At 69.0% G+C, this 57281-nt stretch carries 50 protein-coding genes (2 of these 50 only partly in view); 32 read left to right on the top strand and 18 right to left on the bottom strand.

Going from position 1 to position 57281, the window contains the following annotated elements; all coding sequences use genetic code 11:
- Window positions 1–1021: the 5' portion of an acyl-CoA dehydrogenase gene (locus tag WT53_RS07300; protein WP_034206529.1), read on the bottom strand. Its footprint begins 167 nt before the window's first position; 1021 of the gene's 1188 nt are visible here — the first part of the coding sequence; the start codon lies at window positions 1019–1021; its stop codon lies beyond the left edge, outside the window.
- Between the two features lie 215 nt (window positions 1022–1236).
- Between WT53_RS07300 and WT53_RS07295 the strand changes: the two genes are divergently transcribed.
- Both WT53_RS07295 and WT53_RS07290 read left to right on the top strand, forming a co-directional pair.
- Window positions 1237–2028, top strand: coding sequence for an IclR family transcriptional regulator (locus WT53_RS07295; RefSeq protein WP_034206530.1), 792 nt, complete (start codon window positions 1237–1239; stop codon window positions 2026–2028).
- Between the two features lie 200 nt (window positions 2029–2228).
- Complete coding sequence (locus WT53_RS07290) at window positions 2229–2639, top strand: GFA family protein (RefSeq protein WP_034206531.1); 411 nt, start codon at window positions 2229–2231, stop codon at window positions 2637–2639.
- 186 nt (window positions 2640–2825) lie between these two features.
- Here the strand turns inward: WT53_RS07290 and WT53_RS07285 are convergent, their stop codons facing one another.
- Entirely contained in the window at window positions 2826–3629 is an 804-nt protein-coding gene (locus WT53_RS07285) for an EAL domain-containing protein (protein WP_034206532.1), read from the bottom strand.
- Between the two features lie 362 nt (window positions 3630–3991).
- Between WT53_RS07285 and WT53_RS07280 the strand changes: the two genes are divergently transcribed.
- The 5 genes from WT53_RS07280 to fahA are packed head-to-tail and all read left to right on the top strand — an operon-like array spanning window position 3992 to window position 9911.
- Window positions 3992–5644 (top strand): FAD-dependent oxidoreductase, encoded by a 1653-nt coding sequence (locus WT53_RS07280; RefSeq protein ID WP_034207842.1) that lies wholly within the window; start codon window positions 3992–3994, stop codon window positions 5642–5644.
- 27 nt (window positions 5645–5671) lie between these two features.
- Window positions 5672–5902 carry a DUF2783 domain-containing protein gene (locus tag WT53_RS07275; RefSeq protein ID WP_034206533.1) on the top strand — a complete coding sequence of 77 codons (231 nt, stop codon included), beginning with the start codon at window positions 5672–5674 and terminating at the stop codon, window positions 5900–5902.
- Window positions 5899–7260: an MFS transporter gene (locus WT53_RS07270; protein ID WP_034206534.1), complete on the top strand. Its 1362-nt coding sequence runs from the start codon at window positions 5899–5901 to the stop codon at window positions 7258–7260. The genes WT53_RS07275 and WT53_RS07270 overlap by 4 nt, the downstream gene beginning before the upstream one ends.
- A 15-nt stretch (window positions 7261–7275) precedes the next feature.
- Window positions 7276–8610: a homogentisate 1,2-dioxygenase gene (gene hmgA / locus WT53_RS07265; protein WP_034206535.1), complete on the top strand. Its 1335-nt coding sequence runs from the start codon at window positions 7276–7278 to the stop codon at window positions 8608–8610.
- Entirely contained in the window at window positions 8607–9911 is a 1305-nt protein-coding gene (gene fahA / locus WT53_RS07260) for a fumarylacetoacetase (protein ID WP_034206536.1), read from the top strand. Before hmgA ends, fahA begins: the two co-directional genes overlap by 4 nt.
- Window positions 9912–10135: 224 nt before the next feature.
- Here the strand turns inward: fahA and WT53_RS07255 are convergent, their stop codons facing one another.
- The 5 genes from WT53_RS07255 to WT53_RS07235 form a co-directional block, all read right to left on the bottom strand.
- Entirely contained in the window at window positions 10136–11296 is a 1161-nt protein-coding gene (locus WT53_RS07255) for an MFS transporter (protein WP_034206537.1), read from the bottom strand.
- Window positions 11297–11389: 93 nt separating this feature from the next.
- Window positions 11390–12559, bottom strand: coding sequence for an MFS transporter (locus WT53_RS07250; protein ID WP_034206538.1), 1170 nt, complete (start codon window positions 12557–12559; stop codon window positions 11390–11392).
- Window positions 12560–12782: 223 nt separating this feature from the next.
- Window positions 12783–13520 (bottom strand): 5,6-dimethylbenzimidazole synthase, encoded by a 738-nt coding sequence (gene bluB / locus WT53_RS07245; RefSeq protein WP_034206539.1) that lies wholly within the window; start codon window positions 13518–13520, stop codon window positions 12783–12785.
- Window positions 13521–13692: 172 nt separating this feature from the next.
- Window positions 13693–14691, bottom strand: a complete 999-nt coding sequence (locus tag WT53_RS07240) for a 2-hydroxyacid dehydrogenase (protein ID WP_060259020.1) — start codon at window positions 14689–14691, stop codon at window positions 13693–13695.
- 30 nt (window positions 14692–14721) lie between these two features.
- Window positions 14722–15705 (bottom strand): LysR family transcriptional regulator, encoded by a 984-nt coding sequence (locus tag WT53_RS07235; RefSeq protein WP_034206541.1) that lies wholly within the window; start codon window positions 15703–15705, stop codon window positions 14722–14724.
- Window positions 15706–16440: 735 nt separating this feature from the next.
- On the opposite strand from WT53_RS07235, the gene WT53_RS07230 reads away from it, so the two are divergent.
- Window positions 16441–17652: an alanine--glyoxylate aminotransferase family protein gene (locus WT53_RS07230; RefSeq protein WP_034206542.1), complete on the top strand. Its 1212-nt coding sequence runs from the start codon at window positions 16441–16443 to the stop codon at window positions 17650–17652.
- 27 nt (window positions 17653–17679) lie between these two features.
- Here the strand turns inward: WT53_RS07230 and WT53_RS07225 are convergent, their stop codons facing one another.
- The gene (locus WT53_RS07225; protein WP_034206543.1) at window positions 17680–18615 is read right to left on the bottom strand and encodes a helix-turn-helix domain-containing protein; all 936 of its coding nucleotides are present in this window, start codon (window positions 18613–18615) and stop codon (window positions 17680–17682) included.
- 134 nt (window positions 18616–18749) lie between these two features.
- Here WT53_RS07225 and WT53_RS07220 point away from each other — a divergent pair, with 134 nt between their 5' ends.
- Window positions 18750–19640: a DMT family transporter gene (locus tag WT53_RS07220; RefSeq protein ID WP_034206544.1), complete on the top strand. Its 891-nt coding sequence runs from the start codon at window positions 18750–18752 to the stop codon at window positions 19638–19640.
- 121 nt (window positions 19641–19761) lie between these two features.
- On the opposite strand, the gene WT53_RS07215 is transcribed toward WT53_RS07220, so the two are convergent.
- A complete protein-coding gene (locus WT53_RS07215) occupies window positions 19762–20976 on the bottom strand; it encodes an MFS transporter (protein WP_034206545.1) in 1215 nt (404 codons plus the stop codon).
- 334 nt (window positions 20977–21310) lie between these two features.
- On the opposite strand from WT53_RS07215, the gene xdhA reads away from it, so the two are divergent.
- The 4 genes from xdhA (at window position 21311) to WT53_RS07195 (ending at window position 26513) form a co-directional block, all read left to right on the top strand.
- On the top strand, window positions 21311–22876 hold the full coding sequence (xdhA, locus tag WT53_RS07210; protein WP_034206546.1) for a xanthine dehydrogenase small subunit: 1566 nt from the start codon (window positions 21311–21313) through the stop codon (window positions 22874–22876).
- Between the two features lie 18 nt (window positions 22877–22894).
- On the top strand, window positions 22895–25258 hold the full coding sequence (gene xdhB / locus WT53_RS07205; RefSeq protein ID WP_034206547.1) for a xanthine dehydrogenase molybdopterin binding subunit: 2364 nt from the start codon (window positions 22895–22897) through the stop codon (window positions 25256–25258).
- An 87-nt stretch (window positions 25259–25345) separates the two neighbouring features.
- Window positions 25346–26014 carry a xanthine dehydrogenase accessory protein XdhC gene (gene xdhC / locus WT53_RS07200; RefSeq protein WP_034206548.1) on the top strand — a complete coding sequence of 223 codons (669 nt, stop codon included), beginning with the start codon at window positions 25346–25348 and terminating at the stop codon, window positions 26012–26014.
- A 97-nt stretch (window positions 26015–26111) separates the two neighbouring features.
- Entirely contained in the window at window positions 26112–26513 is a 402-nt protein-coding gene (locus WT53_RS07195; protein WP_034206549.1) for a polyketide cyclase, read from the top strand.
- A gap of 56 nt (window positions 26514–26569) precedes the next feature.
- On the opposite strand, the gene WT53_RS07190 is transcribed toward WT53_RS07195, so the two are convergent.
- The 3 genes from WT53_RS07190 to WT53_RS07180 form a co-directional block, all read right to left on the bottom strand.
- Window positions 26570–27517, bottom strand: a complete 948-nt coding sequence (locus tag WT53_RS07190; RefSeq protein WP_034206550.1) for a LysR family transcriptional regulator — start codon at window positions 27515–27517, stop codon at window positions 26570–26572.
- A gap of 69 nt (window positions 27518–27586) precedes the next feature.
- Complete coding sequence (locus tag WT53_RS07185; protein WP_034206551.1) at window positions 27587–28225, bottom strand: 2-hydroxychromene-2-carboxylate isomerase; 639 nt, start codon at window positions 28223–28225, stop codon at window positions 27587–27589.
- 94 nt (window positions 28226–28319) lie between these two features.
- Entirely contained in the window at window positions 28320–29762 is a 1443-nt protein-coding gene (locus WT53_RS07180) for a TAXI family TRAP transporter solute-binding subunit (protein ID WP_034206552.1), read from the bottom strand.
- A gap of 430 nt (window positions 29763–30192) precedes the next feature.
- Here WT53_RS07180 and WT53_RS07175 point away from each other — a divergent pair, with 430 nt between their 5' ends.
- The 3 genes from WT53_RS07175 to WT53_RS07165 all read left to right on the top strand — a co-directional run bounded on the left by WT53_RS07175 (window position 30193) and on the right by WT53_RS07165 (window position 35239).
- Complete coding sequence (locus WT53_RS07175) at window positions 30193–30558, top strand: BON domain-containing protein (RefSeq protein WP_034206553.1); 366 nt, start codon at window positions 30193–30195, stop codon at window positions 30556–30558.
- Between the two features lie 138 nt (window positions 30559–30696).
- Window positions 30697–32787: a D-(-)-3-hydroxybutyrate oligomer hydrolase gene (locus WT53_RS07170; protein WP_060259017.1), complete on the top strand. Its 2091-nt coding sequence runs from the start codon at window positions 30697–30699 to the stop codon at window positions 32785–32787.
- A gap of 616 nt (window positions 32788–33403) precedes the next feature.
- Window positions 33404–35239 (top strand): S10 family peptidase, encoded by a 1836-nt coding sequence (locus WT53_RS07165; RefSeq protein WP_059779405.1) that lies wholly within the window; start codon window positions 33404–33406, stop codon window positions 35237–35239.
- Between the two features lie 153 nt (window positions 35240–35392).
- On the opposite strand, the gene WT53_RS07160 is transcribed toward WT53_RS07165, so the two are convergent.
- The 5 genes from WT53_RS07160 to WT53_RS07140 all read right to left on the bottom strand — a co-directional run bounded on the left by WT53_RS07160 (window position 35393) and on the right by WT53_RS07140 (window position 40773).
- The gene (locus WT53_RS07160; RefSeq protein WP_034207843.1) at window positions 35393–36181 is read right to left on the bottom strand and encodes a sulfite exporter TauE/SafE family protein; all 789 of its coding nucleotides are present in this window, start codon (window positions 36179–36181) and stop codon (window positions 35393–35395) included.
- A gap of 300 nt (window positions 36182–36481) precedes the next feature.
- Window positions 36482–37921: a DHA2 family efflux MFS transporter permease subunit gene (locus WT53_RS07155; protein ID WP_034206555.1), complete on the bottom strand. Its 1440-nt coding sequence runs from the start codon at window positions 37919–37921 to the stop codon at window positions 36482–36484.
- A 133-nt stretch (window positions 37922–38054) separates the two neighbouring features.
- Entirely contained in the window at window positions 38055–38786 is a 732-nt protein-coding gene (locus tag WT53_RS07150) for a DsbA family oxidoreductase (RefSeq protein WP_034206556.1), read from the bottom strand.
- A 185-nt stretch (window positions 38787–38971) separates the two neighbouring features.
- Window positions 38972–39766 (bottom strand): transcriptional regulator, encoded by a 795-nt coding sequence (locus tag WT53_RS07145; protein ID WP_034206557.1) that lies wholly within the window; start codon window positions 39764–39766, stop codon window positions 38972–38974.
- The gene (locus tag WT53_RS07140) at window positions 39763–40773 is read right to left on the bottom strand and encodes an ornithine cyclodeaminase family protein (RefSeq protein ID WP_034206558.1); all 1011 of its coding nucleotides are present in this window, start codon (window positions 40771–40773) and stop codon (window positions 39763–39765) included. Before WT53_RS07140 ends, WT53_RS07145 begins: the two co-directional genes overlap by 4 nt.
- A gap of 373 nt (window positions 40774–41146) precedes the next feature.
- On the opposite strand from WT53_RS07140, the gene WT53_RS07135 reads away from it, so the two are divergent.
- The 11 genes from WT53_RS07135 to groL all read left to right on the top strand — a co-directional run bounded on the left by WT53_RS07135 (window position 41147) and on the right by groL (window position 52988).
- Entirely contained in the window at window positions 41147–41926 is a 780-nt protein-coding gene (locus WT53_RS07135; protein ID WP_034206559.1) for an ABC transporter substrate-binding protein, read from the top strand.
- Between the two features lie 67 nt (window positions 41927–41993).
- Window positions 41994–43238, top strand: a complete 1245-nt coding sequence (locus tag WT53_RS07130) for an FAD-binding oxidoreductase (RefSeq protein ID WP_034206560.1) — start codon at window positions 41994–41996, stop codon at window positions 43236–43238.
- 510 nt (window positions 43239–43748) lie between these two features.
- Window positions 43749–46976 (top strand): hypothetical protein, encoded by a 3228-nt coding sequence (locus WT53_RS07125; protein WP_060259012.1) that lies wholly within the window; start codon window positions 43749–43751, stop codon window positions 46974–46976.
- Window positions 46977–47291: 315 nt separating this feature from the next.
- Window positions 47292–47651 (top strand): hypothetical protein, encoded by a 360-nt coding sequence (locus WT53_RS07120; RefSeq protein WP_034206562.1) that lies wholly within the window; start codon window positions 47292–47294, stop codon window positions 47649–47651.
- A 27-nt stretch (window positions 47652–47678) separates the two neighbouring features.
- Window positions 47679–48194 (top strand): sigma-70 family RNA polymerase sigma factor, encoded by a 516-nt coding sequence (locus WT53_RS07115; RefSeq protein WP_034206563.1) that lies wholly within the window; start codon window positions 47679–47681, stop codon window positions 48192–48194.
- Window positions 48191–48973, top strand: a complete 783-nt coding sequence (locus WT53_RS07110; protein WP_034206564.1) for an anti-sigma factor — start codon at window positions 48191–48193, stop codon at window positions 48971–48973. The genes WT53_RS07115 and WT53_RS07110 overlap by 4 nt, the downstream gene beginning before the upstream one ends.
- Window positions 48974–48999: 26 nt before the next feature.
- Window positions 49000–49419: a quinol oxidase gene (locus tag WT53_RS07105; protein ID WP_052100247.1), complete on the top strand. Its 420-nt coding sequence runs from the start codon at window positions 49000–49002 to the stop codon at window positions 49417–49419.
- Window positions 49416–50048, top strand: coding sequence for a membrane protein (locus tag WT53_RS07100; RefSeq protein WP_034206565.1), 633 nt, complete (start codon window positions 49416–49418; stop codon window positions 50046–50048). Before WT53_RS07105 ends, WT53_RS07100 begins: the two co-directional genes overlap by 4 nt.
- 44 nt (window positions 50049–50092) lie before the next feature.
- Complete coding sequence (locus WT53_RS07095; RefSeq protein WP_034206566.1) at window positions 50093–50605, top strand: SRPBCC family protein; 513 nt, start codon at window positions 50093–50095, stop codon at window positions 50603–50605.
- A gap of 403 nt (window positions 50606–51008) precedes the next feature.
- On the top strand, window positions 51009–51302 hold the full coding sequence (gene groES, locus WT53_RS07090) for a co-chaperone GroES (protein WP_004186661.1): 294 nt from the start codon (window positions 51009–51011) through the stop codon (window positions 51300–51302).
- Window positions 51303–51347: 45 nt separating this feature from the next.
- Window positions 51348–52988 (top strand): chaperonin GroEL, encoded by a 1641-nt coding sequence (gene groL / locus WT53_RS07085; RefSeq protein ID WP_034206567.1) that lies wholly within the window; start codon window positions 51348–51350, stop codon window positions 52986–52988.
- A 182-nt stretch (window positions 52989–53170) separates the two neighbouring features.
- On the opposite strand, the gene WT53_RS07080 is transcribed toward groL, so the two are convergent.
- Entirely contained in the window at window positions 53171–54037 is an 867-nt protein-coding gene (locus tag WT53_RS07080) for a hydroxymethylpyrimidine/phosphomethylpyrimidine kinase (protein WP_034206568.1), read from the bottom strand.
- 254 nt (window positions 54038–54291) lie between these two features.
- Between WT53_RS07080 and WT53_RS07075 the strand changes: the two genes are divergently transcribed.
- From WT53_RS07075 to pyrR, 5 genes are all read left to right on the top strand, one after another.
- Entirely contained in the window at window positions 54292–54462 is a 171-nt protein-coding gene (locus WT53_RS07075; RefSeq protein ID WP_004186709.1) for a rubredoxin, read from the top strand.
- A 104-nt stretch (window positions 54463–54566) separates the two neighbouring features.
- Window positions 54567–55868 (top strand): hypothetical protein, encoded by a 1302-nt coding sequence (locus tag WT53_RS07070; RefSeq protein ID WP_060259008.1) that lies wholly within the window; start codon window positions 54567–54569, stop codon window positions 55866–55868.
- Window positions 55869–56050: 182 nt separating this feature from the next.
- The gene (locus WT53_RS07065; RefSeq protein WP_034206570.1) at window positions 56051–56629 is read left to right on the top strand and encodes a YqgE/AlgH family protein; all 579 of its coding nucleotides are present in this window, start codon (window positions 56051–56053) and stop codon (window positions 56627–56629) included.
- Window positions 56626–57075, top strand: coding sequence for a Holliday junction resolvase RuvX (ruvX, locus tag WT53_RS07060; protein WP_034206571.1), 450 nt, complete (start codon window positions 56626–56628; stop codon window positions 57073–57075). Before WT53_RS07065 ends, ruvX begins: the two co-directional genes overlap by 4 nt.
- On the top strand, window positions 57062–57281 hold the beginning of the coding sequence (gene pyrR / locus WT53_RS07055; RefSeq protein ID WP_060259004.1) for a bifunctional pyr operon transcriptional regulator/uracil phosphoribosyltransferase PyrR. 293 nt of this gene lie beyond the right edge of the window; 220 of the gene's 513 nt are visible here — the first part of the coding sequence; its start codon is at window positions 57062–57064; its stop codon lies off the right edge, out of view. The genes ruvX and pyrR overlap by 14 nt, the downstream gene beginning before the upstream one ends.

Below are 57281 nucleotides of genomic sequence, written 5' to 3'. Positions count from 1 at the left end.
TGTCGAGCGCCTTGCCGCATGAATTGCGCTTCATGATCGACGTGATTTCGACGGCGGCCGTGCCTTCGTCCTTCATCCGGCCGAGGCGCAGCACGCCTTGCAGGCCGAGCGTGATTTCGGTCTGCATGTCGGCGAGCTTCTTCTGAATCAACTGGTTCGCGGCGAGCGGTCGGCCGAACTGCCGGCGGTCGAGCACGTACTGGCGCGCGGTGTGCCAGCACGACTCGGCGGCGCCGAGCGCGCCCCACGCGATCCCGTAGCGCGCCGAGTTCAGGCAGGTGAACGGGCCGCGCAGGCCGCTCACGTTCGGCATCAGGTTCTCTTCGGGCACGAACACCTCGTCGAGGACGATCTCGCCGGTGATCGATGCGCGCAGCCCGACCTTGCCGTGGATCGCCGGCGCCGACAGGCCCTTCCAGCCCTTCTCGAGGATGAAGCCGCGGATCGCGTCCTTGCCGTTTTCTTCCAGCTTCGCCCACACGACGAACACGTCGGCGATCGGCGAGTTGGTGATCCACATCTTCGCGCCGGACAGCGAATAGCCGCCGGGCACCTTCTTCGCGCGCGTGACCATGCTGCCCGGATCGGAGCCGTGGTTCGGCTCGGTCAGGCCGAAGCAGCCGATCCATTCGCCGGTCGCGAGCTTCGGCAGGTATTTCTGCTTCTGCGCGTCGGAGCCGAATTCGTGGATCGGCACCATCACGAGCGACGACTGCACGGACATCATCGACCGGTAGCCCGAATCGACGCGCTCGACTTCGCGCGCGATCAACCCGTAGCTCACGTAGTTGAGGCCGGGGCCGCCGTATTCCTCGGGAATCGTCGGGCCGAGCAGGCCGACCTCGCCCATCTCGCGAAAGATGGCCGCGTCGGTCCGTTCGTGGCGGAACGCTTCGGTGACGCGCGGCGCGAGCTTGTCCTGTGCGTACGCTTGCGCGGCATCGCGGACCATTCGCTCTTCCTCGGTCAGTTGCTGGTCGAGCAGCAGCGGATCGTCCCAATGAAAAGTTGCAGCACTCATCGTCTCATCTCCTGTCGGCCCGAGTGGCGCTGACTCGGCCCCATGCTTTGCGGTCGGTCGGAGCGGGCGTCTCGGCGTCGACTCCGCCCCCGTGTTTTTCGGTCGGGCAGAGGGGGCGCTTCGGTGCTTGCTCCGGGCTGATGCGTGAAGTTCGCTTGACTTACGTTCCGCTGTGCGGAACAATGTTTTGCAAATCGAACTCAGTGTAGCACCGGATGACACTTTCAACCATCGATGACACCCCGATCGACGAGCGCAAGTTCGTCGTCGCGCTCGCGCGCGGGCTCGACCTGCTGCGCGCCTTCCGGCCCGGCGAGACGATGCTGGGCAATCGCGATTTCGCGGAACGCACGGGCCTGCCGAAAGCGACGGTGAACCGGCTCGCCTATACGCTGACGGTGCTCGGCTATCTGCGCTACGACGAGACGCTCGGAAAGTATGCGTTGGACGCCGGCGTGCTGTCGCTCGGCTACGCGCTGCTGTCGGGCTCGGGGACGATCGATCTCGCGCGGCCGCACATGCAGGCGCTGGCGCGCGAGATCGGCGCGGCGGTGTCGCTCGGCTGCCGCGACGGGCTCGACATGATCTACCTGGAGACGATCCGTAGCGAGACCGCGTTGACGCTCGGGCTCGCGCCCGGTTCGCGGCTGTCGATGCTGACGAGCTCGATGGGGCGCGCGTACCTGGCCGTGCAGCCGGAGGACGCGCGCCGCGCGCTCTATGCCGAACTGCACCGCGCGGCCGGCGGCGCGGCCGACGCCGATGCGCTCGTCGAGGCCGCGCAGCGCGCGGTGGCCGAGTTCTCGACGGGCGGTTGCTGCTATTCGTTCCGCGCGTGGCACATGGACGTGAACGCGGCGGCCGTGCCGTTTCGCGAGCCGCGCGAGGGGCGCTGGCTGATCCTGAGCTGCAGCGGCCCCGCGTCGTCGATGGACGAGGGCGTGTTTCGCACGCAGGTCGGACCGCGACTGAAGGCGCTCGCGCAGCGGCTCGGGCCGACGATCTGAGCAAGTGCGCGGGCGTTGCCGTCGCGCGGCAACCGGTTGGTTCGCGCTGGGGTGGCGTAGAGCGTAAGGCGTAAGGCGTAGGACGTAGGACGTAGGGAGTAAAGCGTGGGGCGCGGAGGCGGCGCGCCGCCGTTGCGTATTGCGCGACGGGAGAACCGCGCTCATCATCGTTCGCGTGCTTCCCGACGACGAGGTTTGCAATGGCGCACGCCGAACCGATGGAAGGCGGATGCGCGTGCGGCGCGATCCGCTACCGTATCGCCGACGTTCCCGCCGACGCGGGCTTTTGCCACTGCCGGCTCTGCCAGCGCACGACCGGCGCGGCGGTCGTTGCGTCGGCATCGGTGCCGATCGGCGCATTCGAATACCTGCAGGGCGAACCGACCGTCTATGCATCGAGCGCGTGGGGCGAGCGGCGCTTCTGCGGCCGTTGCGGCGCGCAGCTCGAATACCGGCGCTCCGACGCGCCGCAGACGGTCGAGATCAATTCCGCGACGCTCGACGAACCGTCGCGGCTGCGTCCGGCGTGGCATGTCTGGTACGGGAATCGTTTCCCCGGCATCGAGATCGACGACGATCTACCGAAGTACGCCGACGGCGGACCAGAATAGGCGTCACATCGGCGCCGCGGCACCGGCGTCGAGCGCGCGCAAGCGCGTCCGGCCTTGCTGCATGAACGAACCAGGAGCCGACCGGCGTCGCGCCACGCTGCGTGCCGAAACCCGATCCGCGAAGCGACACGACACCGGCGTGCGCCGTCCGGCGCGCCGCTGCCGCGCGCCTTCCCCGCCGATCGCTCAGGCCGTCACGACCTTCGCGAACACCGGCCCCTGCATGAACCGCACGTCGTGCTGGCGCAGCAGCTCGCACTGCGTCTCGTCGACGACGCCGTCGAAGATCAGCGGAATCCGCACGCGCTGTGCGTAGGCGACGAGCGCCTTGACCATCCCGTCGCGCAACGCGATGCCCGCATCCATCTTGATGTAGTCGGGGCGCGCCATGTCCGATTCGACCGCGAGGATGCGGCCCGGGTCCGGCAGCTTGTCCGCGACCTTGAACCCGTGATGCTGGTAGCTGCGCGTCAGGTAGCCGAGGAACGTCTTGTGGGCGACCGCGACCGCCGGCAGCTCGATCACGATCCGCTCGGGCGGCAGCCCGAAGCGCTGCAGCACCGACGAGAAATGCTTGCCGTGGTCGTATTTCACGCTCTTGAGCAGCCGCTCGTGCACGCGCAGGAACAACAGCCCGTGGCGCTGCGCCCCGAAGAAATTGATCGCGTGCAGCGCGCGCGACAGGCGGTCGATCGCGACCAGCGTCTGGTCGTCGACGGCCGCGTCGACCGGATCGTGCTGCGCGCCCGTGACGAGCGTGACGGCCTGGAAGCCGAGCTCGTCGCCGTAGCGCTCGATCGCGTCGGCGAACGACGTCGATTGCGGCGAGCCGGGCATCGTCACGTCGTAGATCGGCTCGTACGCGCTGGCGAGCGTGCGCTCGGGCAGATTCGCGCACGCGGTGCCGCCCTCGGCAAGCGCGAGGTGTTCCCGCAGATACGGCAGTTGCCCGGCACGGGCGACCAGCTCGGGGATGGTAGGCGGAATCATCGGCGTGAGAAGGAAAAATGGCGGCCGAAAGGGCCGCCTCGTTGACTTGATATTAGCAGTGCGCGCCGCGCTCGGCTCGGCGTTTCGCTCATATGGTTATCCCGTCCCCGTGGCGATGGCTAGGGTTTACGTTGATTTCACTATTCGTAATTGGTTTTACTATTCGTAAATCCAGAATGTGTCGCCGATCAAGCAATGCGGCATGCGGGCGCCGCGAAGCGGCGCAGTTCGCGAATCAACAGGAAGCAAGGAGCGAGACGTGGCGGTTGACAGGACAGGCGGGCAGGCGCACCGGCAGGAGACGGACGGCACGACGGGCGCGGCGGTGCGCGCACGGCGCGGTTGAGGAGCGGATGGCGACCATGAGCATCGATTACCAGACGCTGAAGTTCGAGTACCGCGCCCGCGCGCACGACGCGGCCGTCCACCCGGTGATCGTCGTCGGCGCGGGCCCGGTGGGCCTCGCGGCCGCGATCGACCTCGCCCAGCAGGGCGTACCCGTCGTGCTGCTCGACGACGACGACACGCTGTCGACCGGCTCGCGCGCGATCTGCTTCGCGAAGCGCACGCTCGAGATCTTCGACCGGCTCGGCTGCGGCGAGCGCTTCGTCGACAAGGGCGTGAGCTGGCACGTCGGCAAGGTGTTCCTGCAGGACGAGCAGCTTTACGCGTTCGACCTGCTGCCCGAGGAGGGGCATGCGCGCCCCGCGTTCATCAACCTGCAGCAGTACTACGTCGAAGGCTATCTGGCCGAGCGCGCGTTCGAGCTGCCGAACATCGACATCCGCTGGAAGCACAAGGTGACGGGTATCGAGCAGTCGGCCGAACACGCGGTGCTGACGGTCGAGACGCCGGACGGCGTCGCGACGCTGCGCGCGCAGTACGTGATCGCGGCCGACGGCTCGCGCAGCCCGATGCGCACGATGATGGGCCTGGAAAGCCGCGGCCGCACGTTCAAGGACCGCTTTCTGATCGCCGACGTGAAGATGAAGGCGGAGTTTCCGACCGAGCGCTGGTTCTGGTTCGATCCGCCGTTTCACCGCAACCAGTCGGTGCTGCTGCACCGCCAGCCCGACAACGTGTGGCGCATCGACTTCCAGCTCGGCTGGGATGCCGATCCCGTCGCCGAGAAGCAGCCGGAGCGCGTGATCCCGCGCGTGCGCGCGCTGCTCGGGCCGGACGTCGAGTTCGAGCTCGAGTGGGTGAGCGTCTATACGTTCCGCTGCCAGCGAATGGACACGTTCCGTCACGGCCGCGTGCTGTTCGCGGGCGATTCCGCGCACGGCGTGTCGCCGTTCGGCGCGCGCGGCGCGAACAGCGGCGTGCAGGACGCGGACAACCTCGCGTGGAAGCTGAAGCTGGTGCTGGACGGCCATTCCGCCGACGCCCTGCTCGATACGTATGCGAGCGAGCGCGAGTTCGCGGCCGACGAGAACATCCGCCACTCGACGCGCTCGACCGATTTCATCACGCCGAAGAGCGCGGTGTCGCGCGTGTTCCGCGATGCGACGCTGAAGCTCGCGCGCGACTGCGAGTTCGCGCGCAAGCTGGTGAACAGCGGGCGCCTGTCGGTGCCGGCCGTGCTCGCCGATTCGCCGCTCAACACGCCGGACCGCGCCGGCGACGCATTCGCGTGCGCGATGCGGCCGGGCGCGGCGGCGGCCGATGCGCCGGTGCGCGTGCAGGGCGCGCCGGGCTGGCTGCTGCAGCATCTGCGCGGCGGCTTCACCGGCGTGCTGTTCGGCTTGCCGGGCGACGCGGCGGCGCTCGCGCAGGCCGTCGGCGGTCTCGCGCTGCCGGTGCGTCCCGTGCTCGTCGTGCCGGCCGGGCACGCGCAGCCGGTGGCCGGCGTCGACGTCGTGGAGGACGTCGACGGGCTCGCCGCGCGGCGCTACGACGCGCAGCCCGGCACGTTCTACTTGCTGCGCCCCGACCAGCACGTCTGCGCACGCGCGCGCGCGCTCGACCGTCAGGCGATTGCCGACGCACTGGCGCGCGCGACCTGCGCCCGCTGATACGACAAAGACACCGGAGACACCGTCATGCCCCCACTCGATACCCGCCCGCGCCTGGCCGACCCCGACGCGTTCTACGAAGCGCTGATCGACATGCATCGCGATCTGTCGGATGCCGACAGCCAGCTCGTCAACGCGAAGCTGATCCTGTTGCTCGCGAACCAGGTCGGCGACGCCGACGTGCTGCGCGAAGCGATGGCGCTCGCGCGCCAGGGCGTGACGCCGCCCGTGCATCCGGCCGCCGAGGTCGCGCAATGAGCGCGGCGCCGGCCGACGCGCGCGTGCTCGAAGTCGAGCGCGTGATCGACGAGACCCATCGCCCGGGGTTTCACTGGATGCTGCTGATGCTGTGCGGGCTATGCCTCGTGATCGACGGGTTCGATGCGCAGGCGATGGGCTACGTCGCGCCCAGCGTGATCGCCGAATGGGGCGTGCCGAAGCAGGCGCTCGGGCCGGTGTTCAGCGCGAGCCTGTTCGGGATGCTGCTCGGCGCGCTCGGGCTGTCGGTGCTGGCCGACCGGATCGGCCGGCGCCCGGTGCTGATCGGCTCGACGCTGTTCTTCGCGGCGACGATGCTCGCGACGCCGTTCGCGAACTCGATCCCCGTGCTGATGGCGCTGCGCTTCGTCACCGGCCTCGGCCTCGGCTGCATCATGCCGAACGCGATGGCGCTGGTCGGCGAGTTCAGCCCGGCCGCGCATCGCGTGAAGCGGATGATGATCGTGTCGTGCGGCTTCACGCTCGGCGCGGCGGTCGGCGGCTTCATCAGCGCGGCGCTGATTCCGGCGCTGGGCTGGCGTTCGGTGTTCTTCGTCGGCGGCGCGGTGCCGCTCGTGCTGACGATCGCGATGTTCGCGCGGCTGCCGGAGTCGCTGCAGTTCCTGGTGCTGAAAGGGCGCGTCGCGCAGGCGCGCGACTGGCTCGCGCGGTTCGCGCCGCAAGCCGGCATCGATGCGAATACGCGGCTCGTCGTGCGCGAGCGTGCCGCGAGCGGCGCGCCGGTCGCCGAGCTGTTCCGCCATGGCCGCCTGCCGGTCACGCTGCTGCTGTGGGCCATCAGCTTCATGAACTTGATCGACCTGTACTTCCTGTCGAACTGGCTGCCGACCGTGATGCGCGAAGCCGGTTATTCGCCGAGCACGGCGGTGATCGTCGGCACGGTGCTGCAGACGGGCGGCGTGATCGGCACGCTGTCGCTCGGCTGGTTCATCGAACGTCACGGCTTCGTGCGCGTGCTGTTCGCATGCTTCGCGTGCGCGGCCGTGTCGGTGGGGCTGATCGGCTCGGTCGCGCATGCGCTGCCGTGGCTGCTGGTCGTCGTGTTCGCGGGCGGGTTCTGCGTCGTCGGCGGGCAGCCGGCCGTGAACGCGCTCGCGGGCCAGTATTACCCGACGTCGCTGCGCTCGACCGGCATCGGCTGGAGCCTCGGTATCGGCCGGATCGGCTCGGTGCTCGGGCCGCTCGTCGGCGGGCAACTGATTGCGCTCAACTGGTCGAACGGCGCGCTGTTCCACGCGGCCGCGGTACCCGTGCTGTGCTCGGCGCTGTTCGTGCTGGGCCTGGCGGGCGTCACGCGGCGCAGCGGCGCGCAGGCGCCGGACGCCGCCCTGAATTGATGGAGAAAGGAAACGATGACGCTTGACCTGTCGAAACCGGCGACCGCCGGCTACCTGAGCGGTTTCGCGAACGAATTCGCGACCGAGGCGCTGCCCGGCGCGCTGCCGCACGGGCGCAACTCGCCGCAGCGCGCACCGTACGGGCTGTACGCGGAGCAGTTGTCGGGCACCGCGTTTACCGCGCCGCGCGGCCACAACCGCCGCGCGTGGCTGTACCGGATTCGCCCGGCCGCCGTGCACCGGCCGTTCGAGCCGTACGCGGGCCCGCAGCGGCTCGTGTCGGAATTCGGCGATTCGGCCGACGTGCCGCCGACGCCGCCGAACCAGTTGCGCTGGGATCCGCTGCCGATGCCGGTCGAGCCGACCGATTTCGTCGACGGCCTCGTGACGATGGCCGGCAACGGCTCGGCTGCCGCGATGAACGGCTGCGCGATCCACTTGTATGCGGCGAACCGCTCGATGCAGGACCGCTTCTTCTACAGCGCGGACGGCGAACTGCTGATCGTGCCGCAGCAGGGGCGCCTGTTCATCGCGACCGAATTGGGCCGGCTCGACGTCGAGCCGTTCGAGATCGCGGTGATTCCGCGCGGCGTGCGTTTTGCCGTCGCGCTGCCGGACGGCGACGCGCGCGGCTACATCTGCGAGAACTTCGGCGCGCTGCTGCGCCTGCCGGATCTCGGCCCGATCGGCTCGAACGGGCTCGCGAACCCGCGCGACTTCCTGACGCCGCAGGCCGCCTACGAAGATCGCGAAGGTGCGTTCGAGCTGATCGCGAAGCTGAACGGGCGCCTCTGGCGCGCGGACATCGGCCATTCGCCGCTCGATGTCGTCGCGTGGCACGGCAACTACGCACCGTACAAATACGACCTGCGTCTGTTCAACACGATCGGCTCGATCAGCTTCGACCATCCCGATCCGTCGATCTTCCTCGTGCTGCAGGCGCAGAGCGACACGCCGGGCGTCGACACGATCGACTTCGTGATCTTCCCGCCGCGCTGGCTCGCGGCCGAGGATACGTTCCGCCCGCCGTGGTTCCACCGCAACGTCGCGAGCGAGTTCATGGGGCTCGTGCACGGCGCGTACGACGCGAAGGCCGAAGGCTTCGTGCCGGGCGGCGCGAGCCTGCACAACTGCATGTCGGGCCACGGGCCGGACGCCGATACGTTCGAGAAGGCGTCGGCGAGCGACACGACGAAGCCGCACAAGGTCGACGCGACGATGGCGTTCATGTTCGAAACCCGCACGCTGATCCGGCCGACGCGCTACGCGCTCGACACCGCGCAGCTGCAGGCCGATTACTTCGAATGCTGGCAAGGCATCAAGAAACACTTCAATCCGGAGCAAAAGTGAGCGATACCCAAGACTGGCGCGCGACGCTCGACCCGGCTCGCAAGAGCTGGGTCGAGACCGCGAACGATCCCGCCTGCGATTTCCCGATCCAGAACCTGCCGTTCGGGATCTTCAGCGATGCGAAGCAACCGGCGCGCCGTGCGGGCGTCGCGCTGGGCGACCGGATCGTCGATCTCGCCGCGCTCGCGCGTGCGGGCCTCGTGACACTGCCGGCCGGCGCCGATGCGTTCGCCGCGCCGACGCTCAACGCGTTCATCGCGCTCGGCCGCGACGCGTGGCGCAGCGTGCGCGTGCAGTTGTCGGACCTGTTCTCGCGCGACAACGCGCGGCTGCGCGACGATGCGGCGCTGCGCGCGCAGGTGCTCGTCGCGCAGCGCGATGCGACGCTGCATCTGCCGGTCGAGATTCCCGGCTACACCGATTTCTATTCGTCGAAGGAGCACGCGACCAACGTCGGCTCGATGTTTCGCGATCCGAAGAATGCGCTGCTGCCGAACTGGTCGGAGATGCCGATCGGCTACAACGGCCGCGCGTCGTCGGTGGTCGTGAGCGGCACGCCGGTGCGGCGCCCGAACGGGCAACTGAAGCTGCCCGACCAGGAGCGTCCGGTGTTCGGCGCATGCCGCAAGCTCGACATCGAACTGGAGACGGGCTTCATCGTCGGCCAAGGCAATGCGCTCGGCGAGCCGATCGCGTGCGAGGACGCGGAAGCGCATATCTTCGGGATGGTGCTGCTGAACGACTGGAGCGCGCGCGACATCCAGCAGTGGGAGTACGTGCCGCTCGGGCCGTTCAACTCGAAGGGCTTCGCGACGACGATCTCGCCATGGATCGTCACGCTCGACGCGCTCGAACCGTTCCGCGTCGCGCAGCCGGAGCAGTCGCCGCAGCCGCTCGCGTATCTGCAGCATGCGGGCAAGCATGCGTTCGACATCGCGCTCGAAGTGACGCTGCGCGCCGAGGGGGCGGCCGAAGCGACGTCGATCTGCCGCACGAATTTCAAGCACATGTACTGGACGATGGCGCAGCAGTTGGCGCATCACACGGTGGCCGGCTGCAACACGCGCGTGGGCGACCTGATGGGTTCGGGCACGATCAGCGGGCCGACCCAGGATTCGTTCGGCAGCCTGCTCGAACTGACGTGGAACGGCAAGGAGCCGGTCGCGCTGAACGGCGGCGGCAGCCGCACGTTCATCGAGGACGGCGACGAGCTGACACTGACGGGATGGTGCCAGGGCGACGGCTATCGCGTCGGCTTCGGCACGTGTGCCGGCAAGATTTTGCCGGCGCGGCGTGCTTGACGGACCGCAGCGCGAGAAGTCACGCGCAGGCCGGCCACGCTAGTACGGCATGACGGGGCGGTCCGCATTGCGCGGACCGTTTTTCGTTGAGCGGAGCATGGGTGCGAGCGGGCCGACGCGTATCGATGCATGATGTTGCGCGCCAACGCCAACGCCAACGCCAACGCCAACGCCAACGCCAACGCCAACGCCAACGCCAACGCCAACGCCAACGCCAATCTGCATCAGGTCGCGCGTTGCACCGCCGCGCGTCGTTCCCACAACGCGGCCGCGACGAACGCGGCGACGCAGGCGACCAGCACGCCGACCAGCGCGTTGCTGCCCAGTTGCTCCATCAACGCGCCCGCCACCAGCGGGCCGCCGAAGCTCGCGGCGCTCCACGACGCCGACACGAGCGAGCTCGCGGTGACGAGCGCCGCGCCGCGGAAACGCTCGCCGCACGCGACGAGCGACAGCGTATAGATGCTGCCGGCCGCCGCGCCGAGCACGAACAGCAGCGGCCAGCACAGCCACGGGTTCGCGATCACGAACGGCAGCAGCGGCAGGCCGGCGAGCACGATCCATCCGGCGCCGAGATGCACGCGTTCGCGGCCGAGCTTGTCCGCGAGCCAGCCGATCGGGAACTGCATCGCGGTATCGCCGAACAGCATGATCGACGCGAGCAGCACGGCGGTCGCGCTCGCGACGCCGTGATCCATCGCGTAGAGCGGCAGCAGCGACAGCGCGAGCGTATCGAACAGCGCGAAGAAGCCGGTGCCGATGATCAGCGCGGGCATGCGCGGCAGCACGTCGAGCCAGCGGCCGTGCGCGTCGTGATGCGCGTCGTCGCCGGCGAGCGGCGCACGGCGGATCGTCGCGAGCGTCGGCAGCGCGAGCAGGAACAGCGCGCCGCACAGCGCGAAGCGGATGCTCGTCGCGCCGGCGATCTGGCTGACGAGCACCGGGCCTGCCATCTGGAACAGCGTGAAATTGGTCGCGTAGATCGCGACGACGCGGCCGCGCGTCGAATCGTCGGCGAGCTGGTTGACCCACGCCTCGCCGATCGTGAACAGCAGCATCAGCGCGGCGCCGCACAGCACGCGCAGCACGCCCCACAGGACCAGGTTCGACGTGAACTGCATCAGCGCGGTGGCGGCCGCGAGCAGCACGACCGACACGACGATCGCGCGGCGCGCACCGATATGCCGTGCGAGCGCGGTGACGAACGGGACGATCGCGAGGCCGCCGAGGGCCTGCGCGGCCGTCAGCATGCCGACGACGTTGGTGCCGTGTCCGGCTTCGGTCAGTGCAAGTGCCGTGAGCGGCAGCGTGGCGCCGGTGCCGAGGCCGACGACCGCGACGCTCAGGATCAGCGCGAGGAAATCGCGATTGAGAATGGCTTTCATCGGCCGCGATGCTACACCGCGATCGTTGAAAGGTCCATGAAGGCCATCAGGTTCGGATGGCGTTGTGTCCGCAACGATCGCATGAGGGCGATGTCAGACGTACTCGGTCGGCACGGCCACCGGGCGGCGTTCGAGCGACGCCGACCACAGCGTGAGCGCGAGCGCGGCGACGGCCATCGCGACGCCGACCCACGGCAGGTTCACGAGCGACACGCCGGAGCCGATCGCCATGCCGCCGAGCCACGCGCCGCTCGCGTTGCCGAGGTTGAACGCGCCCTGGTTCAGCGTCGATGCGAGGTTCGGCGCGTCGCTCGCGCGATCGACGATCATGATCTGCAGCGGCGGCACGATCGCGAACGCGAGGATGCCCCACACGAAAATCGTCGCGAGCGCGGCGAACGGCAGATGCATCGTGCCCGCGAACAGCGCGAGGACGATGCCGATCAGTGCGAGCGTCGCGATCAGCGACGGCATTCGACGCCAGTCGGCGAGCTTGCCGCCGAGCGTGCCACCGACCGTCAGGCCGAGGCCGAACAGCAGCAGCACGTAGGTGACCTGGCGTGGCGAGAAGCCCGTCACGTCCTCGAGGATCGGCGTGATGTACGTGAACACGCTGAACAGGCTCGCGGACGCGAGCACGCTGATGCCGAGCACCATCAGCACCTGCGGGTGCTTCAGCACGCTGAATTCGCGCGTGATGCTGGTGTCGGGCATCGCGAGGTTTTTCGGCAGGCACACCGCGAGCGCGGCGGCCGCGGCGATGCCGATGCCGGTGACGGCCCAGAACGTCGCGCGCCAGCCGAACGCCTGGCCGAGCGCGGTGCCGAGCGGCACGCCGAGCACGTTCGCGAGCGTGAGGCCGGTGAACATCAGCGCGATCGCCTGCGCGCGGCGGTTCGGCGCGACGAGGTTGCTCGCGACCACCGAGCCGATGCCGAAGAACGCACCGTGGCAGAACGCGGTGACGACGCGCGCGGCCATCAGCACCGCGTAGCCGGGCGCGATCGCGCAGAACAGGTTGCCCGCGATGAACAGCCCGATCAGGCCCATCAGCGCACGCTTGCGCGGCATCTTCGCGGTGACGATCGCGAGGATCGGCGCGCCGACCGTCACGCCGAGCGCATAGCCCGACACGAGCATCCCGGCGGCCGGGATCGACACGCCGAGGTCGCGCGCGACGTTCGGCAGCAGGCCCATGATCACGAATTCGGTGGTACCGATTCCAAATGCGGCGACGGCAAGGGCGAAAAGAGGCAGGGGCATCGCGGTAGGCTCGGGAAAGGATGCCGCTCGAGCCAGGCGCGGGATGCGCGGGACGGGCGGACGGTCAGGCGAACGTCAGCCGCGATTCTACTTCAGTGAAAACCCCTATGCTTGGGGCCAAAACGGTTGTTGCCGGCGTGCGACGGGTCGGCGGGCAGGGGGCTTACCCGGTGGGATCGGTGGCGATCCGGCTGCGGCGCGATGGTGGCTGCCGAACCGTGCCTCAGGCGATGCGTTCGGGCGCCCCGTCGGGCATCGCGCCCGAGATTTCTTTGGTTTCAGTGCCTGTCGGCGACGCAGCCGATCCGGCCCCGTCGATCACCACCGGCGCGTCCCAGCCGTTCTCGAACAGGCAGGCTTCGATCGGCATCCGCGCGGCCCAGCGTTCTGCTTCGAGCATCGGCTTCGCATAGAACGCATCGACGTGCCCGACGCACAGCACGGCGATCGGCTTCGCGCCGTCGGGCATCCGCAGCAGCGTGCGCAGCGCATCGACGTCGAACAGCGACACCCAGCCCATCCCGAGGCCTTCCGCGCGCGCCGCGAGCCACATGTTCTGGATCGCGCACGCGGCGGATGCCAGATCCATTTCCGGCAGCGTGCGGCGGCCGAACACATGGCGTTCGCGGCCGTCGGCGAGCGCGACGACCAGGAGCTCGCCGCATTCGCGCACGCCCTCGACCTTCAGCCGCATGAACTCGTCCTGGCGCTCGCCGAGCGCGTCGGCGGTCGCGCGGCGCTCGGCCTCGACCAGCGCGTGAATGGCGGTGCGCAATGCGGGATCGGTGACGCGGATGAAGCGCCACGGCTGCATGAAGCCGACGCTCGGTGCGTGGTGCGCCGCGCGCAGCAGCCGCGCGAGCACGGCCGGCTCGACGGGCGCCGGCGTGAAGTGGCGCATGTCGCGCCGTTCGAAGATGGCGCGATAGACGGCGGCGATGTCGGAATCGTCGAAACGCATGAGCGGCAAAGGCAGGGAAGGACGTCGGCGCAACGATAACAGACGGCGCGCACGAAACGTTACTTCATGCGAAACAATGCACTCAATTGTTGACGAAGTGGGGCGCGGTGCGTGGCAGCAGACAGAAGCAAACGATTGCGGGTGCGCTGCCGACCATGAAACGGGCAGTTTTTCAACGGTTCGCGATCACGACGTTCTGCGGAGCGTCCGCATGCCACGCCTCGATGTTCAACAGTGTCGTGTGCGCGATCTCGGCCAGCGCCTCGCGCGTGAAGAATGCCTGGTGCGACGTGACGATCACGTTCGGGAACGTCAGCAGGCGCGCGAGCACGTCGTCCTGCAGCGGCAGGTCGGAGTGATCCTCGAAGAAGAGCCCGCTTTCCTCTTCGTACACGTCGAGCCCGAGATGGCCGAGCTGGCCGCTCTTGAGCGCGTCGACCAGCGCCTGCGCATCGACGAGGCCGCCGCGCCCCGTGTTGATCAGCATCGCGCCGTGCTTCATCCGCGCGAGCGTGCGTTCGTTGATCAGGTGGTGTGTCGACGGCAGCAGCGGGCAATGCAGGCTGACGATGTCGGCGTGATGCAGCAACTCGTCGAGCTCGACGTAGCGCGCGCCGAACGCGATCAGCTCGTCGTTGTACGGCGGCACCGAGTGCGCGAGCACGTGCATCCCGAACCCCATCATGATCTTCGCGAACACGCTGCCGATGATGCCGGTGCCGATCACGCCGACGGTCTTGCCGTGCAGGTCGAAGCCGAGCAGGCCGTTCAGCGAGAAATCGCCTTCGCGCGTGCGCGCGACGGCGCGCGGCAGGCGGCGGTTGAGCGCGAGGATCAGCGCGACCGCGTGCTCGGCGACCGCGTGGGGCGAATACGCGGGCACGCGTACGACCGCGACGCCGAGCCGTTCGGCGGCGGCGAGGTCGACATGGTTGAAGCCCGCCGAGCGCAGCGCGATCAGCCGCGTGCCGCCGTCGGCGAGCCGCTCGAGCACGGCCGCATCGACGGTGTCGTTGACGAACGGGCAGACGACGTCATAGCCGTGCGCGAGGATCGCCGTTTCCGCGTCGAGGTGCGACGGCTGGAAGTGCAGCCGATAGCCGAACTGCCGGTTGGCGGCGGTGAATGAATCGTCGTCGTACTGCCGGCTGCTGAACAGGATCACGCGCACGCTGCACCTCCGATGGCTGACGCGCGCAGTTTACTGCAGGCCCGTGACGATGTCGGCGTGTTCGGGCCCGCGCGCCGGCCGCAGGAAGCCGTAATCCGTCCGTTCGCGGGTGGACGACGCGCCGAAGTGCTCGAGTGCATGCTCGACGAAGCTGCGCGTGCGGGCCGGCACGTACTGGCGGTTCGGATAGACGAGCGACAACTGCGCGTCGGGATCGTCGATCCGGTAGCCGGCCATCAGCCGCACGAGCGTGCCGTGGTTGAGCGCGTCGGCCACGCACGGCTCGGGCAGCACTGCGATGCCGGCGCCGGCCACGGCCGCCGCCTGCACGAGCGCGAGCTGGTTGACCGTGCAGGCCGGGCGCACCGTGACCGAATGGGCGACGCCGTCGTGACCGACCAGTTGCCACGTCGGCGCGTGCTGGTGCGGCGCGAGCGTCACCCAGTCGTGGCCCGGTAGATCGTCGGGCACGCGCGGCTCGCCGCGACGGTCGAGATAGGCCGGCGCCGCGCACGCGACGAACGGATTCGGCGCGAGGGCATGGCCGATCAGCGACGGGTTGCCGTCGAGCCGGGTGCCGGTGACGATGCCGACGTCGTAGCCCGAATCGAGCACGTCGAGCGGCCCTTCGGCGACGGTCAGCTGCACGCGCAGTTCCGGATAGCGGTGCCGGAAGCTGCTGACGAGCGGCGTCAGCGCCAGCGGCGACAGCAGCCCCGACGCGACGACGCGCAGCGTGCCGGCCGGTTCGCGCACCGCATGCGCGACCGACGATTCGAGGTGGTCGAATTCCTCGAGCAGCGCACGGCAGCCATCGAGGTAGCGCACGCCGGCCTCGGTGAGCGACAGGTTGCGCGTGGTGCGATGGATCAGCCGTGTGTTCAGGTGGCCCTCGAGCATCGCGATCGAACGCGTGACGAGCGCATTGGACACGCCGAGATGGTGCGCCGCGCGCCGAAAGCTTTGCTGTTCGGCGACGCAGACGAATACACGCATGGTCTGAATCTGGTTCATGGCTTGCGTATTTCTGGCCCGGTTGATTGATTTTGGTTGTGATTTATCGCCGCACGACATCGAAAGCGCATTGCGCGGCCCCAGCTCTCCCTCGTATCGAAAATCGAATTTCGATTCCGCAGACGATTGTTCAATACGGAACCGATATCCGTCAACCTGAGAAAAGGGGCGGCTTGCGTAAAATCGAAATCGCGAGTACCGGTTTGACGCTGCAATGCAGCAAGAACGTCGAGGGAAAACGGCGCGATATTGGAATATGCGTCGACTCGGCCGGGATTCCCTATTTCAATCAACGTGTTGGGTTAAATTCGCGCGAACCGAGACAGGGCGATTTCGGCGTCGCTCCCCAATACATGCCGCAATGGTGGATGTTTTTTCCACGTTCGGATTTCGTGTATCGAATTCGCTCCGCGATTTGTATCAGGTGGCCGCTCCATTTCGTTCGATCCGAGAATCGGGCTGAACCGGCGGTTTCGGCGAACCGTTGCCGATATTGGGGAGAAAATCGTGCTGGCGGAACCCGAATGGAACCGTTTCGGAAACGGCCGGCAATCCCTTTTTCAATGTGGCAGGTCGCGGCGCGACCGGCTGGCCCGGTCCGGCGACCGGCCGGCGTCGCGCTGTCCGGACGTGCGTGCCTCTTGCGCGGGGCGGCGGAACGCGGAATGATCGACCGGTTCGCCGTGCCATGCCGCCGGCGTCCAGGCATTTTTCTTCCCTCATCATTTTCCAGCCATGTCCATCGATTATTCGCCGATTCCCTGTCCCGTCGTCGTGCCGCTCGACGCGATCCTGCCCGAAGAACCGCTGCTGATGATGGGGGCCGGCCCGGTTCCGATCCCGGCCGCCGTGGCCAAGGCGAACACGATCGTGATCAATCACCTCGGCGCGACGATGGCGAAGATCATCGAGCAGGTGAAGGAGATGGCGCGCTACGTGTTCCAGACCCGCACGAAGTGGGTGCTCGGCGTCGCGGGCCCCGGCTCGGCCGCGATGGAAATGGCGATCTCGAACCTCGCGTGGCGCGGCACGCGCGTGCTGTCGATCCGCAACGGCTTCTTCAGCGCGCGGATGGCCGAGATGGCCACGCGTGTCGGCGCCGACGTCGCGACGCTCGAAGTCGCCGACCGCGCGGTCGCGAGCCTCGACGAGATCGCCGACGCGATCGCGCGCGAGCGGCCCGAGATCGTCACGATCGTGCAGGGCGAGACGTCGAACACCGTATGGAACCGCGACCTGCGCGACATCGCCGCGCTCGCGAAGGCGGCCGGCGCGCTGGTGGTCGTCGATGCGGTGTGCACGCTGTCGACGATGCCGCTCGAGATGGACGCGTGGGGCATCGACGCGGTGATCACCGGCGGCCAGAAGGGGCTGTCGTCGATTCCGGGCGTGTCGCTGATCGCGTTTTCCGATGCCGCGTGGGAACGCATGAAGCAGCGCCCCGAGCCGAATGCGCACTGGTGCCTCGACATGGCGCTCGCGGAGAACTTCTGGCACAACGCCGGCTATCACTACACGGCGCCCGTGTCGGGCGTGCTTGCGCTGCACGAGGCGCTGCGGCTCGTCTGCGCGGAGACGCTCGAAAGCCGCTTCGCGCGCCACCTGCGCTGCTCGCTGGCGCTGCAGGCGGGCGTCGAATCGATGGGGCTCAAGCTTTATGCGCCGAAGGACTGCCGGCTCAATTCGGTGGTCGGGATCGAGACGCCGGAGGGGCTCACGCCGGGGATGGTCTGCGGCCATATCTCGAAGCAGTACCAGGTCGAGATCTCGGGGTCGTTCGGGTTGCCGATCGTGCGGATCGGACAGATGGGCGAGCAGTGTCGCGAGCACAACCTGTTTCGCACGCTGCATGCGTTCGGTCGCACGATGGTCGACCTGAAGGTGCCGGTCGATCTGCCGGCCGGCGTCGCCGCGCTCGAACAGGAACTGTCGCGGCGCGGCGCGTAAGCGCGCAAAAGCGGCACGGGGCCGCGCTCAGCGGCCCTGCATCGCGCGCCGGTAGGTATTCGGCGTCGTGCCGTGCGCGTCGCGAAAGCGATGGCTGAAGTGGCCGGCGTTCGCGTAGCCGCAGTCGGCCGCGATCTGCGCGAGCGGCAGCGCCGTCGTGCGCAGCAGCTCGCGGGCCCGCGCGAGCCGTTGCTCGGCCACCCAGGCGTGCGGCGCACGGCCGAACGACAGCCGGAACATCCGCGAGAAGTGGTATTCGGACAGCGCGGCGACCTCGGCGAGTTCGCCGAGCGTCAGCGGCTGCGTCAGGTACGTGTCGATGTAGTCGCGCACGCGGCGGCGCACGGCCGGCGCGAGCCCGCCGCGGAACGACGTGTCGGTGCGCGTCGTGCTCTGGCCGCGCAGCAGCAGGCTCAGCACGTCATGCGCGGTTTCGTTCGCGCGTAGCCGGTCGTCGGCATCGTCCCAGCCGTCGAGCGCGAGCGAGCGCAGCAGCGCGGCGACGCGCGCATCCTCGAAATAGGTGCGATCGGCCAGCTTCAGTTCGCGCGGTTCGCGGTCGAGCTCGCGGATCGCCCGCTGCGTGAAGTGTTCGGGCAGGAAATACAGGTGGACGAAATGCATTTCGCCGCGCACCCACCAGCGCGATTCATGGTCGCCCGGCAATGCGCACAGCAGGCTCGGCGCGCCGTAGCGCGGCACGCGCTGGCGCTCGGTCCGGTAGCCGCCGTCGAGGTAGCACGACAGCGTGTGGTGACCGGGCTGCTCGTAGATCGTCTCGCTTTCGTCGGTGATCCGCGTCCATTCGGCGATCGCGAGATGGTCGCCGAGCCATGCGAAGCGCTCGAGCGTCGCGTTCGCGTCGGCGAGGGTGCGGCAGACCGACTGCAGGCCGAACGGCAGCTCGCCGCCGGTCAGGGCGGCGGCGCGGTCGACGGGCGGGGCGCAGAGGGAGAGACTCATGATGCGCCGAGTATAAGCGGCCGCGCGACGGCGTGTGCGGCGTCCCGAAAAAGACCGCAATTCCGGACAATCGGCACGCGCGGGGCGGCCGCATAGTCGGGATCCCGATTCACCCGATTTCCCGAATTGCCGCCATGAACCTGTCGCTTTATTTCGTCACCGTGCTGATCTGGGGCACCACCTGGATCGCGATCAAGTGGCAACTCGGCTCGGTGCCGCCGCCCGTGTCGATCGCATGGCGCTTCTGGCTCGCGGCCGCCGTGCTGTTCGCGCTGCTGCGCGCGATGCGCCGGCCGGTGCGCCCGCCGCGCGAAGCGTGGCGCTTTCTCGTCGCGCAGGGCTTCGCGCTGTTCTGCCTGAATTTCCTGTGCTTCTACTATGCGGAGCAAGTCGTGCCGAGCGGGCTCGTCGCGGTGATCTTCTCGACCGCGCCGCTGCTGAACTCGATCAACGGCCGGCTGTTCATGGGCCGCCCGCTGCGGCCGTCGGCGATCGCGGGCGCGCTGCTCGGCCTGACCGGCATCGCATGCCTGTTCTGGCAGCAGATGGCCGGCCATCTCGACGACCACGCGACGTGGATCGGGCTCGCGATCGCGTTCGCCGGCACGATGTGCTTCTCGGCGGGCAACCTGCTGTCGAGCCGGATGCAGTCGATGGGGCTGCACCCGCTCGCGACCAACGGCTGGGCGATGCTGATCGGCGCGGCGATCCTGACCGTCGGCAGCGCGGCGGTCGGCATGCCGTTCACGCTCGACATGAGTCCGCGCTATCTCGGCGCGCTCGTGTACCTGGCCGTGCCGGGCTCGGTGATCGGTTTTACCGCCTACCTCACGCTCGTCGGCCGGATCGGGCCGGAGCGCGCCGCGTACTGCACGGTGCTGTTCCCGATCGTCGCGCTGGCCGTGTCGACGGTGTTCGAGGGCTACCAATGGTCGCCGCTCGCGGTGATCGGGCTGCTGCTCGTGGTGGCCGGCAATCTCGTCGCGTTCGATCTCACGCGCCGGTTGTTTTTGCGGACGGTGTGACCGCGCCGGCCGTCGCAACGGCCGCCATATAAAAAACGCCTGCGCGATGCAGGCGTTTTTCTTTTTTGAGGCGACGGCGCCGCGATTTCCGCATCTGGCCGCCGTGCGGTGAGCGGCGTGATCAAGCCGCCGCGCCGCTTCCCGCCACGCGCGCCTGCCGCTGATACAGCACCATCGACAGCGCGACGCCTCCGGCGGCCGCCACCGCCGCGAACAGGAACACCTGCGGATAGCCGAACGCACCCGCGACATAGCCGGCGAGCGGGCCGGTGATGCCGAGCGACAGGTCGAGGAACACCGAATACGCGGACAGCGCCGCGCCGCGGCTCGCGGGCGGCACGAGCGCGACGGCCTCGACGCCGAGCGCCGGGAAGATCAGCGCGAAGCCGAAGCCCGTCAGTGCCGCGCCGACGAGCGCGACGTGCGGCACCGGCGCGAGCCACAACAGCACGAGGCCCGCGCATTCGAACGCGAACGACACGATCGCGACGCGGAAGCCGCCGTGGGTCTTGATCGTGTTCGCGAACAGCAGGCGCGCGCCGATGAACAGCGTGCCGAACACGGTCAGCGACAGTGCGGCGTTCGGCCAGTGGCGCGCCGCGTAGTACAGCGTGACGAACGTGGCGATCGAGCCGAAGCCGGCCGAGCCGAGTGCGAGGCCGAGGCCGTGCGGCAGCACGCGCGTGAACACGCTCGCATACGACATCCGTTCGCCGTGCACGAGCGGCACGGCGGCGATCAGGCGGGCGAGGTAGAAGCCGAGCGCGGCCAGCGCGATCACGATCACGCCGATCAGCGCCGGATTCAGCGTATGCGCGATCGCGACGCCGACCGGCGCGCCGAGCGCGAGCGCGCCGTAGGTCGCGATGCCGTTCCACGAGATCACCTTCGCGTTGTGCGCGACGCCGACCCGGCCGATGCCCCACAGGATCGCGCCGGTGCCGCACAGGCTTTCGCCGACGCCGAGCACCAGCCGGCTCGCGATCAGCAGCACGAGGCTCGCGACCGGCCAGTGCGCGAGCAGCAGCGCGACGAGCAGCAGCACGCCCGACACGCCGCAGCCGACCAGCCCGCGCAGCACCGTCTGCTTCGGCCCCAGCGTATCGGCGAGGCGCCCGGCGAGCGGCCGCGAGGCGAGCGTCGCGAAATACTGGACGCTGATCGCGCCGCCCGCGACGATCGCGGAAAAGCCGAGGTCGTCGTGGACGAAGCCCGGCAGCACCGCGAGCGGCAGGCCGATGGTCAGGTAGCAGATGAACGTGAAGCAGACGACGGACACGATTTGCAGCGTGACTGCGAACCCGCTGTGCGGCGGTGTGGCGGAATCGGTTGACATGGGGTCGGAACGAATGACGGATCGAACGGAAAACGGCGGAAAAGGGAATCGGGATTTTCCCATGGAACCGGTTTTCACGCAGGTACCGTTTAGTTAACTGCCTGCCGTTCGTGAAGACGACCGGCGGTCGCGGGCGCCGGAAACGGGCGCGGCGCACCGTGCGGCAAGGGGCGCGGGCGGTCGGGCGCGCATATCGCGGCAGTGATATGAGCCGCATGCGCGATGGGCTATGGGTTGCGGAATTTGACGGTGATAGCGTGCAAACTGTCGGAAAAACGTCGGTCGAGCGCTCCGCGCAGGCCGCCTAGCCCCCAATTTGAAGAAACACCGAGACATGAGTGAGCCGATCCGCTTCTACCATCGTCACGCGATCCGCGAAGTGAGCGGCGCGGACGTGACCCGCACCGTGCTGCAATACCTGCGCGAGGACGCGCATTGCACCGGCACCAAGGAAGGCTGCGCGGAAGGCGACTGCGGCGCGTGCACGGTCGTCGTCGGCGAACTGACCGACGCCGGTGCGGTCGAGTTCAAGGCCGTCAACGCGTGTATCCAGTTCTTGCCGACGCTCGACGGCAAGGCGCTCCTGACGGTCGAGGACCTGCGCCAGCCGGACGGCGCGCTGCATCCGGTGCAGCAGGCGATGGTCGATTGCCACGGTTCGCAATGCGGGTTCTGCACGCCCGGCTTCGTGATGTCGATGTGGGCGCTGTACGAGAAGCACGGCCACGAAGGCTGCGGCAACGCGTGCGCGAAGGCGAAGGGCGTGCCGACGCGCACCGAGATCGCCGATGCGCTGACCGGCAACCTGTGCCGCTGCACTGGTTATCGCCCGATCGTCGATGCGGCGGTGCGGATGTTCGATGCGACCGGCGAAGGCGCGGCCGGCGAAGGTGCGTCGGCGGTGGTCGACACGGCGGCGCTTGCCCGCACGCTCGCATCGCTCAAGCGCGACGACACGTTCGACTACACGGCGGCCAACGGCGCGCGCTTCGCCGCGCCGCGCACGCTCGACGCGCTGGCCGCGCTGAAGTCCGAGCGTCCCGACGCGCGCATGCTCGCGGGCAGCACCGACATCGGCCTGTGGGTCACCAAGCAGATGCGCCGCCTCGACGATCTGATCTACGTCGGCCAGATCGCCGAACTGCAGCAGGTCGTGGATGGCGACGACTGGATCGAGATCGGCGCGGGCGTGACGGTCGAGAAGGCCTATGCGGCACTCGCCCGCACATACCCGGAGCTGACCGAGATGTGGAAGCGCTTCGCGTCGCTGCCGATCCGCAATGCGGGCACGATCGGCGGCAACGTCGCGAACGGCTCGCCGATCGGCGATTCGATGCCGGGCCTGATCGCGCTCGGCGCGCGCGTCGTGCTGCGCGGCGGCGACACGGTGCGCGAGCTTCCGCTCGAGGCGCTCTATACGGGCTATCAGCAAAAGGACATGGCGCCGCACGAGTTCGTCGTCGGCCTGAAGGTGCCGACCCGCACCGGCGCGCGCGCGAAGCTGCAGTTCCGCACCTACAAGCTGTCGAAGCGGTTCGACTCCGACATCTCGGCCGTGTGCGCGGCGTTCGCGTTCATCGCGGACGGCGACACGATCCGCGAGCCGCGCGTCGCGTTCGGCGGGATGGCGGCGACGCCGAAGCGCGCCACGCATACGGAAGCCGTGCTCGACGGCGCACAGTGGCACGAAGCCACCGCGCAGGCCGCGATGCAGGCGCTCGAGCGCGACTACCAGCCGCTGTCCGACATGCGCGCGACGAGCGCGTATCGTCTCGATACCGCGAAGAACCTGATGTATCGCTTCTGGCTCGAGACGCGTCCGCACGACCCGCTGCCGCCGCAGGCGCTGAACGTGCGCGAAGTGGCCGCCGAAGTTGCCGACGACGCGGCGCGCGTCTGAAGACGGAGAACACCGAACATGAACCAGCAAGCAGAACCGTTCCTCAGCACCGTCGACCCGCAGGCCGACGCCGCGCAAGTGCACGTGTCGCGTGCGCACGAATCCGCCCACCTGCACGTGAGCGGGCGCGCCACCTACACCGACGACATCCCGCTCGTCGCCGGCACGCTGCATGCGGCGCTCGGGTTGTCCGCGAAGCCGCACGCGAAGATCGTGTCGATGAACTTCGACGCGGTGCGCGCGACGCCGGGCGTGGTCGCCGTGTTCACGGCCGACGACATCCCGGGCGTCAACGATTGCGGGCCGATCATCCACGACGATCCGGTGCTCGCGAAGGGCGTCGTGCAGTTCGTCGGCCAGCCGATGTTCATCGTCGTCGCGACCTCGCATGAAACCGCGCGGCTCGCCGCGCGCCGCGCGCAGGTCGACTACGAGGAGCTGCCCGCGATCCTGACCGCGCAGGAAGCGCGCAAGGCCGAAACCTACGTGATTCCGCCGCTGAAGCTCGCGCGCGGCGACGCGGCCGCGCGGCTCGCCGCCGCGCCGCACCGCGAGTCGGGCGAGATGCTGCTCGGCGGGCAGGAGCAGTTCTACCTGGAAGGGCAGATCGCGTACGCGGTGCCGAAGGACGACGACGGGATGCACGTGTACTGCTCGACGCAGCACCCGAGCGAGATGCAGCACCTCGTCGCGCACGTGCTCGGCGTCGCGTCGCACAACGTGCTGGTCGAATGCCGCCGGATGGGCGGCGGGTTCGGCGGCAAGGAATCGCAGTCGGGCCTGTTCGCGTGCTGCGCGGCGCTTGCCGCGTGGAAGCTGCTGTGCCCGGTGAAGCTGCGACCGGACCGCGACGACGACATGATGATCACCGGCAAGCGGCACGATTTCCATTACCGCTTCGACGTCGGCTACGACGACGACGGCCGCATCGACGGCGTCGCACTCGACATGACGTCGCGCTGCGGCTTCTCGGCCGACCTGTCGGGCCCGGTGATGACGCGCGCGGTGTGCCACTTCGACAACGCGTACTGGCTCGGCGACGTCGACATCGCCGGCTACTGCGGCAAGACCAACACGCAGTCGAACACCGCGTTCCGCGGCTTCGGCGGCCCGCAGGGCGCGTTCGCGATCGAATACATCCTCGACGACATCGCGCGCTCGCTCGGCCGCGATCCGCTCGACGTGCGCTACGCGAACCTGTACGGCAAGACCGAACGCAACGTGACGCCTTACGGGCAGACGGTCGAGGACAACGTGCTGCACGAGCTGCTCGGCGAACTCGAGACGACGAGCGACTACCGCGTGCGGCGCGCGGGCGTGCGCGCATTCAACGCACGCAACACGGTGCTGAAGAAGGGCATCGCGCTCACGCCGGTGAAGTTCGGGATCGCGTTCAACGTCACGCACTTCAACCAGGCCGGCGCGCTGGTGCACATCTACACCGACGGCTCGGTGCTCGTGAACCACGGCGGCACGGAGATGGGGCAGGGGCTCAACACGAAGGTCGCGCAGGTGGTCGCGCACGAGCTCGGCATCCGCTTCGGCCGGATCCGCGTGACGGCGACCGACACGAGCAAGGTCGCGAACACGTCCGCGACCGCCGCGTCGACGGGCTCGGACCTGAACGGCAAGGCCGCGCAGGACGCGGCGCGCCAGTTGCGCGAGCGGCTCGCGGCGTTCGCGGCGAAGCAGTTCGGCGACGGCAAGGTCGAGGCGGCCGACGTGAAGTTCGGCAACGACTTCGTGTGGGTCGGCGGTGCGAGCGTGCCGTTCGGCGAGGTGATCGCGAAGGCGTATCTCGCGCGCGTGCAGCTGTGGTCCGACGGTTTCTACGCGACGCCGAAGCTGCACTGGGATCAGTCGAAGCTGCAGGGCCGCCCGTTCTACTACTACTCGTACGGCGCGGCCGTGTCGGAAGTCGTGATCGACACGCTGACGGGCGAGATGCGCACGCTGCGCGTCGATGCGCTGCACGACGTGGGCGCGTCGCTGAACCCGGCGCTCGACATCGGCCAGGTCGAAGGCGCGTTCATCCAGGGGATGGGCTGGCTGACGACCGAAGAGCTGTGGTGGAACGCGGGCGGCAAGCTGATGACGCACGCGCCGTCCACGTACAAGATTCCGACGGTGAACGACACGCCGCCCGAGTTCAACGTGCGGCTGTTCCAGAACCGCAACGTCGAGGACAGTATCCACCGCTCGAAGGCCGTCGGCGAGCCGCCGCTGCTGCTGCCGTTCTCGGTGTTCTTCGCGGTGCGCGATGCGATCGCGGCAGTCGGCGATTACCGGGTGAATCCGCCGCTCGACGCGCCGGCCACCGGCGAGTCGATCCTGCGCGCGGTGCAGGCGGTACGGGCGGCGAGCGCCGCTCGGGCAGGGTGAGACGATGAACCGCCGCTCCACGCCCGCTTCGTGCGCTCGGCTCGACGGTGCGGTCGACGCCGTCGGGATGGCCCGCGGGAGGCCGGCATGAACGGCCGCGCTCGTTCGCCGCGTGCCGCGTCGCCGGCACCCGCCGCGGGATGCGACGGCGTGTGCGGCAGCGCGCCGTCGCAACTGCAGCCGTTCGCGCCGGGCACCGGCCAGCGCAACCGCGCAACCGCGCCGCCGGCGCCGATGCACATCGTGCTGTTCGGCGCCGGGCACGTCGGCCACGCGCTCGTCACGCTGCTCGGCGCGCTGCCGTGCGTCGTGCAGTGGGTCGACACGCGCGACGAGCTGTTCCCGGACGAATGTCCGCCGAACGTGCAGCCGGAGCCGACCGACACGCCGGAGGCCGTCGTCGACGCGGCGCCGCCCGGCGCGTACTTCCTCGTGATGACGCACAACCACGCGCTCGACTTCTCGCTCGCCGCGCAGATCATGCGGCGGCGCGACTACGCGTACTTCGGGATGATCGGCTCGCGCACCAAGCGCGTGAAGTTCGAGCGCCGCCTCGCCGCGCGCGGCGTCGACCCGGCGCGGCTCGTCGAGATGGTGTGTCCGATCGGTGTCGCCGGCATCGTCGACAAGGCGCCGGGCGCGATCGCGGTGGCCGTCTGCGCGGAGCTGCTGCAGGCACGCTCGGGCATGCCGGTGGCCGATGCGAAGGCCGCCGCCGCGGGCCGCGCGCGCGACGACGTCAGCTGCGCACGATAACGACGCGTGGCCGATACGCCCGGCGCACGCCGGCGCGTTTTTGCCTACACTGCACGGATCGCGCGGCATCGGGCCGCGCGTCTTTCGTGCACGCACCATGTCCGATCACCGGGTCTATCTCGACGCGCTCGATGCGAGCGTCGTCGCCATCGAGCGCTGGCTGTCCGGCGCGGATACCGCGCCCGCGGCGCTCGATGCGGTGCTCGCGTCTTTCTCCACCGGTTTCACGATGATCCTGACCGACGGCCGCCTGCTCGATCGCGACGGCCTGCGCGCACTGTTCGCGCAGCTCGGCGGCGCGAAGCCGGGGCTGCGGATCGGGTTGTCGGACATTCGCGTGCTCGTCGCCGGCGCGTCGCACGTGACGCTCACCTACGTCGAAGCGCAGCATGCGGCCTCGGGCGAATTGCCCGCGCGGCGCGCGACGGCCGTGTTCGAGCGCGACGCGGCGGGCGTCGTGCGCTGGACCCATCTTCAGGAAACGTTCTGCACGGCCTGAGCGGCCGCGCGGCGTGATCGTGCGCGGGGGCGTCCCGCGTCGCGCGTCGCGCCGCTTCAGCGCTTGCGCGTGCGGGCGACCGTCAGTTCGTCGGACACGCTCTGCATCAGCGCGCACAGCCACGCGATGTCGGTCGGCCGATCGGGCTGCGGATGCGTGAGCAGGTAGCTCTTGATGCGCGGGAACGGCACGGGCGGCGCGACGACGACGAGCGGCAGCAGTTGCGCGTAGTGCGTCGCGAAGCGGCGCGTCGTCGTGAAGATCAGGTCCGATTGCAGCAGCACCTGCGGCACGATCCCGAAGTACGGCAGCGTCGTCACGATGCGCCGCGTGAGGCGGGCGCGCGCCAGGCCGATCTCGATCGCGTTGCGCTTGTCGCCGGTGTACGGGGTGGGCGCGACGTGCGCGGCCGACGCATACGCGTCGCGCGTGAGCGGCACGCGGGCGAGCGGATGCGCGTCGCGCATCAGGCACACGATGGTGTCGGAGAACAGGTCCTGGCGCGCGAACTGCGGGTCGGGCTTCGGCCAGTTGCCGATCACGAGATCGAGCGCGCCCGATTCGAGCGCGCCCGCGTGGTCGAGCGCGGGATTCAGCGAATCGATCTCCAGATGGGCATGCGGCGCCGCATCGCGAAAGCGCTCGATCAGCGTCGGCATGAAGAAATCGTTCAGGTAGTCGGGCGCGGCGACGCGGAACGTGCGCCGCGCGGACGACGGATCGAAGTCGCCGTGCGGCGTCGCGATGAAATCGACCTCGCGCAGCGCGCGCGATGCGGCGTCGAGCAGCGACGCGCCGTACTCGGTCGGCACCATGCCGGATTTGCCGCGCACGAGGATCGGGTCGTTCAGCGTCTCGCGCAGCTTGCGCAGCGCGGTGCTGATCGCGGGCTGCGTCTGGTTCAGCCGCAGCGCGGCCTGCGTGACGCTGCGCTCGAGCAGCAGCGTGCGCAACACGCGCACGAGCCAGATGTCGAGCGAGGCGGTACGGTCGTCGTCTTCCATCGATTGGGGGTGAGTCCGGTGACGCGTAACCTTACCGCAGCCGCGCGTTGCCGTGCGTGATACCGGCCATCACGCGCGGCCCTTCGGCAGCGTGCTGATCCGCTTGACCTCGCGCGATTCGAGCCAGTTCGGCGTGCGCGCGCAGTACAGCACCATCGGCAGCGCGTCCTCGCCCCAGAACAGCTGCTTGTTCATCCAGAAGGTGGGCACGCCGAACACGCCGAGCGCGATCGCGTCGGCCGTGTTGCGGGTCAGTTGCGCAGCGGTTTCCTCGAATTCGATCAGCTCGTCGCCGTGGCCGACGCCGACGCGTTCGCACAGCGCCGCGAAGCCTTCCGGCGTCGACGGGTCGTTCCCTTCGCGCCAGATGAAGCGGAACATTTCCAGCACCGTCACGATATCGGCGCGCAGCGCGATCGCGAGGCGCAGGACCTTGTCGGAATCGAACGGATGCGCGGGCGGCATCTTGAAGCGGATGCCGAGCTGTTCCGCGCGAAACAGCGCATGCCGGTACGTGAACACGCGTTTGGCCGGCACGTCGGCGCTCGGGCGTTGGCCCCAGTGGCGCTGCAGGTCGGGCAGCGAGACGGCGACGGGGTTGAACGGCACGTCCGGCCATTTGTCGTGCTGTTCGAGCAGCAGATACGAGAACGGCGACACGAAGTCGAAGAACCAGGCGGGTTGGGCGGTATCGAGGCCGGCTGTCATGTCGTTCTCCAGAGGGTGGGGCGTGCGGCGCCTGGCGGCGGCCTCCATGTTACGCGGCTGCGCGCGCATGCAGCAATGATCGCGGATCGTTCGCTTACGCGGAACCGGGAGTCGCCCGGGGGGCGTCGCCGGCCGGCGGCGGGTCGGTTTCCGTGCGTGCCGGCGGATGGCCGGCGCCGGGCGGGGCCGCCGGCGCATCCTGGTCGTGCGCGGTGAGCCGTTCGCGCACGAAACCGATGTGCTCGCGCAGCACGTAGAACTGTCCCGCGTACGCGAGCGGCATCTTCATCCGGTTCACGGCTTCCTCGATGTCGTCCAGCTCGTCGAGCAGCTTGACGCGCTCCTCGGCCGTATGTTCGCCGAGCGCGCTGCGCTCGAGCGCGATCAGCGCGCCGTACCAGCGGTAGATGCGCGAGCGCACGCGCCAGCCGTACAGCGACGGCACGAGCCGCAGCCCGGGGATCAGCACGACGATCAGCGGCACGACGACGACCAGCAGCCGGTCGACGAGGCTCGCGACCCAGAACGGCAGCCGCCGGTACAGGAAGGTCTTGCCTGACTTGTAGTAGCGGGCGGCATCGTCGGACAGCGGGAAGCCGCGCGTGACGGACGACGGGAATTCGCCCGCGTGCTGCAGGATCGTCGCGTGGCCGTGCACTTCGCGCGCCGCCTCGATCAGCAGGTCGGACAGCGCGGGGTGCAGCGAGTCGCGCGCGACGAGTTCGATCGTCGGCGCGACCGTGTGGATGTCGGCGGGCGGCAGGTTGCGGCCGAGATCGTAGACGCCCATCGGCAGCGTGATCGCGGTCAGGTACGGAAAGCGCCGCGCATACGCGTCGGCCTGCGTGAACGAGTACACGTGCACGCCCGGCGCGCGGAACAGCTTCGCCATCACCGGGATCTGCGTCGAGTCGCCCGACAGGAACGCGGCGTCGATCTTGCCGTCGAGCAGCGCGGTCGCGGCGTCCTCGCCGGCCGTCGGCAGGAGCTCGGTCGGGCCGCCCGGCACGATGCCGTTCATCTTCAGCAGCGCGAGGCTCAGTTCGCGCGCGCCGCTGCCTTCCGCGCCGAGCGCGAGCCGTTTGCCCTTGAAGTCGGACAGGCGCCCGACGACCGGGCCGCGGTACATGATCGCGAGCGGCACGTAGCCGATGCTGCCGAGCGACACGAGATGCTCGTCGCGCTCCTTCGGGCCGATGCCGCTCTGCACGAAGCCGACGTCGACCGGCGCGTCCGGGTTCGACAGCCGCGCGAGGTTCTGCGCGGAACCTTCGGACGATTGAACGTCGAGCGTGACGCCGTTTTTCGCGAGGATCGCCTTGTATTTCTGGGCGGCGTTCCAGTAGGTGCTGCCGGGCGGCCCGGACGAAATCACGAGCGTGGACGGCGGCGCCGGCTGGATCAGCTTGACCGCGAGCCAGACGGCCGCGCCGGCGAGCAGCACGGTCGGGCCGATCGACAGCGCGAGGTCGCGCCACGAGACGGCGACGAAGCGGGCGAGGATACGGCGCGGCGGGCGAGGGCGGGCAGGCTTCATGGAATCGGCGAGTGACGCTGGCGTGACGCATCGGTGACGGTCGTCACCGGACGACACGGATGCTCGCGGCGATGGTACCCGGTTTCGCCGCCCATGCGCGAGTCGCGGCGGGGTGGCACGGCGGCGCGGCGGCAGCGGCGCGCCGTCGCGTCAAAAGCTTTGCGCTTCCGCGGGCGCTGGATTACATTGTGCGACGCAGCCGCGCCCGAATCGCGCGCGACCCGGCACGTCATGAGACCGGGCGCGTCCGGCCGGCGGCTGTCCGGCCCGGCCGGCCCGCTTTCGCGTGCGCCGGCCGCCGGCCCGTGACGCCTCTCTCGTATCGCCGTGGAAAACACCGGCTGTCCCGCCCGTTCGCGCGCGGGCCGGCTGTTTTTGGGGGTATTCGGCCGTACTGTGCACGGCCGTTCCGGAGTGATAAGGAGATAGCATGAAGTCGATCGTGTTGAGAGCGTTGGGTGTCGCCGCCGTGGCGGCCTGTCTGTCGGGCAGCGTGTATGCGCAGTCGAGCGACGCAGCGGCAACGGAAGCGCCGTCGGCCGCGGCGAGCGCGCCGAAGGCCGCCGCGAAAACCGCGAAGAAGGCGAACCGCAAGCTCGGCTACGCGGTGCGCAAGGCCATTACGAAGGCGGGCGGCATCGACGTGGCGAACATCGTCGTGCGCTCGAAGGGTGGCGCGATCTCGCTGGAGGGCACGGTGCCCGACCAGGCACAGATCGACAAGGCGGAAGAGGCAGCCAAGAGCGTGAAGGGCGTGACGTCGGTCACGAACAAGCTGACCGTTCAGCAGCAGTAACGCCGGGCGGCGGCGCGCGAGCGCCGCGTGCGCCCGTTTCCAGGCGGGCCCCGGCATGCCGGGGCCCGTTTGCGTTTCAGAGACCGAGCGCCGCGCGCGGCGCGGCGGCGGACCGATAACGATATCGAGGGGGCGGCGATGACGAAGCTCGGGTGGGGCAGGCGGGTGGTGTGGGGAGCGGTGCTGGCCGCGGTCGCGATGCTCGGCGCCTGCAACGGCGACGAATCGGCCGAGCGCAACCGGTTGCCCGGCTTCGTGTCCGGCAGCGTGCGCACGACGGCCTACGACGGCGCGAGCGACGACCTGCTGACGGCCGGCCTCGGCAAGACGGGCCTCGCCGCGGCGAGTGCGCCCGGCTTCGCGAACCCGTCGCGGCCGACGAGCGCCGAATTGCGTCGCCTCGCGATCTGGTCGAACTACCGCGCGCTCGTCGACATGAGCGCGAACGGCGGCTACGGGCGCTTCTGGGGGCCGAACGTCGACCTCGACGGCAACGATACGCTCGGCGAAGGCAAGATCGCCGGCACCGAATATCTCGCGTACGCCGACGACGGCAGCGGTGCGAAGAACGTGACGCTGCTCGTGCAGGTGCCGGCACGCTTCGATCCCGCGCAGCCCTGCATCGTCACCGCGACGTCGTCCGGCTCGCGCGGCGTGTACGGCGCGATTTCCGCGGCCGGCGAGTGGGCGCTCAAGCGCGGCTGCGCGGTGGCCTACAACGACAAGGGCGGCGGCAACGGCGCGCACGAGCTCGGCTCCGACACCGTCACGCTGATCGACGGCACGCTCGCCAACGCGGTGCTGGCCGGCAACGCGAGCCTGTTCACCGCGAACGTGACGAGCGGCGATCTCGCCGCGTTCAGCAGCCGCTTCCCGAACCGCTATGCGTTCAAGCACGCGCATTCGCAGCAGAATCCCGAGCAGGACTGGGGGCGCGTGACGCTGCAGTCGGTCGAGTTCGCGTACTGGGCGCTCAACGAGCAGTTCGGACCGCTGGTCGACGGCGCGCGTCACGGCGTGCGCTATCGCGCGGGCGACATCACGACGATCGCCGCGTCGGTCAGCAACGGCGGCGGCGCGTCGCTCGCGGCGGCCGAGCAGGACGACCGCGGCTGGATTACCGCAGTCGTGGTCGGCGAGCCGCAGATCAACGTACGGATGGCGCCGAATGCGGTCGTGCGCGCGGGCGGCCAGCCGGTGCCGTCGTTCGGCCGGCCGCTGGCCGATTACGCGACGCTCGCGAACCTGCTGGAACCGTGCGCGGCCGCGTCGGCGTCGCTCGCCGCCGCGCCGTACCTGAGCGCGCTGCCGGCCGCGACCACGCAGTCGATCCGCACGCAGCGCTGCGCGACGCTCGCCGCGGCCGGGCTGGTGGCGGGCGCCGACACGCAGAGCCAGGCGGCCGACGCGCTCGCGCAGCTCCATGCGGCCGGCTATCTGGCCGATTCCGACCTGCTGCAGGCGCCGATGTGGGATTCGCAGGCGATTCCGGCGATCGCGGTCACCTATGCGAACGCGTACACGCGCTCGCGCGTGACCGACAACCTGTGCAACTTCAGCTTCGCGACGACGAACCCGGCGACCGGCGCGGTCGCGGCGCCCGCCGCGTCGCCGATGCCGGCCGTGTTCGGCGCCGGCAACGGCGTGCCGCCGACGGCCGGCATCAATCTCGTGTTCAACAACGGCGCGGGCGTCGACCACCGGCTCGCGACGCCGGACGCGAGCTTCGCGGGCGCGCTGTGCCTGCGCCAGTTGTGGACGAACGGGATGCTCGGCATGCCCGCGAACGTCGACGCGGTGCGCGTGAACGCGAACCTGCACGGCAAGCCGGCGATCATCGTGCAGGGCCGCAGCGACGCGCTCGTGCCCGTGAACCACGCGTCGCGCGCGTACGTCGCGCAGAACGGCATCAGCGAAGCCGGGCGCAGCCAACTGGTGTTCTACGAAGTGACGAACGGCCAGCACTTCGACGCATTCCTGTCGGTTCCGGGCTTCGACACGCGCTTCGTGCCGGTTCACTACTACAACGTGCAGGCGCTGAACCTGATGTGGAAGCACCTAAGGAACGGCGCGCCGCTGCCGCCGTCGCAGGTGATCCGCACGGTGCCGCGCGGCGGCACGCCGGGCGCCGCGCCCGCGCTGACGAGCACGAACCTGCCGCCGATCTCGGCCGCGCCGGGCGCGAACGCGATTTCCGCCGGCGTCGGCACGATCGACGTGCCGCTCTGACGGCGGCCGTTGCGCCGCCTCCGACGAAGCCGGACAGCCGTCCGGCTTTTTTCTTTGCATCGCCTGGAATCGGTCCCGTACTGCCTTTTATCCGAATGGCGAGCGCCGTAACAAATTATTACTTTACGGCCATAAATCCGGAACCTATTATGCGCCGGTATTTTCACTTAATTTAATAAATTCCAGATACGAGAATATTCCTTTCCTTTTAGTTAATCGATCCTTTCGATTTTATTCAGTCGGCCCGAGCCGCGATTGATCGCCGTTTCGCGATTAATCGGTGTCGTGCCGACCGGAATCGTTCATCTTTTCGAAGTGAAGGCGCCTTGTCTGGCGGGCTTCGCAGGGTGTCGCCTTGTCGTCGATTTCGTGCGCATGCGAATTCGCGAAATGAATTCGCATTGCTGCGAACCGTTGAATGGTCGTTTGCAATGGAATTGATTCCATTGTGCGGTTGCAAAAAAACATGGGTGGGGTAAATCGTGCCGATCGGTATTCGCCGATCCGGTAAAAAACTCGGGGTGCGTCGCATAACGAATGCATTCCCGGTGCGGAGCGCCGGCGCAAACGATCCTTTGCGGCCGGCGGTATTTATCGTTCTGTTCGAGAGGCAATAATGACGACACGCAAGTCCTTGAAAGACGGTTTCGCGCTATTTGGAACGACCCTGAGCGTACCGCTCGCCGCGGCAGCGGCCGCGGCGCTGCTCGTCACGGGGTGCGGCGGCGACGACGGGCCGAGCCCGAGCGCGGCGGCCGCCACCGCGGCCGCGACGTCCAGCGGCAGCACGTCGGTCAATACCGACGCAACGGCCGCCGCCGCGGCCGACCAGCCGTACGTCGACACCGACGTGTACGGCACCGGGCCGAACGACGCGGTCACGGATTCGACCGAAGGCGCGGCAGTCGTGCACCGCCAGGTGACGATCGGCGGCAAGACGATCAAGTACACGGCCACCACGGGCCACCTGACGACGATCGATCCGATCACGTCGGCGCCGAACGCGAAGATGTTCTACGTCGCGTACACACAGGACAATCCGGACCCGTCGAAGCCGCGCCCGGTCACGTTCTTCTACAACGGCGGCCCCGGTTCGTCGTCGGTCTACCTGCTGCTCGGCTCGTACGGGCCGAAGCGCCTGCAGTCGTCGTTCCCGAACTTCACGCCGCCGGCCCCGTACAAGCTGCTCGACAACCCGGACAGCCTGCTCGACCGCACCGACCTCGTGTTCATCAACCCGGTCGGCACCGGTTACTCGACGGCGATCGCGCCGGCGAAGAACAAGGACTTCTGGGGCACCGACCAGGATGCGCGCTCGATCGACCGCTTCATCCAGCGCTACCTGACCAAGTACTCGCGCTGGAATTCGCCGAAGTTCCTGTACGGCGAGTCGTACGGCACCGCGCGCAGCGCGGTCGTGTCGTGGGTGCTGCACGAGGACGGCATCGACCTGAACGGGATCACGCTGCAGTCGTCGATCCTCGACTACGCGAACGCGCTGTCCGCGGTCGGCACGTTCCCGACGCTCGCGGCCGACGCGTTCTACTGGAAGAAGACGACGCTCAACCCGACGCCGACCGACCTCGACGCGTACATGGTCCAGGCCCGCAACTACGCGGACAACACGCTCGCGCCGCTCGCGCAGAAGCCGAACCCGCAGGACGGCGGCTTCGTGAACGTGCGGCTGAACCTGAACCTGCAGACCGCGCAGCAGATGGGTTCGTACATCGGCACGGACCCGACGTCGCTGATCCAGACCTTCGGCAACCCGGCCGCGCTCGGCAACGTGCCGTCGTCGGACGACAACCCGCCGTACACGTTCTTCCTGACGCTCGTGCCGGGCACGCAGATCGGCCAGTACGACGGTCGCGCGAACTTCACGGGCAAGGGCATCGCGCCGTACATCCTGCCGAACTCGGGCAGCAACGATCCGTCGATCACGAACGTCGGCGGTGCATACACGGTGCTGTGGAACAGCTACATCAACACCGACCTCAAGTACACGTCGACGTCGTCGTTCGTGGACCTGAACGACCAGGTCTTCAACAACTGGGACTTCAGCCATACGGACCCGACCGGCGCGAACAAGGGCGGCGGCAATACGCTGTACACGGCCGGCGACCTCGCATCGACGATGAGCGTGAACCCGGACCTGAAGGTGCTGTCGGCGAACGGCTATTTCGACGCCGTCACGCCGTTCCACCAGACGGAGCTGACGCTCGCGCAGATGCCGCTCGATCCGACGCTCAAGGCGCAGAACCTGACGATCAAGAACTACCCGTCGGGCCACATGATCTACCTGAACGACGCGTCGCGGACCGCGTTGAAGGGCGATCTCGCCAACTTCTACGACGGCATCCTCGCGAACCGCACCGCGCTGCAGCGCGTGCTGAAGCTGCAGGCGCGCACGCAGCAGATGAAGCAGCAGAAACTGCAGCAGCAGGGGCAGTAAGCGGCGCGGGCGGCCCGCGCCGCCCCGGATGGACGACAGCCCGATCGGCGCAGGCCGGTCGGGCTGTTTTTCTTGTACGGCGCGCGCTGGGCCGGCGCGTCGTGCGCCGGACGGGAAGGGGCGTAACCGCGGAGGAAAGGGCGGCCCCGCCGCTTACGCGAGCACGAGCCGCACGCCGACCGCGACGAGCGTCGACGCGAGCAGGTTGCGCAGCAGCCGCTCGGGCGCGCGCGCCGACAGCAGGCTGCCGATCACGATGCCGGGCAGCGAACCGAGCAGCAGCGACAGCAGCATCGACCAGTCGACCGAGCCGAGCAGCCAGTGGCCCATGCCCGCGACCAGCGTGAGCGGCACCGCATGCGCGATGTCGGAGCCGACGATGCGGGTCGTCGCGAGCAGCGGATACAGCAACAGGAGCACGGTCACGCCGATCGCGCCGGCGCCGACCGACGTCATCGACACGAGCACGCCCAGCGCGGCGCCCGTCAGCACGGTCGACCACAGCGTGCGCGCGGGGCTCGGCGCGAGCGGGTTGCGTGCGGCGAAGGCCGTGAGCTGCGGCCGGAAGATCAGCGCGACCGACGTGAGCAGCAGCGCGACGCCGAGCACGAGCTGGATCATCCGCGCGGTGCCCGGCGTGTTCATCCCGTGCGTGTGCAGCCACCACAGCGTGAGCGCCGCGGCCGGCACGCTGCCCGCCGCGAGCCGGCCCGTGATACGCCAGTCGATCGAGCCTTTCAGGCCGTGGACGAGCGTGCCGGTGGCCTTGGTCGCGGCCGCGTACAGCAGGTCGGTGCCGACCGCCGTCGCGGGGTGGACGCCGAACAGCAGCACGAGAATCGGCGTCATCAACGAACCGCCGCCGACGCCCGTCAGGCCGACGAGGATGCCGACGAACAGGCCGGACAGGGAGTACAGCAGATCGATATGGGGAAGCGACATCGGAAGCAGGCGGTTATGCGGCGTTCGGCGGCGGCGCGCGGCCGCGGCGCGCGCATCAAAGTCCGCCATTGTCGCAAAAGTGACGCGTCAACGTACGACTGCGTTAAAAATCGGCGGGGGAGCTCACGCGGCGGCCGCCGGCGGGGCGTCAAACGGGCGTTTGAGCAGGGGCGGGCCGAGGATCGGCGGCCTGAACGGTAAGACGAACCGGGTGCGTACGCCGCGCATCCGGCATGCGCAAAAAAGGGCGCGACACTGCGCGCCCCGATTCGACGCCGGTTCCCGCTCGGCTGCCGACGGTCAGTGCATCGCGGGGCCGGCGCCTTCGACCACGCGTGGCGGCCGAATCCGCAGCGCGAAACCGATCAGCGCGGCCACGGCCGCAAACGCCGCGCCGAACGCGAATGCCGCGCGGTAGCCGGCGTTCAGCGCGTCGAGCGGCGCGGCTTGCGCCGCCGCGAGCGCGTCGGTGCGGGCGCCGGCGAGGCTGGCGAGGACCGCGAGCCCGAGCGCGCCGCCCATCATGAACGCGGTGTTGACGATGCCCGACGCGAGCCCGGAATCGGCCGGGTCGACGTCGTTCATCGCGGCGAGCAGCACCGGATTGAACGCGACGCCCGCGCCGATGCCGAGCAGCGTCATGCCGGGCAGCACGTGCCACACGAAAGCGCCGTCGACCGGCGCGCGCGCGAACAGCGCGAGGCCGCATGCCGCGATCAGCAGGCCGACGGCGATCGGGCCGCGGATCCCGAAGCGCATCACGATGCGCGCCGACAGCCCGAGCGAGAATGCGGCCATGATCAGGTTCGCGGGCAGGAACGCGAGGCCGACCTGCAGCGGCCCGTAGCCGAGCACCCGCTGCATGTACAGCGCGGACAGGAAGAACCACGCGAACATCGCGGCCGCCCACAGCACGGCGATCGCGTTCGCGAGCGCGACGTTGCGGGCGGCGAACAGCGTGAGCGGCATCAACGGATGCGCGGCGCGCGACTCGATCGCGATGAACAGCACGAGCAGGACGACGGCCGCGCCGATCAGCGCGACGGTCTGCGTCGACAGCCAGCCGGCCTCGTTGCCGCCGACGATGCCGTAGACGGCCAGCATCAGCGACGCGGTCACGGTGATCGCGCCGGCGACGTCGAGCCGTGCGGTGCCCGCCGGCGCACGCGTGCGCGGCAGCAGCGCGACGCACATCGCGTAGACGGCGACGCCGATTGGCAGATTGACGAGAAAGATCCAGTGCCACGACAGCGAGCTTGTCAGCAGCCCGCCGAGCAGGACGCCGATGCTGCCGCCGCCCGCGCACACGAAACCGTAGACGCCCATCGCGCGTGCGCGTTCGCCGGGTTCCGTGAAGAGGTTCATGATCAGCGACAGCGAGACGGCCGACACGACCGCGCCGCCGAACCCCTGCGCCGCGCGTGCGGCGATCAGCATCCCCTGCGATTGCGCGAGGCCGCACGCGAGCGACGCGAGCGTGAACACGACGAGGCCCGCGAGGAACATGCGCCGCTGGCCGTACAGGTCGCCGAGCCGGCCGCCGAGCAGCAGGCAGCCGCCGAACGTCAGCAGGTATGCATTGACGACCCACACGAGGGCCGTTTCGGTGAAGTGGAGATCGGTGCTGATCGACGGCAGCGCAACGTTCACGATCGTGCTGTCGAGCACGATCATCAGCACGCCGAGGCAGAGCACGATCAGCGCGTACCAGCGCTTCTCGCCGTGAATCCCGTGGGTCATGGGCTTGCAGCCTTCCGATAGTTATTTGAAAGGATGCATTGTAGATGCCGGCGGCGCGCGCTTCCTGCCGGTTTGTGGCAGGAGCGTCGCGTAGTGGCGGCGCGGCTGCGGCGCGCGTGGAGCGGGATGAGCGTTACGGCCGAACCGGCAGTTCGCAGCCGTCGGGGCCGCAGGCGGGCGCGTCGTCGCCGCCGGGCTCGACGATGCCGTCGCGCCACGCCTGGTCGAGCGCCTGCGCGAACGCGTCGGCCGGCTGCGCGCCCGACACCGCATAGCGGTCGCCGAACACGAACAGCGGCACGCCGCGCCCGCCGATTCGTGCGGCGCGCGCGATGTCGGCTTCGACTTCGTCGCGATACGCGTCGCTGCGCAGCACGGCTTCGACGGCCGAGCGCTCGAGCCCGGCTTCGACCGCAAGCTCGGTCAGCTCGGCATGATCGAACAGCGAGCCGTGCTCGCAGAAATAGGCGCGGTAGAGCCGCTCGGTCAGCGCTTGCGCGCGGCCCGACGCTTGCGCGAGCTTCACGAGCCGGTGGCCGTCGAGCGTGTCGCCGACGAGCGTGCCGGGCAGGTCGTAGCGCAGCCCCACGCTCGCGGCCGCATCGGTCACCTGGCGCAGCATCTGGTCGACCTGCGCAGGCGCCATCCGGTATTTGCCGGCCAGCATCGCCTCGACCGGCTCGACGGGTTGGCCGGGCATCAGCCGGTACGCGCGCAGCGCGACGTCGACGCGGTCGGCGTGCGCGAACGCGGCCAGCGCCTCGTCGAAGCGGCGCTTGCCGATCCAGCACCACGGGCAGATCAGGTCGGACCAGATTTCGACGGTCAGGGTCGGGCGGGCAGTTGGGGCGGGAGCGGTCGTCATGGGCGGTCCGGGCGGCAAAAAATGTAACCGAGACTATATCACTTTATGTTTCGACGCTTCGTCGCTCGCGCAACCGCGTGGCACGGTGCGAAAGGGAGCGCGCCCGCATGTCGCGAAGCAGGGGCGTGGAACTGCCGGCCGGTACCGACGACCGGGCTACCGCGATGGCGCCCGCCGCGTCGCGCTCACGCGTCGCCCTGCGTTTCCTTCAGGTGCTTGAGATGCTTGTAGACCGTCGCGCGCCCCATCCCGAGCACGTTCGCGACGTAGTTCGCCGCGCTCTTGCCGCGGAACGCGCCTTCCGCGTACAGCGCCTCGACGAGCTCGCGCCGGTGCTCGCGCGTGAGCCCGTTCAGCCCGACCTGCCGCTCGCGCAGCCAGCCGTGCAGGAACGTGTTGATGCGCTCCTGCCAGTCGTCGCGGAACAGCTCGTCGGGCTGCGCGACGACGCCCGCGCCCTTGATGAACAGGTCGAGTGTCGCGCGCACTTCGTCGAACACCGCGATGTTGAAGTTGATGCACATCATCCCGGCCGGCCGGCCTTCGTCGTCGAACAGCACGTTGCTGACGCAGCGCATCCGCCGGCCGTCCCAGTTCAGCTTCTCGTACGGGCCGATCACGCGCTCGCGCGCCGAATGATCGATTTCCTCGAGCGCGGAATCGTCGCCGACCTCGCGCTTGGACAGGTTGTTCGCGAGATACAGCACGGTCTGGTCGTGCAGGTCGTGGATCACGACTTCCGCGTACGGGAAGAACAGTGCGGCGATACCGTCGGCGATCGGCGCATAGCGGGTGAGCAGCAGGTCTTTGACGGGAGATTTCTTCTTGCGCATCGGTGTCGCGATCTCGGGTGGGCGGAAGCCGGGCAGCGTGTCGGGCCGGCGAGCCGGCGCACCGTCGGCCGGCATGCCCGTGCGCCCGCGCGCGGCCGCCGCGGCGGTTGCGCCATTGTATCGGCCCCGCGTGCGCGTGCCGTTCATGCGTGCGTCAGATGCGTGTACAGCGCATGCGCGATCGCGATGTCTTCGAGCCCGAGGCCGATCGAGCGGAACAACGCGTGACGCGTGCGCGACGGCGCCGCGCAGGTGCCGGCGACGAGCGCGGGCAGGTCGCCGACGATCCGGCCGGCATCCCAGCCGTGCTCGGCCGCCGCGATCTGCATCTCGCCGGCGCTCGCGGGTGTCGTGTGCCGGTAGTCGCAGTAGACGTCCATGTCCGGCAGCCACGCGGGCGGGATTTCGTGCGCGCGCGCGACGTTCGTGCTGATCGACGTGACGAGCGCGGGGCGCGTGAGCATCCCGTCGCCGAGTACGGGCGTGCCCGACGACGTGCACAGCATCACCACGTCCGCATCGCGCACGCACGCGTCGACGCTCGCCGCCGCGCGGGCGCGCGGGTCGAGCGCGGCGAGGGCCGCTTGCTGTGCGGCGTCGCCGGCGAGCGCGGGCGAGTACACGCGGATCGTGTCCCAGTCGCGCAGCGCCGCCGTGTGCCTGAGGTGCGCGACGCCGATCGCGCCCGCGCCGACGATCGCGAGACGACGGGCGTCGCGCGGAGCGAGGCAGTCGACCGCGAGCGCCGTCGTGCCGGCCGTGCGTTCGACGGTCAAGAGCCCCGCGTCGCACCACATCAGCGGCTGGCCGGTTTGCATCGACATCAGCGCGGTCCATGCGGTGACGATCGGTCTCCCGTCGGGCTTCCCGTCGGGTCGCCCGTCGGGTCGCCCGTCGGGTTGGCCGCCCGCCACGATGTACGGCGACAGCTTCGCGCCGAATACCTGCGCATCGGCGAGCGCGCCGAGATACGTGATGAAGTCGCCGGCCCGGTCGGGAAACAGCGTGAGCGTCTGCGGCGGCTGCACCGCGCGCGCCGCGGCGAGCGAAGCGAACATGCGGCGCAGCGTGCCGAGCACGTCGAGCGACGGCAGCGCCGCGCGCACTGCGGCTTCGTCGACGATCAGCGGTGGGGTGGGGACGGTTTGCGTCATCGGACATCTCCGGTTCGGGCTGGACAGAAAGTCTCGAAAGACGGCGTCCGGCGGGTTCGTGATGGACTAAAAGTCTAATATAGACAAACAAAGTCGGGAGGATTTTTCTTTTCGAGACGTCGTGTCGTTGCCGGGTTCATGGAAAAAGCCATGGAATCAAAGGCATCCGGAAGCAGGCGACGAAATTCCGACGTCGAGAAACGACGCGGCATTCTCGTATCCCCTATAGTCTATAGTAGACTTTAAGTCTATATTTCGCGTGCAGGATCCGACACGCCGCCACGCGGCTGCGTGCGTCGGATGCTGCCCTGGCGCCCGGTCGAGGGCGTCGTGCGACCGATCTTCAGCCTCAATCCGGAACAGAAGGACCGTCATGAACTGGAAACTTTCCCTTTGCGCCGCTGCGGCGCTCGCGTGCGCGGCCGTCGCGGCCCATGCGGAACAGACCACGCTGCGCTTCGGGATCGAAGCCGCCTATCCGCCGTTCGAGAGCAAGACGCCGGCCGGTCGGTTGCAGGGGTTCGACGTCGACATCGGCAACGCGGTGTGCGCGAAGCTGAACATGCAATGCGTGTGGGTCGAGAATGCGTTCGACGGGCTGATCCCGGCGCTGCAGGCGCGCAAGTTCGACGCGATCAACTCTGCGATGAACATCACCGCGAAGCGCAAGCAGAGCATCGACTTCACGCCGGCGATCTACGTGGTGCCGATCGTGATGGTGGCGAAGCACGGCTCGCCGCTGAAGCCCGACGCCGCGAGCCTGCGCGGCAAGCACGTCGGCGTGCTGCAAGGCTCGTCGCAGGAGGATTTCCTGAAGGCGCACTGGGCCGACGCGGGCGTGGCCGTCGTGTCGTACGCGGATCAGGACCAGATCTACGCCGATCTCGTCGCGGGGCGCCTCGACGCGGCCGTGCAGGAAGCGCAGACCGCGCAGGACGGGTTCCTCGACAAGCCGGCCGGCCGCGACTACCAGATCGTCGGCGAGCCGCTGAAGGATCCGGCGACGCTCGGCGAAGGCACCGGCTTCGGGATGCGCAAGAACGACAAGGCGCTGCAGGCGAAGATCGTCGGCGCGCTCGACGCGCTGAAGCAGGACGGCACGCTGAGCGCGCTGTCGCGGAAGTACTTCAAGCGCGACATCATCGCGAAGTAAGCGCCGCCGTGCGCCGGCCGCGGGGCCGGCGCACGGCGCCTCCCATCTCGACGCAGTGCGGGGAACCATGGATTTCGACGTCATCGTTCTGGGGGCCGGCATCGTCGGCGTGTCGTCGGCGTTGCATCTGCAGGATCGCGGGCTGCGCGTCGCGCTCGTCGACCGGCGCGCGCCCGGCGAGGAAACCAGCCACGGCAATGCGGGGCTGATCGAGCGCTCGTCGGTCGTGCCGTATGCGTTTCCGCGCCGGCTCGGCACGCTGCTGCGCTACGCGCGCAACCGTTCGGTCGATCTCTATTGGGACTACAAGGCGCTGCCCGAGTACGCCGGCTGGCTCGCGCGCTTCTGGCGCGAATCGTCGCCGCCGCGGCTCGCGGCCGCCGCGCGCGACCTGCTGCCGCTCGTCGCGGCGAGCGTCGTCGAGCACGAGGCGCTGCTCGCGCGCACCGACGCACAGCCGCTCGTGCACGACGGCGGATGGATCGAGGCGTTTCGTTCGCCCGCGCTGTTCGATGCGGAAGCGCGCGCCCAGCAGCGCGTGGCCGACGCGCACGGGCTGCGGATGACCGTGCTCGACGCGCCTGCGCTGCGTGCGCGCGAGCCCGGTATCGGCGGCGCCTTCTGCGGCGCCTTCCACTGGCAGGACCCGAAGACGGTGTCGAGCCCGGGCGGGCTGACCAAGGCCTATGCGCGGTTGTTCGAGCGCGACGGCGGCACGTTCGTGCGCGGCGACGCGACGACGCTCGCGCAGGTGGATGACGGCTGGCAGGTCGGGTCCGAGCACGGGCCGATATCGGCGCGCTCGGCCGTGGTCGCGCTCGGGCCGTGGTCCGATCGGGTGTTCGCGCCGCTCGGCTACCGGATTCCGCTGCGCGCGAAGCGCGGCTATCACATGCATTACCTGCCGACCCGCACGCTGCTGAACGTGCCCGTGTGCGATACCGAGGAGGGCTTCGTCGTCGCGCCGATGGAGGGCGGCCGCCTGCGGCTCACGACCGGCGTCGAGATCGCGCCGCGCGACGCGCCGCCGACCGGCGTGCAACTCGCACGCGCCGAACCGCTGGCGCGCGACGCGTTCGGCATCGGCGAGCGGCTCGATCCGGAGCCGTGGCTCGGGATGCGGCCGTGCACGCCCGACATGCGTCCGGTGATCGGGCCCGCGCCGCGCCACCGCCATTTGTGGTTCGCGTTCGGCCACTGCCATCACGGGCTCACGCTTGGGCCCGCGACCGGCCGTCTGCTCGCCGAAATGATGACGGGTGCGCCGACCTATATCGATCCCCGTCCGTACCGGCCCGCACGCTTCGGTTGAACCCGCGGCGCGCAGATGCGGTTTCGGCCACCGGCATGCATCGGTAGCAATGCGTGCCGTTCACAGTTTTTCATTTTGCCGTCCGGATTATCGAAATCCGCGCAATCTGAAATGACCTGCGTAATCGATAAGAAAGAAAATCTCGCGATAAAAGAAAATCAGCAAATTTGCGATTTATCAATGCATTTTCATATTGCTGAAATGCGTAATGGGCAGCCGGCTCCGACGGTATAGGTCCCATCGCGGCCGCATGCTCCGGCGGTACGCGGCATGTACCGGAACACGTTACCGCGGGGCTCGCAAACGTTACGTTACATCCGTGTTCCGAAGGCCTTTTTCATCAGACGATTAAGGCGCTGCAATCCACCGATTTCGCTTGAAATCAATTAAAAAAGCCTTATTGACGATCAACAGATAGGCGAAACGGCCAGTTTTTGGAATTGGCACGCTTCGTGCAATCCGTCCCCATGCTTTGTCAACGTAGTGCCAACCGAGATGGGGAAAATAACGATGGGACAGAACTTCAAATTGACGGGTGTGGCGCTGTCGGTCGCGACGGTGTTCGGGGTGCTGGCTTCGGGTTCCGCGATGGCGGGCGCCCTCGATGCGCTGCCGATCCCGCAGGTGATCGTCAATCCACCGACGAACAGCGTGTCGGTCGGGCTGGTCGCGACGGGCACGTCGCCGCTGGGCTCGGTGACCGTGACGGCGGGCGGGTCGGGCGCGATCCAGACGTCGCTCGGGGAGCCGGGGCAAGTGCTGTCGGGCGCCGTGGGGGCGGTGACGGGCGCACTCGGCGGTGGCGGCGGCACGGTGCAGCCGCTCGCGCCGGTGCAGGGCGTGGTGAATCAGGTGACGGGGGCGCTCGGTGGCGGTAACCCGGCGGGCGCGTTGACCGGCGCACTCGGCACGGTGACGGGTGCATTGGGCGGGATCGGTGGCGGCACGAACCCGCTGGCGCCGGTACAGGGCGTGGTGAATCAAGTGACGGGGGCGCTCGGTGGCGGCAATCCGGCGGGTGCGTTGACGGGGGCAATCGGCACGGTGACGGGCGCACTGGGTGGGATCGGCGGTGGCGCGAACCCGCTGGCGCCGGTACAGGGCGTGGTGAATCAAGTGACCGGCGCGTTGAGCGGCGGCAACCCGGCCGGTGCATTGACCGGTGCATTGAACACGGCAACCGGCACGCTGAGCAATGCACTCGGCACGGCAACGGGTGCACTGGGCGGGATCGGAGGCGGTTCGAACCCGCTGGCGCCGGTGCAAGGTGTGGTGAATCAGGTAACGGGCGCGCTCGGTGGCGGTAACCCGGCGGGCGCGTTGACCGGCGCACTCGGCACGGTGACGGGTGCACTGGGCGGGATCGGAGGCGGTTCGAACCCGCTGGCGCCGGTGCAAGGTGTGGTGAATCAGGTAACGGGCGCGCTCGGTGGCGGTAACCCGGCGGGCGCGTTGACCGGCGCACTCGGCACGGTGACGGGTGCACTGGGCGGGATCGGAGGCGGTTCGAACCCGCTGGCGCCGGTGCAAGGTGTGGTGAATCAGGTAACGGGCGCGCTCGGTGGCGGTAACCCGGCGGGCGCGTTGACCGGCGCACTCGGCACGGTGACGGGTGCGCTGGGCGGGATCGGTGGCGGCACGAACCCGCTGGCGCCGGTACAGGGCGTGGTGAATCAAGTGACCGGCGCGTTGAGCGGCGGCAACCCGGCCGGTGCATTGACCGGTGCATTGAACACGGCAACCGGCACGCTGAGCAATGCGCTCGGCACGGCAACGGGCGCGCTGGGCGGTATCGGAGGTGGCACGAACCCGCTGGCGCCGGTACAGGGTGTGGTGAATCAAGTGACGGGCGCGTTGAGCGGCGGTAACCCGGCCGGTGCACTGACGGGCGCGCTGAACACGGCAACCGGCACGCTGAGCAGCGCGCTCGGCACGGCAACGGGCGCACTGGGCGGAATCGGTGGCGGCGCGAACCCGCTGGCGCCGGTGCAAGGTGTGGTGAATCAGGTAACGGGCGCCCTCGGTGGCGGTAACCCGGCGAGTGCGCTGACTGGCGCAGTGGGCACGGTGACTGGCGCACTGGGCAATCTCGGCGGTGGTTCGAATCCGCTGGCACCCGTTCAGGGTGTCGTGAACGGCCTCACGAGCACGATCGGCGGCGGCGATCCGGCCGGTGCACTGGCCGGTGTCGTTGGCACGGTCACGGGGGCACTGGGCAACCTTGGCAGCGGCTCGAATCCGCTCGCGCCGGTGCAGGGCGTGGTGAACGGCGTTACGGGTGCGCTTGGCGGCGGCAATCCGGCAGGCGCGCTGACCGGCGCACTCGGCACGGTAACGGGCGCCTTGGGCGGTGTCGGCGGTGGCAACCCGGCGGGCGCGCTGACCGGCGCACTCGGCACGGTAACGGGCGCACTGGGCGGCGTCGGCGGTGGCAACCCGGCAGGCGCGCTGACCGGCGCACTCGGCACGGTAACCGGCGCCCTGGGCAACCTCGGCGGTGGCGCGAACCCGATCACCCCGATCCAGAACATCGTGAACCAGGTCACGGGCACGCTCGGCAGCGGCAACCCGGCCGGCGCACTGAGCAACGCGGTCAACACGATCACGGGCACGCTCGGCAACGTCGGTGGCGCAGGCGGCCCGCTCGCGCCGGTGCAAGGCGCCGTCACGCAACTCGCCGGCACGCTCGGCAACGGCGATCCCGCCGGTGCGCTGACGAACGCGCTGAACTCGGTGACGGGCGCGCTCGGCGGCGCGAACCCGCTGGCGCCGGTGCAGGGTGTCGTGAACCAGGTCGTCGGCACGCTGTCGGGTGCGGGCGGCGGCAGCCCGATCACGCCGATCACGAACCTCGTCAACGGTCTGCAGAACGCCCTGCCGGGCGGCAATCCGGCCGGCGCGCTGACCGGCGCACTCGGTTCGGTGACGGGCGCGCTCGGCAATCTCGGCGGGACCAACCCGCTGGCGCCGGTGCAAGGCGTCGTGAACCAGGTGGTCGGTACGCTCGGCGGCAGCAACGCGGCCGGCACGCTGAGCAACGCGGTCGGGACGGCCACGGGCGCGATCGGCAATGCGGTCGGCTCGGTGGCGGGCGCGCTCGGCGCCCTCGGCGGCACGAGCCCGCTGGCGCCGGTGCAGGGTGTCGTGAACCAGGTCGTCGGTACGCTCGGCAGCGGCAATCCGGCCGGCGCCCTGACGGGCGCGCTGAACTCGGTGACGGGCGCTCTCGGCAACCTCGGCGGTTCCAACCCGCTGGCGCCGGTGCAAGGCGTCGTGAACCAGGTGGTCGGCACGCTGTCCGGCGCGACCGGCAACAGCCCGATCGCGCCGATCACGAACCTCGTGAGCGGCCTGACGGGCGGCGCCAACCCGGCCGGCGCACTGACCGGCGCGCTTGGTTCGGTGACGGGCGCGCTCGCGTCCGGTCCGGCGGCGCTCGGCCAGGCGGCCGGCGCGCTGTCGGGTGCGGCCGGTTCGACGGCAGCGGCAGGCGGCAGTCTGCTCGGCTCGGGCGCGAATGCGGCCGGCGGCACGGCGGGCGCGGTGGGGTCGCTGCTGACGACGGGTGCCAACTCGACGGCGACGGTCGTCAATGCGGTCGGCACGTCGGCGGGCACTGTGCTCGGCTCCGCGCCGAGCCTGTCGGTGACGCCGCATTCCGGCAACAGTTCGCCGAACAACCCGCTCGCACCGGTGACGACGCTGCTCCAGTCGCTGACCGGCGCACTGCCGAGGTAACCGGCCGAAACCGCACGACGGCGCCGCATCGGCCGTCGTGCGCAACGGTCGTGCAACAGGGGTCGCGCAACGCGGCATGACAGCGATGTCATGCCGCGTCGTCATTTCGGGCTTCCCGTTTTCTTTCGTCGCATGAAGGATCGCCGCCGCTCGTCGCGGCGCGTTACGGCATGGCGTGCGATGGAATAACCGGCCGTCGCCGTCCGTTTACATACCGAGTTCCGGCACAGCCGGCCGGCGGGATAATGATCGCGACGCAGCCGATCGTCCCGTTCAGCGGCGCCGTGTCGCGAGACGACGCCAAGGAGAACGGGAATGAAACGGATGCTGTTCGCCGCCGCGCTGACTGCGGCGTTCGTGCGGCCGGCGGCTGCGGAGCCGCCGCAGGTCGCCGACGGGAAACTGGTCGACGAAGCGCACATGACGCTGTACGTGTTCGATCGCGATGCGCCGGGCAAGAGCATGTGCGACGGCGCGTGCGCGGCCAACTGGCCGCCCGCGCTCGCCGACGCGTACGACAAGGCGTCGGGTGCGCTGAGCCTCGTCGCCCGCGACGACGGCAAGAAGCAATGGGCGTACCGTGGCCGCCCGCTGTATCGCTGGAAGATGGACCACCAGGCCGGCGACGCGGGCGGCGACGGCGTCGGCGGCGTGTGGCACGTCGCGCGGCCGTGATCGCGCGGCGACGCGCGAGGCGCTCCGATGAGCTATGAATCGGACCTGCTGGTGTGGCTCCCGCATCTCACGCGCTATGCGCGTGCACTGACGGGCGAGCGCGCGTGGGCCGACGATCTCGTGCAGGACACGCTCGAGCGTGCACTGAACCGGCCGCCGCGCGACGGCGCCCACCTGCGCGCGTGGCTGCTGACGCTGCTGCGGCACCGCTTCATCGACCAGTTGCGCGCCCGGCACGAGATCGCGGTCGACGACGCGACCGCGCCGTGGCAGACGATGGCCGCGCCGGCAGGCGAGGTCGGCGGGCTGGAGTTGCGCGACGTGCAGCGCGCGCTGTACCGGCTGCCGGTCGAACAGCGCGAGGTGCTGCTGCTGGTCGCGCTCGAGGAGTTGAGCTATCGCGATGCCGCGCAGGTGCTCGGCGTGCCGGTGGGCACGGTGATGTCGCGACTCGCGCGGGCGCGCGCGCAGATGCGCGCGTTGCTGTCGGACGCGCCGTCGGCGCACGGCACGGCCGCGTTACGGGTGATCGGGAAGCCATGATGGACGATCCGCGCAAGACTTCGAATCGGGGGGACGACGACGCGTCGGCGCAACTGCTGTCCGCGCTGCTGGACGGCGAGCTGTCCGGGCACGAGCGGCGCGAGATGCTCGAGCGCCTGCAGTCCGATCCGCAGGAAGCCGAACGATTCGCGCATTACCGCGCGCAGCGCGATGCGCTGAAAGCGCTGTTTCCGTTGCCGGCGGCCGCGCCGGCGTTGTTCGTGCAGCGCCGCGCGCCGCGCTGGCGTGCCGTCACGCATGCGTTCGCGGGGCTCGCGGCCGGGCTGCTGATCGGTGTCGCGCTGCATGTCGGCTGGGCGGCGTTCGGCCGCGAACCGGCGTTCGCCGCGCGCGCCGACGTCGCATACGCCGTGTACGCCGCCGACCGCGAGCATCCGGTGGAAGTCGGTGCGGCCGATCCCGCGCGGCTCGCCGCGTGGCTGTCGGCGCGCGTCGGCCGGCCGGTGCGCGCACCGTCGCTCGACGAATACGGTTACGCGCTGCTGGGCGGCCGGGTGCTGCCCGGCGACGCGGGGCCGGCCGCGCAGCTCATGTACCAGCGCGCGGACGGCGCGCGCGTGACGCTGTACATGACCGCATACGATGCGCGGCGCCTCGCGCCGCGGGCGATGTCGGCCGGCGGGCGCTACACGTATTTCTGGTCGGATCGCGGCATGGGTTATGCGCTCTCCGGCCGCGGCGACGAACGGCGTCTGCGCGCGCTCGCGATCGACGCATGCGGTGCGCTGGGCGGCCCGACCGACGCATGGAAGGGATGACGCGCGGGGCTCGCAGGGAGCAGGCGATGAAAACGGCGATGAAGAAGGGGCTCGGGCTGGCAGCGTGCCTCGCGGGCACGATGCTTGCGCGAGCGGAAGGCGACCCGCCCGTGCGTGTGCCCGTCGACGCCGATGGCGTGCAGCGCGTGGCGATCGTCGGCGGCAGCTATTTCTTCCGGCCGAACCACGTGATCGTGCGCGCGCACGTGCCGGTCGAGCTGACCGTGTCGGCGGAGCCCGGCGCGGTGCCGCACAGCTTCGAACTCGATGCGCCGCAGGCCGGCATCGCGGTACGCACCGAGCTCGGCACGACGCCGAGGACGTTTCGTTTCACGCCGCTGCAGCCGGGGCGATTCGCCTACTATTGCACGCACCGGCTGCTGTTTTTCAGGAGCCATCGCGAGCGCGGGATGGAAGGCGTGCTCGATGTCGAGGCGGCGCCGTGATCACCGCGTTGCTGGCCGCGAGCCTGATAGGAGCGAGCATGACAGCCGATCCCGTAACCGTCGCGCAGGCGCATTTCGACCAGGTCCGCTCGTACCGCGCGACGATTCGCTCGTCGGCGCGCGACGGCGAGCACACCGAAATCCGCTACGCGTACCTGAAACCGGGCTTCGTCCGGATGGATTTCGTGTCGCCGCATCGCGGCGCGGTGCTCGCGTACGATCCTGGCGACGGCAAGGTGCGGTTGCGCCCGTTCGGCACGCACGCGCCGCCCGCGCTGACGTTGTCGCCGTCCAATCCGCTCGTGCGCGACCGCACCGGCCACCGGGTCGACCGCTCGGACGTCGGCGAACTGCTGCGCAACGTCCATGCGCTGCAGCAGGGCGGCGCGACGGTGACCGAAGGCGAGGACGCCGTCGGCGGCCGGACCGCGCTGCGCGTGCTGGTCACGGGCGCGCCTGCGCACGCGGTCGACGGCGTGCATCGCTACCGGCTGTGGCTCGACGCCGCGGACGGTTTTCCGCTGAAGGTCGTCAGCTACGCGGACGGCGACGACGTGCCGCTCGAAACCGTGACGCTCGACGACGTGGAGATCGACGTCGCGTTTCCCGAGCGTTTCTTCGCGCCCTGACGGGCGCGCCGATCCGCGTTCCTGACGCGCATGCCGGAGGCTGCATGGCGGAGTACCGGTTTTCGACGATCTGGCGGGTGGATGCGCCGCTCGCGGCGGTCTGGGATGCGATCTACCAGGTCGATCGCTGGCCCGACTGGTGGAAGGGCGCCGTGCGCACGGTCGAGCTCGAGCATGGCGACGCGCGCGGCGTCGGCGCGCTGCACCGGTATACGTGGAAGGGCGCGCTGCCGTACCGGCTGACCTTCGACATGCGCGTGCGGCGCGTCGAGCGGCCGCATGTGCTCGAAGGCCGTGCGAGCGGCGCGATCGAGGGCGACGGACGCTGGTCGTTTGCCGCCGACGGCGCGCGCACCGTCGTGCGCTACGACTGGCACATTCGCACGCACGGCTGGATGAACTGGCTGGAGCCGCTCGCACGGCCGCTGTTCCGATGGAATCACGACGTCGTGATGCGCGAAGGCGCGAAGGGGCTCGCGCGGCGGCTGGGCGCGGCCGTCGAGACGGACGGCCGGACCTTCCGGCCGCTGTCGGGGGCGGACTGTGCCGATGCGTGAGGCGCGCGAGGCTCGTCCCGACGATGCCGGCGAACGAACGCGTCGCGGCGGGTGAAATCGGCGCCCGCACGGCTTTTTCGCTGCGATGTCGCCGGTCTCAGGAACTCCGGGCTTACCCGGTGTCCAATCGGGGCTGGATGAGGTTGGCGGGTCGCAAGGGGCCGTCCGGTGCGGCGGTTGTGGTCCTCAGGGTATTGTTTTGAAAGGGTTTTTTGCTGTATTTCGGTGTTTTTCCCGCCGTCTCGCCGCCGCGAAAATTCCCCCGGTTCCCCTTCTTGAATTTGTCAAAACCCGTCCATATAATTAGCACTCGCTGCACGAGAGTGCTAACAATTCTCTGCCGGGCGACGAGCCGGGCAGTTTCCCTAAGCGTTCTTCAATCTCAGTCAAGAGAGGAGTGAATATGAACCTTCGTCCTTTGCACGATCGCGTGATCGTCAAGCGCCTGGATCAGGAAACCAAGACCGCCTCGGGCATCGTGATCCCCGACGCCGCTGCTGAAAAGCCGGATCAGGGCGAAGTCCTGGCCATCGGCCCGGGCAAGCGCGACGACAAGGGCGCGCCGATCGCACTCGACGTGAAGGTCGGCGATCGTGTCCTGTTCGGCAAGTACGCAGGTCAGACCGTGAAGGTCGACGGCCAGGAACTGCTGGTCATGCGCGAAGAAGACATCATGGCCGTTGTCAACGCCAAGTAAGCGTCCTCCGACGGTACATATTCCCAAGAATTCAAGGAGTTAAAGATGGCAGCTAAAGACGTCGTATTCGGCGATTCCGCCCGTTCGAAGATGGTCGAAGGCGTGAACATTCTCGCCAACGCAGTCAAGGTCACGCTGGGTCCGAAGGGCCGCAACGTCGTGCTCGAGCGCAGCTTCGGCGGCCCGACGGTCACCAAGGACGGTGTGTCGGTCGCGAAGGAAATCGAGCTGAAGGACAAGCTCCAGAACATGGGCGCGCAAATGGTCAAGGAAGTCGCTTCCAAGACCAGCGACAACGCAGGCGACGGCACGACGACGGCAACCGTCCTCGCGCAATCGATCGTTCGCGAAGGCATGAAGTACGTCGCGTCGGGCATGAACCCGATGGACCTGAAGCGCGGCATCGACAAGGCAGTCGCAGCGGCCGTCGAAGAGCTGAAGAAGATCAGCAAGCCGTGCACGACCAACAAGGAAATCGCACAGGTCGGCTCGATCTCGGCGAACAGCGATTCGTCGATCGGCGATCGCATCGCTGAAGCGATGGACAAGGTCGGCAAGGAAGGCGTCATCACCGTCGAAGACGGCAAGTCGCTGGCCGACGAACTCGACGTCGTCGAAGGCATGCAATTCGACCGCGGCTACCTGTCGCCGTACTTCATCAACAACCCGGACAAGCAAGTCGCCGTCCTCGAGAACCCGTTCGTGCTGCTGCACGACAAGAAGGTGTCGAACATCCGCGATCTGCTGCCGGTGCTCGAGCAAGTCGCGAAGGCAGGCCGTCCGCTGCTGATCATCGCCGAAGACGTCGAAGGCGAAGCGCTCGCAACGCTGGTCGTCAACAACATCCGCGGCATCCTGAAGACCGTCGCGGTCAAGGCGCCGGGCTTCGGCGACCGTCGCAAGGCGATGCTGGAAGACATCGCGATCCTGACCGGCGGTCAGGTCGTCGCGGAAGAAACCGGCCTCACGCTCGAGAAGGCAACGCTGGCAGAACTGGGCCAGGCGAAGCGCATCGAAGTGGGCAAGGAAAACACGACGATCATCGACGGCGCAGGCGAAGCCGTGAACATCGAAGCGCGCGTCAAGCAGATCCGCACGCAGATCGAAGAAGCGACGTCGGACTACGACCGTGAGAAGCTGCAAGAGCGCGTGGCGAAGCTGGCCGGCGGCGTTGCGGTGATCAAGGTCGGCGCTGCGACCGAAGTCGAAATGAAGGAAAAGAAGGCACGCGTCGAAGACGCGCTGCACGCAACCCGCGCTGCCGTTGAAGAAGGCATCGTCCCGGGCGGCGGCGTCGCGCTGATCCGTGCACGCACCGCGATCGCAGGCCTGACCGGCGTGAACGCCGACCAGAACGCCGGCATCAAGATCGTGCTGCGCGCGATGGAAGAGCCGCTGCGCCAGATCGTCACGAACGGCGGCGAAGAAGCGAGCGTCGTGGTCGCAGCGGTTGCTGCAGGCAAGGGCAACTACGGTTACAACGCAGCAACGGGCGAGTACGTCGACATGGTCGAAGCCGGCGTCGTCGACCCGACCAAGGTCACGCGCACCGCACTGCAGAACGCAGCGTCGGTTGCAGGCCTGCTGCTGACGACGGACGCAGCTGTCGCAGAACTGCCGAAGGAAGACGCACCGATGCCGGGCGGCATGCCGGGCGGCATGGGCGGCATGGGCATGGACATGTAATCGACTTCGGTCGACGGTGTCCGGAGCGCGCAGCGATGCGCGTTCCAGCCAAAGAAAAGACCCGCAGCGATGCGGGTCTTTTTTTATGTGCGCGCGGTTTTCGATGCGTGCGCGAGGCGGCCGGATACGTCACGCCTCAAAGCGGCGCGGCGTGCGGCGGGACCTGCTCGCCGCGTCGCGACTCAATGCCGGTGCGACGTCCTCGGCGCCGGGTCGGCCTTCACGGCCGGCGGCGCGTCCGAATCGTCGTTGCTGCGCGCCCAGAAGAACCGGTCGGGCAGGTATGCGCCCATACCGGGCCGGAACGCGTCGCGCACGGCCTGGTACAGGTATTCCTGCGCCTCGCGCACGGCCTCCGGCGGCTCCTGGCCGTTTGCGAGCAGCGCCGCGATGGCCGCGCCGAGCGTATCGGTGATGCCCATCAGCCGGTGCGGCGAGCGGTCCCACATGTCTTCGCGAAGCTGGCCTTCTTCGCCGTACAGCGTATTGACGAGGCGGTGCGAGCCCGTTTCCGACGACAGGATGTATTCGCAACCTTGCGACAGCAGGTGCGACACGGCCGCATCGAGATTCGGCGCTTCGGCATCGCCGTCCGGCTGCGCGAGCGCGATCAGCGTCGCGTGATCGGCGACGAGCAGGGTGGTTTGCGGCGCCAGCAGGTCGGCGATCGATTCGCGCAGGTCGTCGGCGGCGAGCACGTGTTCGTCGTCGAGCGTGAAGTCCGGCGCGAGCACGAGCGGCACGCCGTCGTAGTCGGCGACGACTTCGGCGATCGCGCTCACGACTTCCGCGCGCGTCGCCGCGCCGATCTTGAATGCCGCAACCGGCATGTCTTCGAGCAGCATGCGCGCCTGCGCGGCGACGACGTCGGGGTCGAGGCCGGTCACTTCATCGCAGGCGGCCGAGTCGCGCACGGTATAGCCGGTCAGGACGGACACGCCGTGACAGCCCATGCTCGCCAGGGTCATCAGATCGGCTTGGAGGCCGGAGCCGCCGGTGGGATCGGACAGGCCGAAGGTGAGGACGATCGGAGGGGCGTTGCTGGACATGTAAAAATGGGGCAAGAGAAAAACGGAAAAGCGACGGAGATGCGGACGGCGAGGCGAGTGGGGCTGTTTCGGCCCTGTGTTGCCCGGCAGGCCGCACTTTCAACCATTATGCGGTGGAATCCGGCCGGTACGACGGATTTTTTAGCGCAGCGCAACGTAGTCGCCGTCCTCCAGCGCGATTGCTAGGCAGTCCGGCCCCGACACGGTACCATCATGGCTCCCGAATTTACCGACTTTCCCCGACGCGGCTTAAGATGGAATACAAGAGCTGGATGTGCCTGATTTGTGGCTGGATTTACGACGAAGAAGCCGGGCTGCCGGAAGAGGGCATTGCCCCGGGCACGCGCTGGGAAGACGTCCCGATCAACTGGACGTGTCCCGAATGCGGCGCCCGCAAGGAAGACTTCGAGATGGTCCAGATCTGATCGGACCGCTGGCCCACGCACACTCCGCTCAGGCCTTGCACGGATCCGGCGCTCGCGTGCCGCGATTCGCGCGAGCGACTCGACGATGACAGGCGCGCGTGCCCATGACGTCCGATCCGGCGAACGTTCCCCACCCTGACGCATTGCCCAATCCGCGTGGCGGAGCCGTGCGCGCGGCCGAGGCATGGCTGGCAGCGGCTGCCGATGCATTCGAGCGGCGCGACGATGCCGCGGCGCCGCTTGCCGCGGCCGCGGCCGTGCTGGCGGAAGCCGGCTGGCTGCCGGCCGCGCGTTTCGCCGGGCAACTGTCGGCCGCCATGCCGCTCGTCGGCACCGAGCCGACTTCGGCCGGCTGGCGGGCCGCGCTGCACGATTTTCGTGCGGCCGTCGGGCGCCACAACCTGCGCGAGCTCGCGTGCTCGCCCGTTCTCTTCGAGCATTTCCGTGCGTTGCGCGCGCAAAGCGCCGCCGACTTGCGCGCGAGCGCGCCGCTCGACGCGCTCGCGCTGGTCGGCCGCGCGGTGCCGCCTGCCACGCTGCGCGCGCTGCCCGATGCATTTGCGGCCCGGATTCGCGCCCGCTACGAGCAGGCGCTGCTGGGCGTGCTGCGTGCCGAACACGGTGCGCCGGGGGCGGCGCTCGACGAACTCGACACGATGCTGGCCGCGCTCACCGATGACGCACCGTACGATTTCTGGCGGCTCGCGGCCGCGTGCGTGCGTGCGCTGCGCGCGAGCGGCGCGCCCGAACTGAAGCGCTTTCTCGCGCGAACCAACCTGCTGCTCGGCGAACACGCGCAGGGCCGGCGCGGCGCGCCGCCCGAACTGGTGCGCGAGACGGTGGCGCTGCTATGGCGCGATTTCGCGCTGTTCGGCGCCGCGGCCGAGGACGTCGCGCTCGTCGACGTGCTGCACGACTACGGGTTGACGGTCGACTGGCACGTCGCCGGCACGCCCGCTTCCGAAGCGTTGTGGGAGGCCGATGCCGCGCGGGCCGAGCACGAGGCGGTCGCCGTCGCACCGACCCGCGCGCTCGGCGTCGTGACCGTCAATGCGCATGCCTATGAGGATTTCCTGCAGACCGCCGATGCGTCGATGGCCGACCTGGCGGCCGACCCGGCCGCGGCCGACACCGGCGCCGCGTGGCACGCGTCCGGCGCGGCCTATCGGGTCGGCACGGCCGCCTGCGCGCTCGGGCTCGGCCACGCGGCGCTGCTGGCCGACACGCTCGGCCTGGCGTGGCGCCGTGCGGCGCACGGCGTGCCGCTCGCCGACGGCGGCCTCGATGCGCACCGCCACGCGTCCGACATGCTGCGCGCGGCGCTCCTGAAGATCGCGGCCGGCGTCGCGCCGCCGGATCTCACGGCGGCGTCCGAAGCGCTCGGTGCCGCGCTCGGCCGGACCTGACGAACAAGGGGACGGACACGCGCCGGCGGCCCTTGTCGCGCGGGCCTGCAACACGCTGCCGACAGCGCCCGCGCGCGTGTTAGAGTGCCGTGTGATCCGCGCGCGTCGTTGCCAGCGCGGCGCGGCGTTGCTTGTTGATCGCGGCCCGGTCAGGTCGCGGCGTCTTTGCTAAAATTCAAACCATGTCAAAGCCTTCCGATCGCATCAATCTCACCAACCAGTTCCTGATCGCCATGCCCAACATGGCCGATCCGACGTTCTCGGGAACGGTGATCTATCTTTGCGATCACAGCGAGCGCGGTGCGCTCGGCCTCGTCATCAATCGTCCGACCGACATCGACCTCGAATCGCTGTTCAACCGCATCGACCTGAAGCTCGACATCGAGCCGCTGCTGCACATTCCCGTGTACTTCGGCGGCCCGGTCCAGACCGAGCGCGGCTTCGTGCTGCACGAGCCGGTCGAGGGCGCGAGCTACAACTCGTCGATGTCCGTCGACGGCGGGCTCGAGATGACGACGTCGAAGGACGTGCTCGAGGCGGTCGCGACGGGCACCGGCCCGAAACGTTTCCTGCTGACGCTCGGCCATGCAGGCTGGGGCGCCGGGCAGCTCGAGGAAGAAATTTCCCGCAACGGCTGGCTGACGGTCGCCGCCGACCCGCGCATCGTGTTCGACACGCCGGCCGAAGAGCGCTTCGAAGCGGCGCTCGGCCTGCTCGGCGTCAGCTCGTCGATGCTGTCCGGCGAGGCAGGGCACGCATGAGCGGCGCGAGCGCGCGCGATGCGACGCTCCTGGCGTTCGACTACGGCGAGAAACGGATCGGCGTCGCGATCGGCAACGCGCTGACGCGCTCGGCCCGTGCGCTCGTCGTGATCCAGAACCTGAACCGCGAACACCGCTTCAAGGCGGTCGGCGACCTGCTGGCCGAATGGCGGCCGGACGCGCTCGTCGTGGGCTTGCCGATGCATCCGGACGGCACGCCGCACGACATGACGCAGCAGGCGAAGCGCTTCGGCAACCAGTTGAACGGCCGCTTCGGGCTACCCGTCACGTGGATCGACGAGCGCTATTCGTCGGTCGAGGCCGAGGCCGGGCTGCGCGAGCGCAACGTGCGCGGCCGCGCACGCACCGACATGCTCGATGCCGAAGCCGCGCGCGTCATCCTTCAACAGTATCTCGATCAATTGTCCGACCATGAGCACCATTGACGCCGAGGCGCTTTACCGCGCCCTGCTCGACCAGATTCGCGCCGCGTACGGCACGGCGTTCGCCGAACCGGGCGGCCCGCGGCTCGCCGGCATTCATAGCGGCGGCGCGTGGCTCGCCGAGCGCCTCGCGCGCGATCTCGGCGCACCGGCGTTCGGCGTCGTCAACGTCGCGCTGCACCGCGACGACTACGCGAAGAAGGGGCTGC

The organism is Burkholderia sp. MSMB2157WGS, from assembly GCF_001532755.1.
In the GTDB taxonomy this organism is placed as follows: Bacteria; Pseudomonadota; Gammaproteobacteria; order Burkholderiales; family Burkholderiaceae; genus Burkholderia.
This window is presented reverse-complemented; position numbering and strand designations above follow the sequence as displayed.

Bases quoted from the DNA above. Each gene is read 5' to 3' on its own strand.
- WT53_RS07295 (WP_034206530.1), top strand. From the start codon at position 1,237: ATGACACTTTCAACCATCGATGACACCCCGATCGACGAGCGCAAGTTC.
- WT53_RS07290 (WP_034206531.1), top strand. From the start codon at position 2,229: ATGGCGCACGCCGAACCGATGGAAGGCGGATGCGCGTGCGGCGCGATC.
- WT53_RS07285 (WP_034206532.1), bottom strand. From the start codon at position 3,629: ATGATTCCGCCTACCATCCCCGAGCTGGTCGCCCGTGCCGGGCAACTG.
- WT53_RS07280 (WP_034207842.1), top strand. From the start codon at position 3,992: ATGAGCATCGATTACCAGACGCTGAAGTTCGAGTACCGCGCCCGCGCG.
- WT53_RS07275 (WP_034206533.1), top strand. From the start codon at position 5,672: ATGCCCCCACTCGATACCCGCCCGCGCCTGGCCGACCCCGACGCGTTC.
- WT53_RS07270 (WP_034206534.1), top strand. From the start codon at position 5,899: ATGAGCGCGGCGCCGGCCGACGCGCGCGTGCTCGAAGTCGAGCGCGTG.
- hmgA (WP_034206535.1), top strand. From the start codon at position 7,276: ATGACGCTTGACCTGTCGAAACCGGCGACCGCCGGCTACCTGAGCGGT.
- WT53_RS07255 (WP_034206537.1), bottom strand. From the start codon at position 11,296: ATGAAAGCCATTCTCAATCGCGATTTCCTCGCGCTGATCCTGAGCGTC.
- WT53_RS07250 (WP_034206538.1), bottom strand. From the start codon at position 12,559: ATGCCCCTGCCTCTTTTCGCCCTTGCCGTCGCCGCATTTGGAATCGGT.
- bluB (WP_034206539.1), bottom strand. From the start codon at position 13,520: ATGCGTTTCGACGATTCCGACATCGCCGCCGTCTATCGCGCCATCTTC.
- WT53_RS07235 (WP_034206541.1), bottom strand. From the start codon at position 15,705: ATGAACCAGATTCAGACCATGCGTGTATTCGTCTGCGTCGCCGAACAG.
- WT53_RS07230 (WP_034206542.1), top strand. From the start codon at position 16,441: ATGTCCATCGATTATTCGCCGATTCCCTGTCCCGTCGTCGTGCCGCTC.
- WT53_RS07225 (WP_034206543.1), bottom strand. From the start codon at position 18,615: ATGAGTCTCTCCCTCTGCGCCCCGCCCGTCGACCGCGCCGCCGCCCTG.
- WT53_RS07220 (WP_034206544.1), top strand. From the start codon at position 18,750: ATGAACCTGTCGCTTTATTTCGTCACCGTGCTGATCTGGGGCACCACC.
- WT53_RS07215 (WP_034206545.1), bottom strand. From the start codon at position 20,976: ATGTCAACCGATTCCGCCACACCGCCGCACAGCGGGTTCGCAGTCACG.
- xdhA (WP_034206546.1), top strand. From the start codon at position 21,311: ATGAGTGAGCCGATCCGCTTCTACCATCGTCACGCGATCCGCGAAGTG.
- xdhB (WP_034206547.1), top strand. From the start codon at position 22,895: ATGAACCAGCAAGCAGAACCGTTCCTCAGCACCGTCGACCCGCAGGCC.
- xdhC (WP_034206548.1), top strand. From the start codon at position 25,346: ATGAACGGCCGCGCTCGTTCGCCGCGTGCCGCGTCGCCGGCACCCGCC.
- WT53_RS07195 (WP_034206549.1), top strand. From the start codon at position 26,112: ATGTCCGATCACCGGGTCTATCTCGACGCGCTCGATGCGAGCGTCGTC.
- WT53_RS07190 (WP_034206550.1), bottom strand. From the start codon at position 27,517: ATGGAAGACGACGACCGTACCGCCTCGCTCGACATCTGGCTCGTGCGC.
- WT53_RS07185 (WP_034206551.1), bottom strand. From the start codon at position 28,225: ATGACAGCCGGCCTCGATACCGCCCAACCCGCCTGGTTCTTCGACTTC.
- WT53_RS07180 (WP_034206552.1), bottom strand. From the start codon at position 29,762: ATGAAGCCTGCCCGCCCTCGCCCGCCGCGCCGTATCCTCGCCCGCTTC.
- WT53_RS07175 (WP_034206553.1), top strand. From the start codon at position 30,193: ATGAAGTCGATCGTGTTGAGAGCGTTGGGTGTCGCCGCCGTGGCGGCC.
- WT53_RS07170 (WP_060259017.1), top strand. From the start codon at position 30,697: ATGACGAAGCTCGGGTGGGGCAGGCGGGTGGTGTGGGGAGCGGTGCTG.
- WT53_RS07165 (WP_059779405.1), top strand. From the start codon at position 33,404: ATGACGACACGCAAGTCCTTGAAAGACGGTTTCGCGCTATTTGGAACG.
- WT53_RS07160 (WP_034207843.1), bottom strand. From the start codon at position 36,181: ATGTCGCTTCCCCATATCGATCTGCTGTACTCCCTGTCCGGCCTGTTC.
- WT53_RS07155 (WP_034206555.1), bottom strand. From the start codon at position 37,921: ATGACCCACGGGATTCACGGCGAGAAGCGCTGGTACGCGCTGATCGTG.
- WT53_RS07150 (WP_034206556.1), bottom strand. From the start codon at position 38,786: ATGACGACCGCTCCCGCCCCAACTGCCCGCCCGACCCTGACCGTCGAA.
- WT53_RS07145 (WP_034206557.1), bottom strand. From the start codon at position 39,766: ATGAACGGCACGCGCACGCGGGGCCGATACAATGGCGCAACCGCCGCG.
- WT53_RS07140 (WP_034206558.1), bottom strand. From the start codon at position 40,773: ATGACGCAAACCGTCCCCACCCCACCGCTGATCGTCGACGAAGCCGCA.
- WT53_RS07135 (WP_034206559.1), top strand. From the start codon at position 41,147: ATGAACTGGAAACTTTCCCTTTGCGCCGCTGCGGCGCTCGCGTGCGCG.
- WT53_RS07130 (WP_034206560.1), top strand. From the start codon at position 41,994: ATGGATTTCGACGTCATCGTTCTGGGGGCCGGCATCGTCGGCGTGTCG.
- WT53_RS07125 (WP_060259012.1), top strand. From the start codon at position 43,749: ATGGGACAGAACTTCAAATTGACGGGTGTGGCGCTGTCGGTCGCGACG.
- WT53_RS07120 (WP_034206562.1), top strand. From the start codon at position 47,292: ATGAAACGGATGCTGTTCGCCGCCGCGCTGACTGCGGCGTTCGTGCGG.
- WT53_RS07115 (WP_034206563.1), top strand. From the start codon at position 47,679: ATGAGCTATGAATCGGACCTGCTGGTGTGGCTCCCGCATCTCACGCGC.
- WT53_RS07110 (WP_034206564.1), top strand. From the start codon at position 48,191: ATGATGGACGATCCGCGCAAGACTTCGAATCGGGGGGACGACGACGCG.
- WT53_RS07105 (WP_052100247.1), top strand. From the start codon at position 49,000: ATGAAAACGGCGATGAAGAAGGGGCTCGGGCTGGCAGCGTGCCTCGCG.
- WT53_RS07095 (WP_034206566.1), top strand. From the start codon at position 50,093: ATGGCGGAGTACCGGTTTTCGACGATCTGGCGGGTGGATGCGCCGCTC.
- groES (WP_004186661.1), top strand. From the start codon at position 51,009: ATGAACCTTCGTCCTTTGCACGATCGCGTGATCGTCAAGCGCCTGGAT.
- groL (WP_034206567.1), top strand. From the start codon at position 51,348: ATGGCAGCTAAAGACGTCGTATTCGGCGATTCCGCCCGTTCGAAGATG.
- WT53_RS07080 (WP_034206568.1), bottom strand. From the start codon at position 54,037: ATGTCCAGCAACGCCCCTCCGATCGTCCTCACCTTCGGCCTGTCCGAT.
- WT53_RS07075 (WP_004186709.1), top strand. From the start codon at position 54,292: ATGGAATACAAGAGCTGGATGTGCCTGATTTGTGGCTGGATTTACGAC.
- WT53_RS07070 (WP_060259008.1), top strand. From the start codon at position 54,567: ATGACGTCCGATCCGGCGAACGTTCCCCACCCTGACGCATTGCCCAAT.
- WT53_RS07065 (WP_034206570.1), top strand. From the start codon at position 56,051: ATGTCAAAGCCTTCCGATCGCATCAATCTCACCAACCAGTTCCTGATC.
- ruvX (WP_034206571.1), top strand. From the start codon at position 56,626: ATGAGCGGCGCGAGCGCGCGCGATGCGACGCTCCTGGCGTTCGACTAC.